Below are 57,095 nucleotides of genomic sequence, written 5' to 3'. Positions count from 1 at the left end.
TTCTTCACCTGTGCGATGATCGCAGGCCGCTCATTCATGGTCTTTTCGTAATCCTGCTGTGACACCTTGGCGCCAGCCTCGATATTGCTGGTCACGATCGGACCAAATACCTCGGCCGCGTTCGGCGTGTCATGATATTTCTTTCCAAGTATCTGAAAAAATTCATAAAGCAGGATGTTCGTGAACAGCTTGTTATAATCGAGCTGCCCTTCAAGTGGCTCAATCTCGATCTCAGTGATGTTCGCACCGAGTGACCTCAGCGTGCCCGACGCCTCTGCAATAGCCTCGGCGACAGGCTTCTCGACATCTTTGTAGGTGTAGTTCTTAATTGTAGCAAAGGTCTTTCCCTTAACGCCTTCCTTAATGCCCGCGGTATAAGACTCCCGGCGTTGCGCGAGCGATGAAAATTTATCTTTGGGATCAAAGCCCGCCATCGCGTCGAGCAATAGGCCAAGATCAAACACGTTGCGCGCCAACGGCCCCGCGACATCGAGACTATAGGCACGCGGGAAGAGGCCGTGCAGGCTGACAAGCCCGTATGTCGGACGAATCCCGGCAATCCCGCACCAGCTCGCCGGGACACGGATCGATCCGCCGGTATCGCTGGATGTTCCACCGAAGCCGATGCCCGCCGCGAGAGCCGCACCGTTGCCGCTTGACGATCCGCCAGGCGAGCGGTCCAGCGCCCATGGATTATGGCAATCGCCGAAATAGGCGTTTGTGCCAGAAACCCCGGCGGCAAATTCATTCATGTTTGTCTTGCCGAGCACGATCACCCCGGCTTCAAGCAGATGGTGCACTGAGGTCGCATCTTCCGTCGTATGCCGATCGACGAACGCCTTCGAACCTACCGTCGTCGTAGTCCCCGCCATCTCATAAAGGTCCTTCACAAGGATAGGGATGCCGTGCAGCGGACCTCGATCCTTGCCATGCTTAAGCTCGGCGTCGCGTTCCGCCGCCGCCTTCAATGCCTGATCCTTTAGTTGTGAAATGAACATGTTCAGCTTCGGCTGATACAGCTCTATGTAGTGGTAGTACGCCTTCGTCAGATCGACGCACGAGAGGGAGCCGTCACGCATGCGTTTGCCGGCTTCGCTGATCGACATGGGCATGGGAGTATCCGCCTTCGCGGCAGAGACAGCTTGAGGAAGTACTGTCGCGGCAAATGCTGAAGCGCCGACAGCGGCCGAACGATCGAGGAACCCTCGCCGTGTCAGTCCGTCCGCGCAGGTCGTACCGCTATCTGCATCGTCATTTGTCATGAAGCGTATCCTCTCGACCGCTGTTATGAACAATGGCGCGCCGGTCGAATGTCACACCATGAGTTCGAGCACCGTTATTCGACGCGCCGGGAGCTTCGGTGGCGAAAACATGCCGCTCGCAGGGTGACGTGTCGCGTCAGTTCTGAGCGGCGAAGCCAACCGCCGCTCAGTCACGTATTGCGCTAGTGCGAAGACGCATTCGAAACGTACACGCCGAAGGTAAAATCGTGTGGCAATTCCAGTCGCTTAGCGGAACCGCCCCGCATCGTCCGTCCGCGTCTGTGCACTAGGCGTGCTGTTGCGGTCGCATGTCCGAACGATCAATGCCGGCCACGCTGACGGGCTTCTTCATCGCGTCTCTCCTGAAAGGCTCCCCAAGCTCCTGATTCAGGATGACCTCGATGAACGTCGTGATGCCACGGCCCTGATCTTCGCCTGCTTTCCGCACAGCCTCGGTTAGCGCGCTCTGCGTTTCTACCGCGACCCCCTTGAAGCCACAGCCTTCGGCGATCTTCGCATAGCTGAGCTTCGGGTCGAGTTCGGTGCCAACAAAGTTGTTGTCGTACCAGAGGGTCGTGTTGCGCTTTTCAGCACCCCATTGATAATTGCGGAAGACCACCATCGTAATCGCCGGCCATTCGTCTCGGCCGATCGAGCTCATCTCGTTCATAGAAATGCCAAAGGCACCGTCTCCCGCGAACCCGAAGACTGGCGTGTCCGGGCAACCGATCTTGGCTCCGATGATCGACGGGAAGCCATAGCCGCAGGGGCCGAACATGCCCGGCGCCAAGTATTTACGCCCCTGCTCGAAGGTCGGGTAGGCGTTGCCGATAGCGCAGTTGTTGCCGATGTCGGTGGAAATGATGGCATTCCGCGGCAGACCCGCCTGGATGGCGCGCCAAGCTTGGCGTGGAGACATGCGATCCTTGTCGCGCTCCCGCGCTTCAATGTTCCAGCTGGTCCCTGGATCGTCCTCCTCGTGATCGAGGGAAGCGAGCGTCTGGAGCCAAGCAGACTTGGTTTGGTGGATCAGCGCCTGTCGCTCCTTACGACCGGCATCACCCGCCGATGGGGACAGCTGTTCGAACAGCTGCCGCGCGACCTGCTTGGCATCGCCGCAGATCCCGACGGTGATCTTCTTGGTGAGGCCAATGCGATCGGGATTAATGTCGACCTGGATGACCTTGGCGTTTTTCGGCCAGTAGTCGATGCCATAGCCCGGCAGCGTCGAGAATGGATTGAGGCGAGTGCCGAGCGCCAGGACAACGTCCGCCTGCGCGATCAGCTCCATGGCCGCTCTGGAGCCGTTGTATCCGAGAGGCCCGACGGCCAAGCGGTGACTGCCGGGGAAGGCATCGTTATGCTGATAGTTGGAGCACACAGGCGCATCCAGCCGCTCAGCGAGCGCAGCCGATTCGGCAATGGCATCGCCAATCACAACACCGGCACCATTCAGGATCACCGGAAACTTCGCATTCGACAGAAGTTCCGCAGCCTGGGCGATCGCTTGCCTGCCTCCGGCCGGCCGCTCCAGCCTGACGATCTGAGGAAGCTCGATGTCAATGACTTGGGTCCAGAAATCCCGCGGGATGTTGATCTGCGCCGGGGCGCAGCCGCGCCACGCCTTCTCGATGACGCGGTTCAGCACCTCGGCGATGCGGGAGGGATCACGGACCTCCTCCTGGTAGCAGACCATGTCCTCGAACAGGGCCATCTGTTCCACTTCCTGGAACCCGCCCTGGCCGATGGTCTTGTTGGCGGCCTGCGGCGTCACCAGCAGCATCGGCGTGTGGTTCCAGTAAGCCGTCTTCATCGCTGTCACGAACCCAGTGACACCGGGTCCGTTCTGGGCGATGGCCATGGCCATCTTGCCGGTCGCGCGGGTGTAGCCGTCGCAGATGAGCCCGGCATTCGTCTCGTGTGCGCAATCCCAGAATGTGACTCCTGCCTTCGGGAATAGATCGGACACCGGCATCATGGCCGATCCGATGATGCCGAAGGCGTGTTCGATCCCGTGCATCTGAAGGACTTTGATGAAGGCCTCTTCGGTGGTCATTCTCATGGTATTCTCTCCCTTTCGTCGGATCCTTCGCGCCATCGGCCTGTTCTGGATGCTCGTGATTGGGATTGTGGTCGCGCGTGCCACCCCTTTGCTCCCGAGTTCGCCGTGGATTTCCGCAGAGACGCCGCACTCGCGAACTAACTTCACGCCGTTCTCAGCGCCTGAAGCACTGGCCTGTCCCCGGTCATGGCCGGGGACGTCGCGGATCATCCACGTTGAAGGGCGAGGTGGGCAGAATTGACCTGTCCCGAACGTGGCAGGCCGAGCAGCCGCGGGATCTCCGATGGTGTGTCGGCCACGGCCACGCCTGCGGCCTCAAGCGCCCGGCGCTTGCCTTCATAACTCCCGACGTTTCCCGAGACGATCGCGCCGGCATGGCCCATCTTCTTGCCTGGCGGCGAGGCGCGCCCGGCGATAAAGGAGACCACGGGCTTGTTCATTCCGGCCGCATACTCCGCGGCGGCCTCCTCCATCGCACCCCCGATTTCGCCCACCATCACCACGGCGCGCGTACGCTCGTCCTGGTCGAGAGCCGTCAGCGCATCCCGGGTCGTCGTCCCAATCATCGGATCACCGCCAATGCCCAGGAACGCCGATTGTCCGATGCCGGCGCGCGTCAGGTTGAGGCAGATCAGGGTGCCGAGGCTGCCGCTGCGGGAGATCACGCCAACGTCGCCCGGCTGGAAGATGTTTCCGTTGTGCCCCGGCATGATTCCGACAAACCCCTCGCCGGGTGTGACGACCCCGGCGGTGTTCGGGCCAATGATCCGCGTGCCGCGCCGTGCGGCCGCGTGATGAATCGCGATCACGTCGCGGGCTGGGATATGCTCGGTCAGGATGACCACGGTCGAGGCGCCCGCCTCGATGGCGTCCAGGGCAGCCTCCCGTGCAGCAGAGGGCGGGATGAACATGACCGCCCAATCGAAAGGTGTCTCGGCCATCGCGGCTTTGGCCGTGGCGTAGACCGGGACACCGAGATGGTGCTCCCCGGCGCGCTTCGGATTGACGCCGGCCACCACCTGCGTGCCGCAGGCCATCATCTTCTCGGTCCAGAAACTCCCCTGCTTGCCGGTGAGGCCCTGGACGAGGACGCGGGCGTTCTTGCGATAGATGATCATCGGGCTGCCTCCACCGCGGCCTGCACCGCGTCCTCCATGAGGTCGTAGGGCTCGACCCCGAGCCCCTCGCGCACGAGGCGCACGGCCTCGTCCTCGCCGGTCCCGTGGATCGAGAAGAACACCGGCACCTCCGGGGCGAGGCGCTTCCAGGCGGTCACGACGCCCTCGGCCATCACATCGGTGCGGGCGAACGCGCCGCAGAAGTTGACGACGAGGCTCTTCACGCCCGGATTGGCGAGGACGAGCCGCAGGGCCGCCTCCGACTTGGTGTAGGCCTCGCCGCCGATCTCCAGGAAGTTGGCCGGGGGGCCGCCAGAATGGCTGATCACATCCATGGTGGTCATGGTCAGGCCGGCGCCGTTGGCCAGAACGCCGACATCCCCGTCGAGCTGGATGAACTTGAGCCCGTTCTCGAGCCCCTCTCGCTCCAGTTCAGTCATCGGCTCCGCAGCCGCGGCTCCGGCGAGTTCGCCCTGGCGGAAGGCCGCGGCGTCGTCGAGGGTCAACTTGCAATCGAGCGCCACGACACGCCCGTCGGCGAGGAGTGCAATCGGATTGATCTCGATCAGCTCCGCATCGACATGGCCGGAGATTTGGTAGAGGGCCGCGAGGATGCCAGGAATCGCCTCGGCTGCCGGCCCGAGGTCGAGGCCCGAGACGAGGGCACGCGCCTCCTCGATGCTGAAGCCGCGGTCGAGGTCGACCGGATGGCGACGCAGGGCCTCCGGCCGGGTGGCGGCGACCTCCTCGATGTCCATGCCGCCCTCCGTGGAGAACAGCACAAGCGGGCGCCGGCTCGCGGTGTCGATCAGGATCGCGGCGTAGAATTCCCGAGCGATCTCGGCCCGCTCCTCCAAGAGCACCGAACGAACCGGGTGACCGTCGATCGTCATCCCGAGGATCGTCTCAGTGGCGCTGCGCGCCTGCTCCGCCGACTGCGCGGACTTGATACCGCCAGCCTTGCCGCGTTTACCCGTAGGCACTTGCGCCTTCACCATGCAGGGGCCGAGCTGCGCGAAAGCTTGCGCGGCGGCCTCAGGCGTCTCGCAGAGGATTGCGCGAGGTACCGGAATGCCGGCGGGTGCGAGCACCCGCGCCTTGGCGACGTGTTCGAGGAAGTTCATCGGCCGGCCTCCGCTGCAGTTTCCTCGCCGTAGCCGATCTTCTCCCAGTGCGGCCCGAACAGATCGCGCTCGCTCGGGCGGTCCTCGGGGATCGGGGTGACGAGGTGAGTGATGTTGAGGAAGTGGCGGTAGCTCAGGTTTTCGGAGATGCTGTTCTTCTGCCAGGAGCCGCAGCCCATGCTCAGGGTGAAGCCGAGACCTGAATTGAACCCGCCGCCGTTGCCGAAGGTGTGGGCGAAGTTCACCAGCACCCGGACCACGTCGAGGTCTTCGGCGAGCTCGCGGGCGCGGCCGAGATCCTTCGTGTGGATGCCACAGGAATGACCCTTGCCCTGATGCTCCAGGATCTCGCGTACGCGCGCCTTGGCGCCGGCGAAGTCGCGGGCGCGGTAGACGGTGAGGACGAGCGCCAGCTTCTCACCCGAGAACGGGTAGGCCCGTCCGACGCCCTCCTCCTCGACGAGGAAGAACGCCTTGCCCTGCGCCTCCGGCGGCAGCTCGAAGGCGCGGGCGAGGACGTCGGCGTCGCGGGCGATGAGGTCACGGTTGAGCTTGCCCTTGACCCAGAGCCGCTCGGCGATGCGCTGCTTCTCCTCCCCGCTGCAAAGATAGGCGCCGGCCCGCTCCAGGGCGGCGATGGCCTGATCGTAAACCGCGTCGACGATGACCACCGCGTTCTCCGAGGAGCAGGAGGTGGCGTTGTCGAAGATCTTCGAGTCGCGGATCCGGGCCGCGGCGGCGTCGAGGTCGGCGGTCTCATCGATCATCACCGGCACGTTGCCGGCGCCGACGCCGATAGCGGGCGTCCCGCTGGAATAGGCCCGGCGGACATTGTCCTGCGAGCCCGTGACCACGACGAGGTCGCAGGCGCGCATCATGGCCTCCGTGGACTCCTTCGTGACCGGAGCGGGCAGGATCTGCACGAGGTCGGCGGGCAGGCCGATCGCCGCCAGCTCCGACCGCATCAGCTCCACCGCGCGGGCGGTGGTGCGATAGCCCAGCGGCGAGGGCGCGATGACGATGGCGTTTCGGCCCTTGATCGCCATCATCGCCTTGTTGACGGGCGTGGCGCCGGGATTGGTCGAGGGCGTCACCGCCCCGATCACCCCCATGGGCTTGGCGTACTTGACAATGCCCTTGGCGGGATCCTCCTCGATGATCCCGACTGAACGCCCGCGCAGGAGGTCGCGCAGGGTTCCGAACGTCTTGCGCTGCTTCTTGACGATCTTGTCCGCGACATTGCCGAGGCCGGTATCGGCGACCGCGAGTTCCGCGACCTCGCGGGCATGCTCGGGCTTGTAGAGAGACCAGGCGAGCGCGCGGACGGCCGCGTCGGCCTCCTCCTGGCTGACATTGGCAAAGAGCCGCTGCGCCGCGCGGGCGCGCTGCATCACCGCATCGACGGGACCGGAATCGAAGGCCTTCGGGAAGGCTAATCCAGCTACTGGCTGGCTGAGCGATTGTGGAGCGGCAACGGACATAGCGGACTCCTCACGTTTCGAGGGAAGGATTGAAAGACCGGCGTCGGCTCAGCCGCCGCCGCCACGCATCCCGGTCAGGCCACCGGCTCAGGCGGCAGCGTCCGCGTGACCGGCTTTCCGACAGTTTCAGGGTTGTCCACAAAGGGCTCGTCTGGCCGCATCCGCAGCGCCAGGACGGCTCCGACCAGGAGCAGGCCGAGCGAGGCCACGAACGGCAGGTCCCAACGCCCGGTCGCGTCAATTACGGCGCCGAACACCACCGGCGAGATCATGCCGGCGAGCCCGAAGCCGAAATTCATGAAACCGCTTGCCGTGCCGGAATATTGCGGGGCGATGTCCATCGGGACGGCCCAGATCGGGGCGACGATGAGTTCGGCGAAGAAGAACGCACCGCTGAGGCACAGGGTGATGGTGACGAGGTCCTTCACGAACAGCACCGGTAGCATGAACAGGAAGGCACCGAGGAAGCCCACCACGATTACGCGGACCCGGCCCTTCGATGCGCTGCCGGTGCGCCGCAGGATCCGGTCGCTGACGACGCCCCCGACCGTGTCGCCCACCACACCGGCGAAGAAGACGCCCGAGGCAAAGATGGCCGACTTCTTGATGTCGAGATTGAATTCGTGAAGGAAGTAAGACGGGATCCAGTTCAGAAACAGCCAGAGCGTCCAGCCGTAGCAGAAGTCGGTCAGAGTAACCGGCAGCATTCGCTTGAGGAGGCGCCGCCACGGCACGGCCTTGCGCTCGCCGGCGAACTTCATGGGCGGCAACGCGGCGATCTCGGCTTCCGTGACGTGCCGGTGGGTGCGCGGGTCGTCACGGAAGTAGAACCACCAGAGCGCGACCCAGGCGAAGCTGATGAGCCCCACGATGATGAAGGAATCGCGCCAGGACAGAGCGACGACCAGGAAGGCGATGAGCGGCGGCGTCAGCGCGTTGCCGAGCCGCGCACAGGCGTGCGTGATGCCCTGCGCGAAGCCGCGCCGGTCCGCCGCCATCCAATTCGACAGCGCTCGGGTGGCCGTCGGAAAGGCCGAGCCCTCGCCGATGCCGAGGAGAAAGCGCACGGCGATCAGGGAGATCGCTCCTTCGACGAAGCCGACAAGCACTGTGGCGGCCGACCAGATCGCGCCGCAGATCAGCAGTGTCATCCGGGGGCCGAGCCGATCTCCGAGCCAGCCGCCGGCGATCTGGAAGAAGGCGTAGGGATAAGCGAAGGCCGAGAAGGCCAAGCCGAGCTCGACGTTCGAGAGGCCGAGTTCCTTCTGCATGACCGGCGCGGCGGTGCCGATATTCACCCGGTCGATATACGTGATAAGGTACATTAGGCAGATAATCAGCAGAACCCGATCGGTTGCCTTGAAACGACTGAGCTGGAGCATGCAGCCCTCCTGGTCGAGAGCATCGTAGGCGACCTCAGTCAGACGCGCCGATCTGCGCGACAGCCAGGGCCCGCCTCGATGTCCGTTGAGCGTTCCTCGTCGACTTGGCCACCGGCATTCGCAGGTCTTGGCGCCTGCGCCTCTGTGGATAACCGGTGGCTTCGGTAGCCGATCCTGAGAAAAGCCTACTGCTCGTCGCGACTGGCGGAAAATAATTTCCGTGCATGCCGTGCATTCGAATTTTTGATTGCAATCATTCCGGATTTCGAGATACGATCGACTCAGCTCGTGCGCTTCCGTGTTGAGCGAGAATAAATATCTTTTTGATCGAGCCGCTGCGCTCACTCGAGCCGGCTAGTCCCTTAGGTGACGAGGGAGTGCGCAGCAGAGCGCCTGGGTGTCCCGCAGGCTGCGGCTGAAGCTCGAACGGCCGCGCTGGAATGAGCTCAACCTCGGCAGGAGACTGCACCCAATGTCGATGCCGCAGACAACCTTTACCTATCCGAGGCTTGTGGCCATGACGGAACTGGCCCGAAGCTATGGGCCACTTCGCGTCGGCGTCGCCTATCCGTGCGAGAGAAGTGTCCTCGAAGCGACCCTTGAAGCGCGAGGGCAGGGTTTCATCGAGCCGGTCCTGGTCGGTCCAGCCGGGCTGATCCGCAAGGTCGCGACCGAGGCCGATCTGGACTTGACTGGGCTCGAGATCGTCGAGGCTGCGGATGCACACACAGCCGCCCGGCGCGCTGTGGCCCTTGCTGGTGCTGGCGAGGTCAGCGCTCTGATGAAAGGCTCCCTGCACACCGACGAGATGCTGGGCGCGATCGTTCGCCGCGACAGCCCTTTGCGCACGGACAGACGAGCGAGCCACGTCTTCTGGTTTGACTGCCCGGCCTACCACAAGCCCCTGATGTTGACGGATGCCGTCGTCAACCTCGCCCCTGGCCTCGTCGAGAAGGCTGACATCATCCGCAATGCTGTCGATCTCGCTCACGACCTCGGTATCGCCAATCCCAAGGTCGCAATCATTGCTCCCGTCGAAACGGTGAACCCGTCGCTGCCCTCGACGATCGATGCGGCGTCACTCTGTAAGATGGCCGATCGCGGTCAGATCGCCGGCGCGACCCTTGACGGTCCGCTCGGCTTCGACAATGCGGTGTCGCTGGCCTCGGCCAGTACGAAGGGCATCGTCTCTCAGGTTGCGGGCGACCCGGACATCCTGGTGGTGCCCAATCTCGACGCTGGCAACAGCCTGTACAAGTCGCTCGTTTACCTCGGCGGGGCTGCCTGCGCGGGACTGGTGCTCGGTGCGAATATTCCAGTGATTCTCACGAGCCGGGCTGATTCCAAAGAGACGCGCATTGCCTCCTGCGCCCTGGCAGCGCTGACCCGTGCAGTGAAGCGTACACATTAGGCGTCGGGATCGTATCTCCCTGGGAAAATGCCAAGCGCCAGTGGTGAGTAGGAGTGGAGCCGAAACCGACATGCGAGCGGGTTGAACGCTGCTTCGTTCCGGCATCCGTTCCACGCCGGAATGTGGGGCTTGGCTCTATGGCTGCCGCCATCAGTGAGCCATGAACACCGGGACTTCTGCATGATGCAGAATGTGGCTCGTCGCACCGCCGAAGATCATCTGGCGCAAACGGCTTTGCGTATAGGCGCCTTTGATAAGGAGATCACACCCGAGCGCCTTCGCCTCGGCAAGGAAAATTTCGCCCGACGTAAACTTGCTCGACGACAGTGTGCGCGCCTCAGCCTGAATGCCTTCGCGCTTCAACATTCGTCCAAGTTCCTGAGCCGATGGGCCTGGGACGCGATATCCTTCGATGTCGAGCACTTCAACATGCTTGGCTTGCTGCAGGAATGGCATGGCGAACGCAACGGTTCGAGCCGTTTCCGTTGCACCATTCCAGGCAATGAGAATCGATTCCCCGAGTGACACTGGCGGTGTCGGCGGGGCGATCAGAATGGGCCGCCCGCTCTCGAACAGCACGGCCTGGAAGCTGGATGTGGACAGGCTGGCCTCGCTCGATGCGGGTCGTCCGACTACCGTCGCACTGAACAGACGTGCATACTGGCTCATAGCGCGATCATCTCGGAATGTACCTGTGTGCCACTGATAGCTTGGGCCTGCGCCTGGAGTTGCTTCTCTCCGGATGCCGCGCGCATTCATCGCGTCTACAAACGCTTCCTGGAATGCGAGATCCTCGGAACGCAGCAGATCGGCCCAGCTTGTCTGTTCGGTGCCGGCTCCCGGTAGGTCGCCGCTGAGATCGATGTATTCTGCGAGTTCCAGGATGCGTGCACCTTCCATGAGGCTGTCGAAGCACTGTGCGCCAAGGCAGGCCGTCGCGATCAACGCCTCGAGGCCCCCGCGAGCTGCAACAGGAACGAACAGGGTCTTCATCGCGCACTCCTGAACAACGCAGCAGTCTTGACCTAAAAGAAGCTAGCCTGACCCGCCGTTGCGGGCGAGAGGGGCGTAACCGCAAAGGCGTAGAAGGCTCGTCGCTGTCAGAGCTGATGAGGGCGAATACCAGTTCCCGGCGTTTCGCAGGCAGCACCTCACTCTAGCATCATTCGTGTTGGCTATAGGGGCCGTTCTTGAACGGAGCGCCGGTTTGCGTTTTCACCGGGGCTATCTCACACGCACTTTTGTCGCGAATGTACGGAGTGGAACTCCTGTGAATCCTGCGGTTCAGGTGTCCGACCACCCACCTTGGCATCAAGTGTCCCGGCGTCAGCAAAGGCGCCTGACCGAATGTGCAGTTTGAAAAGGCTGAAAGACGCCCTTCCGCATAGCTGCCGGATGGCACGTGATGGCCGAACCAACCCGGAAATGATGCTGCTCAAGCGCTGGTCTCAAGCCGAACCCGGAACCTCATGCGTAGGCCACATATCGGAATTGCTAAATACATCGTGGTCATAGGCATTGTGCGATGCCACATATGGTGCACCGCAAACGCCACACGGGACTACTCTGATGTCCGAACTGCTCCCCTACTGGACCGTCATCACCGCTGGGGCCGCGCTTGGCTCGATGGTGTACTTTGTGTCGTACTTTAAGAACCTAGAGGCTGATACTCCTGCTCGCCTGATTAGCGCTGGCAATGAGAACGCTCCGATCTCCGTCAAGCGCGCAGCCTGATCGGCGCCCCGCCCTGCCTGACCGACGCGATCACTGATTCCTCTTTACCGGCTACTCCCCTAAGCCGGGCGCACAGTCAGCGGCTGCGAGCAGCGAGAGCCGCGAGGATCACGTGGCGCATCTCGACGGGCAGCATCGATCGGTTCGCTGATCATTCCATAGCACGTGTGGCAATGCTGAGATGGGGCACTTGCGTGGAGGCTCGCCGCTCCATGCTCATGAGCTCTCTTATTCAGTCCCGTGCTACTGAGCTGTCCAGCCCCCGTCGATCGACAGATTCGCGCCGGTGATCTGGTCCGCCGCCGGCGAGCAGAGGAACACAGCGAACGCGGCGATCTGCTCGGGCGTGACGAATTTTAGGGTCGGCTGCCGTGACGAGAGCAGGTCTTCGATCGCTGCGTCCCGTCCGAGACCGCGCTCGGCCATGATGGCTTGGATCTGGGCTTCGAGGAGGGGTGTCAGGACGAAGCCTGGCGAAATGCAGTTCACCGTCACCTTGTGCGGTGCAAGCTCGAGAGCAGCCGCCTTGGTCAAGCCAGCAACGCCGTGCTTGGCCGCGACATAAGCCGACTTAAAAGGCGAGGCAACGAGAGAATGCGCAGAGGCTGTGTTGATTATACGGCCCCAGGCTCGGCGCTTCATGCCCGGTATCACGCCTCGTATTTTATGGAAGACGGCGGATAAATTTACGGCGAGGATCCGGTCCCACTGCTCCGTCGGAAACGCCTCGATAGGAGAGACGAACTGAAGGCCGGCATTGTTCACCAAGATGTCGAGAGCACCGAAACGGTCCTCTACATCCTGCACCATTGCGGCGATCGCGCCGGGCACGGTCACGTCAGCCCCAGAGTAAAGAACCTCGACACCGCATTCGGCAGCGAGTTTGGCCCGGAGCGCCTCAATATCATCCGGCCTTCCGAACCCGTTTAGGACAACGTTTGCGCCGGCGTCGGCAAGCCCCCGGGCGAGAGCCAGGCCGATGCCGCTCGTTGATCCGGTGATAAGCGCGGTTCTGGACCTTAGTGTCATGATGGGTCCCCGGCAGGACAGCATCCCTGTCCAATCAATCAGGACGAGCAGGATCGTTCTGACGAGAAGGATGTGGATCTCTGATCTTCGTTCGGGAGGGTGATGCCGAGGTCGGCCAGCAGCGCGGCGTCGTCGTCCTGCCCGTTATTGGCGGTCGTCAGCAGCCGCTCGCCGTAGAAGATCGAGTTGGCGCCGGCCAGGAAGCACAGCACCTGCGCCTCGCGGGTGAGGCCCTTGCGGCCCGCGCTCAATCGGACCCGGGCGCGCGGCATCACGATCCGCGCGGTGGCGCACATACGCACGAGGTCGAACGGATCGACGGCCGGCTGGTCTTCCAGCGGCGTTCCTGGCACGGCCACCAGCGCGTTGATCGGCACGCTCTCGGGATGCGGCGCATGGTTAGCCAGGACCTGGAGCATCGCGGCCCGGTCGGTGACACCCTCGCCCATGCCGACGATGCCGCCGCAGCACACGCCGATCCCGGCCGAGCGGACGTTCTCGAGGGTCCGGAGCCGCTCGTCGTAGGTCCGGGTGGAGATGATGTCGCCGTAGAAATCCGGGCCGGTATCCAGGTTGTGGTTGTAGGCGGTGAGCCCGGCCTCGGCGAGGCGCCCGGCCTGGGAGGGCGTGAGCATGCCGAGCGTGACGCAGGCCTCCATGCCGAGCCCGCGCACCCCGCGAACCATGGCGAGCACCGCGTCGAATTCCGGGCCGTCCTTGGGTTGGCGCCACGCCGCGCCCATACAGAAGCGCTGGGCACCGGCCGCCTTGGCGGCGGCGGCCTCGGCCAGGACCGTCTCCACCGCCATCAGCCGCTCGCGCGCGACGCCGGCACCCTTGTGATGGGCCGATTGGGGACAGTAGGCGCAATCCTCCGGACAGCCGCCGGTCTTGATCGACAGGAGCGAGGCGCGCTGGATATCGGCCGGATCGTTGTAGCGGCGGTGCACCTGCGCGGCCCGGAACACCAGGTCCATCAGCGGCAGGTCGTGGATCGCGCGGATCTCGTCCACGCTCCAGTCGTGGCGGATGGAATCCGGACGGGGTGGCGGGCGCTGTTCATCTGGTCCTGTTCGGGACGGTCTGGCTTCCTCCGCTGGTCCACCTGCACTCATGCGGCTGCCTCATGCTCGTCGTGGATCAGTTCGCGCAGCTTGCGCTTGAGAGACAGGTAGCGGGGATCATCCTCGTCGCGCGGACGCGGCAACTCCACGTTGATCACGGCCTTCACCCGTCCCGGTCGCCGCGTCATCACGACCACTTGGTCCGCGAGCCGGATCGCCTCGTCGATGCTGTGCGTGACGAGCATCACGGTCTTGGGCTCCTGCTGCCAGATTCGGATCAGTTCGTTCTGCATCATGCTCCGGGTCTGTGCGTCTAACGCCCCGAAGGGCTCGTCCATCAGCAAGATCTCCGGTTGCACGACGAGGGCCCGGGCGATCGCCACCCGCTGGCGCATGCCCCCGGACAATTCATGTGGGCGTTTGCGTTCAAAGCCCGTGAGCCCGACGAGCTCGATGTGGCGGCGCACGGCCTCGCGCGCTTCGTCCTTGGGAACGCCTTTCATCTGCGGTCCGAAGGTGATGTTCTCCTCGACCGTCATCCATGGGAACAGGGCATAGTCTTGGAAGACGATGGTGTTCTGCCAGCCGGGTCGCGTGATGGCGCGGCTGGCCATCAGCAGGTCGCCCGAAGTCGGTTGCTCGAACCCCGCCGTCATGCTCAGAAGAGTGGTTTTCCCGCAGCCGCTATGGCCCAGTATCGCGCAGAAGGTGTGGTCCTCGATCTCGAGGCTGACGTCGTTAAGGGCAATCACGGCTTCCGGCGTCCCCGCAGCGCCGTAGATTTTCGTCACGCCCCTGACCGAGAGATGTCCCATCGCGCGTCCCCTCTCACTTCGATGAAACGGACCAGGGCAAGAACCATTTCATGGCGAAACGGATCGCGATGTCGATCACGAGCCCAGTGAAGCCGATCGTCAGCATGCCGACCGTGATGATGTCGGTCCGCAGAACACTCCGTGCGTCATTGATCAGGAAACCCAGCCCGGAATTCGCGCCGACCAGTTCGGCCGCGACGAGGGCCATCCAGCCGAAGCCGAGCCCGACCCGGATGCCGGTCACGATCTGTGGCGTCGCGGCCCTCAGGACGATCCGCCAGAGGACGCTCCGTTCAGGAGCGCCAAGGCTCCTCGCCGCGCGGATCAGGTTCCGGTCGATGGTACGCACACCCTCAATCGTGTTGATCAGAATCGGGAAGAACATGCCGAGGAAAATGATGAACTCGTTCTGCTCGTCCCCGACGCCGAACCACAGGATGCTCAGCGGAATCCAGGCGAGCGGAGGAATCGGGCGGAGAATCTCGATGAGCGGATCGAGCTGTGCCTGCGCGAGGCGGAACCAGCCCATCGCCAGGCCGATCGGGATCGCCAACAGGGCGAAAGCGAAGGCCACGGCCTCGCGCTTCAGGCTGGTGAGGAGATGAAACCCCAGCTCCCCCGAGGCGATCATCGTCCAACCGGTCTTCAGGACGAGGCTCGGCGCGGGCATCAGCACAGCGAGATAAGGGTCGATACGCGGTAGCCAGAACCGTGCGACCAGCTCCCAGGCCACGAACAGCACCGCGATGGTCGACAGGTTCGGAAGGAACAGCAGAATCGAGATCAAGCCACGCCCGACAGCACCGAGTTGGCGTGAGGCCGGACTGAGCGCGCTGGTCGCTCCCGAACGAGCCGACACCGGTAGGGCTCCCGGTAGGGTTGATGTTGGGTCTTGGAGATGCATCGGCCGAACTCCGCGCTGTCCCGGGGGCGTCAGGATGAAGGAAGGGGGCGGCCGATGTGCCGCCGTCATGCTGGGCTTGCGCCGGCATTCATGGTCTGTATTCCTGGCCGCCAAACGACCAAGGCCGGGTCAGGTCTCCGGGCTCGGGCCAAGCCTGCGGCGCGGAGAGCGTGCTCGCGTTCGGATAAGCCGGATAGGGCAGCTGCCCAATTTTGCCGTCCCAATTCGCGGGGATGAAGGGTGGGCGTGACGGAACGGCCCAGCCGATCTTCGCGTAAGTTGCCGTCATGAATTCCGGCGCGAATGATTTCGCATAGGTGTTTCCGTCGAGGGGACGGACGATGCGATTCCGATCTTTGAGCCACTTGGCGATGCGTGCATCCTCCTCACCCCAGAACGCGGCGAAGGGAAAGCTGGCGGTGGGCTTGTAAAGATTATTGTACAACTTCGTCTGCTGCAGCAGGAGGTCGCGCCCGTAGTGGCGCAGCAGCGGCTCGGCCGCGAGCAGGTCGGTCGCCTTTTCGGGGTAGAGGCGTATCCATAACGTCGCCTCGACGAAGCTGTCGCTGATGGCCTGGACGACGTCCGGAACATTGTCGATCAGTTCCTGGCGAATGTAGAAGCGGCCTTCGTAGAAATTATAGGGAAAAATCGTATCGATCTGTTTTCCGTTCTTGCGCTCCTCGGTCATGATCGTCACCGAGGGTTCCCAAGGAACCACCGCGGCGATGCCGCGTGCCATCGTGATCTGCTCGGATGGCGGCATGTTCTTCAGGATAACGTCCTTGCCGATCTGGATGCCCAGCACTTCGGCAGCCTGCGTGAAGTAGAATTCCGACGACGAACCCGTGACGATCCCGATCGTAGCCGCGGGATCGCTGCCCTTCAGATCGGCCAAGCTCTTGAGCGGACTGTCCTTCGGAGCAACGGTCGAATGCTTGAGGTTGGGCGCCACGACGGCGAGGGCCTTGACTGGGATGCCCCGGTCAAGCAGGGACGTGAAAGGAAAATTCCCCCCGTTGCCGACCTGCATGCGGCCCGCTGCGATCGCCTCGTTCACGTCCGGACCCGAGGCGAAGGCCTGAAATTTCGTCTCAAGGCCACGTTTGGCCAGGAAATCGGTCTTCGACAGGACGACGTTGATTGTATTTTGACCCGAAAACGGCGCCTGCCAAGCGAAAGCCAGCGGCCACCATCCCTTCTGCTTCAACCAGTCCACCGATTTGGCGGACACGTGCTCATAGGGCTGTGGCCAGCCCCACGCCGTGAAGGTGCGCGGCTCCTGAGCCGATGCTGGCATCACCAAGGTTGCGCCTGAGACGATAACCGCTGCACAAAAAGCTCGACGCATCCGGTCAAACATGACGTCTTCTCCTGATTGCGGTCATTCTGGTGAGCATGCGGATGGACGGTGTCTGAGCGCAAATGATCCGGAAATCATCCATGCAGATCAGTAATCCTGAATCACAAAAATTACTTGGTCAAACTCAACCAGATCCCCGTTCCTGATCGGGATCTCAGCTATCTTTCCGGAGCGATCGGCATAGATCGTTGTAAACAGTTTCATCACTTCGATGACGCAGAGCGGCTGACCGACGTCGACGGCGCTGCCGACCTCGACGAACGGGGGCGCGTCGGGCGAGGGCGCGCGATAGAAGGTGCCCACCATGGGCGCGCGCACTTCGTGACCGCCGGCCCCGCGGGTCGCTGCAGGGGACGAAGGCGGAGGCGCGGCGATTGTCGTCGCAGGACGTGCTGATGATGCGACAGGGGCCTGATGCGGCCCGCTCGATGTCGGTGTCTGTACTGGTGGAGCGGGTTCCGGTCCGCCGGCCCGGCCGCGCCGCACAACAAGCTTCAGGTCTGCCGTCTCCAGGATGAGTTCCTCGCAGGCGCTTGAATCGACGATCTTGATGAGGTCGGCGACCTGATCGTAGCGCAAAGTCATTGTCCCACCCGCTGCTGTCCCGGCATGGCGAGCCCGTCGAGATCTGAGTCGCCAAATGTTTCCGCCATCTGCTCCGCGGCCTTCCGCAGGAGCGGTACACATTGTTTGGCCCGCGTGAGCGACATGCGCGCCAGGGGGGCTGAGATCGCCAGAGCCGCCGCGACGCTGCCGTTGGCGGCGAGGATCGGCACCGCAACGCAGACCACACCGGCCAGGAACTCTTGATTGTCGATCGAGAAGCCAGCCTCCCGGATGGTCGACAGTTCCGCTTCGAGCAGGACAGGGTCGGTGATGGTTTGTTCTGTGTAGTATTGAAGAGGAGCGACGTTGAGCAGTCGCTTGCGCTGGATCGGCGTCATCGCGCTCAGAAACAGCTTACCCATCGACGTACAGTGCAGAGGGACGCGCGAGCCCGGCTCAAACCGCAGGCCGAAGGGCCACGCCGCCTCGACGCGATCAAGATACATGAGGTGATTGCCGACCCTGATGCCGAAATTGCACGTCTCGCCGATCGTATTCGACAGGGCTTCGAGGATTGCGCGGCGCGGAGCCGCCCGAGCCGAGGTGCTCACCACGCCGAAACTCAAGCGGACGAGGCGCGCCCCGGGCGCGTAGCGCCGGCTTCCAGCCTCCCGCTCCAAGAATCCCTCGTTCTCCAAGCCGTGGACGATCCGGTGTGCCGTCGGCTGCGGGACGTTCAGGAGGGCGCTCATCTCGGAGACGCTGAGCGGCCTGCCGGCCTGCGCAATCGCCTCCAGAAAGGTGAACGGCTTGAGGGCCGAGATCGCGCTCGCGGCTCCGTCCAGGCGCGTCGCACCCGACTGGACGGACTCCAGCATCGCGTCATCGGGCGTTTCGGAAATCGGAATGATATTTCTTTTCTTCGGCATGCCCTATCAAAACCCGATACGAAAAATCTTGCAATCTGGAATTTTCGGGCGCCATTCTGCCGCAACGATCAGATATGGCATTAAATTGCTAGGAGGGTGCGTGAGGCGTGTGCTGATCGCCAATCGCGGCGAAATTGCCCTGCGCGCGATCCGGGCCTGTCGCGGACTGGGGCTCGAAACCGTTGCCGTCCATTCCTCGGCGGACCGGAATGCATCCCATGTCTGGGCAGCCGACAGGGCAGTCTGCATCGGCCCACCGCCGGCCAAGGCGAGTTATCTTCTTGGTGACGCGCTGATCGAGGTGGCCGAGAACACTGGCTGCGACTCGATCTATCCGGGCTACGGCTTCCTGTCAGAGAAGAGCGCCTTCGCCGAGGCATGCTCGCGTGCGGGCTTGGTCTTCGTGGGGCCTGATGCGGAATCCATCGCCCTCATGGGCGACAAGGTCGCCGCCCGCCGCACCGCGGCCGCGCTCGGTATTCCGGTCGTGCCGGGCTCCGAGGGCGGATATCTCTGCGCGGCCGATGCTGAGGCGAAGGCAAGGGAGATCGGCTATCCGCTTCTCCTCAAGGCGAGCGGCGGCGGCGGCGGCCGCGGCATGCGCGTCGCCGAAAGTCACGACGTCTTCCTGGCGCGCTTCGAGCAGGCGACCGCGGAAGCGGAAGCGGCGTTCGGGCAGCCTGAAATCTATCTCGAGCGCTTCTTCTCGGCCGTCCGACACATCGAAATTCAGGTGTTCGGAGACGGGCACGGCAATGCCGTGCATTTGTGGGAGCGTGATTGCAGCGTCCAGCGCCGTCACCAGAAGCTGGTCGAGGAGGCGCCCTCGCCCGTGCTGCCGCCGGACACCCGCAGGGCGATGGCAGAGGCCGCCCTCGCTTTGGTGCGAGGCCTGCGCTACCGCAATGCTGGCACGGTCGAGTTCATCTATGATGTCGAGAGTGGGTCCTACTTCTTCATCGAGATGAACACCCGCATCCAGGTCGAGCATCCCGTCACCGAAATGCTCACCGGGACGGATCTCGTGACCGAACAGTTCCGTGTGGCGCGTGGGGAGGCCCTATCGTTCGGTATTCCGCCCGAACCCGACGGGCGATGCGTCATCGAATTCCGGATCAACGCCGAAGACCCCGGGCAGGACTTCCGCCCGGTGCCCGGCACTCTCGCGCGCTGGTCGCCTCCCGTCGGTCCCGAGATTCGCCTCGACAGCCATGTCTATGAGGGTTACCGCGTCCCGCCTCACTACGATTCGATGCTGGCCAAGCTGATCGTGGCCGGTGCCTCTCGCGCGGACGTGATCGCAACGGCGCGCGGCGCTCTGCGGCGTTTCCAGGTCGCAGGCGTGCCGACGACGATCCCTTTTCACGCGGCACTCATCGACGATCCCGATTTTCTCGATGGCCGCGTCCATACCCGCTGGGTCGAAAACACGTTCCTGCCGCGCGAGGCCGCCTGATGACAGGACGATCGATACGTCTGATCGACGTGACGCTCCGGGACGCCCCTCAGTGTCTCTGGGCGACGCGCATGACGACCGCCATGATGGCGCAACTCGCACCCCGCCTCGACGAAGCGGGTTTCGAGGCCATCGACCTCGCCGGCGGCGCTGTCTTCGATGTCTGCGTCCGCTACCTGCGCGAGGATCCCTGGGAGCGCATGCGGATCCTGAGCAATTGGGTGACGCGGACGCCTCTCATCGTGATGACGCGGAGCCAAAGTCTCTTTACCTTCGAGTTCTTCCCCGACGACATCGTCGCACTGACCGCCGAGCGTATTTTCGCCAACGGCATCCGGTATCACACGCCCTATGACGCGCTGAACGACATGCGCAACATGGTGGTCCCGGTCCAGGCGGCGAAACGGGTCGGGCTCTACACGGCCGGTGGCGTGGTCTTCACAGTGAGCCCGGTCCATACGGATGAGTATTATGCCCGCAAGACGCGCGAACTGGTCGCGCTCGGCGTCGACGCCATCTATCTGAAGGACGCGAGCGGGTTGCTGACGCCGGAGCGCGTCGCCACCCTCATCCCGGCGATCAAGAGGGCCTGCGGTCAGCTCCCGCTTCAGCTGCATTCGCACTGCCTGACGGGCTTGGCCCCCTACAATGCCGTGCAGGCCATCGGCCTCGGCGTCGACGTTGTCCACACGGCGACCTCGACCTTGGCGAATGGCGCCTCGCATCCCGCGACCGAGCAGTTCGTGGCCAATGCCCGCCGCATGGGTTTCGACGTGCCCCTCGACCTGACCTGTGTCGAGGAGGTGGCCGAGCGCCTCCGCTATATCGCCCGGCGCGAGGACAAGCCCCTCGGCGCGATCGCAGAGTTTGACGCGTTTCACGCTGAACACCAGATGCCGGGCGGGATGATTTCCAATATTCGCTCGCAGCTCGCGGCGCTCGGTCTTGAGCATAAGCTGCCGGCGGTGCTCGAAGAGGCAGCGCGCGTGCGCCGGGATCTCGGCTATCCGATCATCGTCAGCCCCTTCGCCCAATTCGTGATGACCCAGGCGGTCCTGAACGTGATGGGTGAGGAGCGCTACGCGACGGTCCCGGACGAGGTGCGCAAATACGTCCTCGGCCATTACGGCGAGATTGCCGGCCCAGTCGATCCCGAGGTGCTGGACCGCGTCACCCGGGGTGCTGCGCCCGTGACTGAGCGGCCCGGGGAATTGCTCGCCCCGGCCATCCCGACTCTGCGCCGCGAGCGCGGGCCCTTTGCCTCCGACGACGACCTCCTCCTCGCGGCCTTCTATCCAGACTCCGAGTGCCGCGCTCTGCGTGAGGCCGGCCCGATCCGGACCGAATACCCCCTCTCCGATACGCCGCTCGCGACGCTTCTGAAGGAGGTTGCGGCGCGACCAGATATCCGCAGCTTCCATTTCGTCCACCGCGCCCGGTGACGGGCGGATCTGTCGAGGACTCAGCGTGACCCAGCCCGTCATCATCACGGTGGCCATCACCGGAGCACTTCCCCGAAAGGCCGACTCGCTCGCCGTCCCGGTGCGGCCGGCCGAACAGGTGGAGTCGATCCACGAGGCCTATGAGGCCGGTGCCACCATCGCCCATATCCACGTCCGCAACCCCGACGAGAGCCCGAGTTCGGACCCCGAGCTGTTCGCCGAGGTCCAAGAAGGCGTGCGCAAGTACTGCCCGGACATGATCGTCCAGCACTCGACCGGCGGGCGCGGCCGCAGCCAAGCCGAGCGCGGGCGTTGCGTGCTGCTCCGGCCGGACATGGCCTCGCTGTCGACGGGCTCGGTTAACTTCCCGCATCAGATCTACGAGAATCCCCCGCAGCTGGTCGAGGAACTCGCGCGAAGCATGCTGGAGCACGACGTGAAGCCGGAGATCGAAGTCTTCGACGCGGCGATGCTCTACAATGCCAAGGCACTCATCGATCGCGGCCTGCTCAAGGCGCCGGCACACGTCCAGTTCGTGATGGGCGTGCCCAACGCCATGCCGCCGCGCCGCTCGCTCCTCGAATTCCTCGTCTCCGAGCTGCGGGAGATCATGCCCGACGCGACCTGGACCGGCGCGGGGATCGGTCGGGCGCAGCTCCAGATGAACGAATGGTGCCTTGAGCTGGGCGGCCATTGCAGGACCGGCCTCGAGGACAACCTGCGCTTCGACAAGACGCGCCTCGCCAGCAGCAACGCCGAGCTCGTGGCCCGTGTCGCGGAGATCGCCGGCCGCTACGGACGTCGCGCCGCCACCGCAGCGGAAGCGCGGCAGATCCTGTCTCTACCGGCGGCCTGATGGTCCGACCTGCTGCCCGGACGCCTCGAGCCATGCCGGATGACGCTGCAGGCGTGCCGGGTTCCAGACCGTGGTTGCAACGCGATCTGTGGCGCTGAACCAATGTCCATTTCGGCGGAGAGCGCTCCAAACCTGAGCCCAGCCCGACGGGGAGGAACATCATGATCACACCTGTCGAAGCCACGCATCCGAATTCTATCCGCAGGGTTGCCTTCGCGAGCTGCATCGGTGCGACGATCGAATGGTACGATTTCTTCCTCTACGGCGTCGTCACGCCCCTGGTTTTCAACAAACTCTTCTTCCCCAACTTTGACCCGCTCGTCGGGACGCTTCTAGCGTACGGCACCTTCTTCGTTGGCTTCGTCTCCCGGCCCATCGGAGGCATCATCTTCGGCCATTACGGCGACCGTATCGGTCGCAAGGCCGTCCTGGTTCTGACCCTGCTGATTATGGGGGTCGCGACCTTCCTGATCGGCATCCTGCCGACCTATCAATCCGTCGGCGTCTGGGCTCCCGTGCTGCTCCTCGTGCTGCGGGTGCTGCAGGGACTCGGGATCGGGGGCGAGTGGGGCGGGGCCGTTCTCATGGCCGTCGAGCACTCGCCGGAGGGCAGGCGCGGCTTCTACGGCAGCTGGCCGCAGATCGGCGTACCGGCCGGTCTCCTCCTCAGTTCCGGTATCGTGGCGCTTCTCTCGATGATGCCGGATCAGGCGTTCCTGGATTGGGGGTGGCGGATCGCTTTCCTCTTCAGCGCGATCCTCGTCGCGGTGGGCTTGTATATCCGCCTGACCATCCTCGAGACGCCGGCCTTCGCGCAGATCAAGGAGGCCGGCAGTGAGGCGAAGGTGCCCTTCCTCGCGCTGCTGCGCGGCCACCGCCGCAACATCCTCTTGGGGCTCGGCGCCCGCTTCATCGAGGGTGTCACCTTCAACACGTTCGGCGTCTTCTCGATCGCCTACGTCACCACCGTCCTCGGCCTGCCGCGGCAAACCGCCCTCACGGCGGTCATACTGGCCTCAGCCCTCATGATCGCGATGCTGCCAATCTGTGGCATGCTGTCGGACCGATTCGGCCGGCGGCTCGTGTTCGGCGGAGGCGCGATCCTGATCGCGCTCTTGGTTGTCCCAGCGTTCGCCGTGATGAACACCCGTGAGACCGGGCTGATCTGGCTGATGGTCGCCCTCCTGCTCGGGGTGATCTACCCGCTCATCTATGGTCCGCAGGCTGCCCTGTTCTCGGAACTCTTCGACACCCGCGTCCGCTACACCGGCATCTCGTTCGTCTATCAATTCTCGGGCATCTTCGCGAGCGGATTGACTCCCCTCGTCGCAACGGAATTACTGCGAATCGGCGATAAGGCGCCGTGGTACCTTGCGGCCTACATTGTTATGGTTGCCCTGATCAGCGCGGCCTGCGTCGCCCTGATGCCGGAGACGCATCGGAGAGACATGTCCGTCGATGAGGCGACGGATCCGGCTGCCGGGCTCGTTCGTGGGGCTCGCTCCATCTAAGGGAGACGCGCGATGGAGCTCGAGCTGAGTGGGCGGGTCGCTCTCGTCACAGGCGCGGCTGCGGGGATCGGGCTGGCGATCGCCAAGACCCTGGCGCAGGAAGGGTGCTGCGTCTGGATCGCGGACCGCGACGGAGGCGGTGCGCAGCGCGCGGCCGCATCGCTCGCCGAGCAGGGGGCCCGGGCGCACGCTGTGACGGTCGATGTGTCTCAGGAGGACGCGGTATGGGATGCGTTCAGGACGATCGAAGCGACAAGCCGCCGTCTCGACATTCTGGTCTGCAACGCAGGGCTCCTGAAGACGAAGCCGTTTCTCGAATCGTCCGCCGCGGACCTGCGGGACGTCCTGGATGTCAATCTTCTCGGCGCGGCGAGCTGCCTGAGGGAGGCGGCCCGTATCATGGCCGCTCAGGGCGATGGGTGCATCGTCAACGTCGCATCGATCTCGGCCATGCGTGGAGGCGGCTCCATCGGCAACGTCCTCTACGGGACGAGCAAGGCCGGCATCGTCGCCCTCACCCTTGGGCTGGCCCGCGAGCTCGGACCGCTCGGGATCCGCGTCAACGCGGTCGCGCCGGCCGTCGCAGATACACCGATGACCCATGCGAGCCTCGACGCTGGGACGATCGAGCGCATCACGTCGCGGATCCCGCTTCGGCGTCTCGCGACCCCCCGCGACATCGCCGAAGCTATCGCCTTCCTCGTATCGGACCGGGCTGGCTTCATCACCGGAGCAGTCCTGCCCGTCGATGGCGGTCTTTTGACGATGTAGCTCCGAGATAAGTCAGGCGCTTCCAGGCATGCGGCCGCAGTGACGCGCGCTCCGGTCAGGCCGTTCCTCCGGTCGAGATCCCGGTTACGTCGGCTGCGAGCTCTGGAGCGGGTCGCCGTCGCCGTTGGACGGCTGCCCGCACCGGAGCGAGGCTAGGGCGAGGAGCATCGCGTCGCGCGCCTCCACGCACTCCGCCATCGACCGCACGCCGACGGCGTCGCGCACGCCTTGCACCACCTTCTCTTCCAGATCCGCATCCAGCACCGGAGTGCCGAGATCGGCCCAGCGCTTGACGTGGCCGGGACCCAAATGATCGAGGAAATGCCGGATCCCACCGGGACCGCCGGCCATATGGTAGGTGAGGTACGGGCCGGCGACGGCCCACCGGAGCCCGGGGCCGTAGCGCACCGCGTCGTCGATGTCAGAGACGCTCGCGGCGCCCTCTTGGAGGATGAACAGGGCCTCACGCCAGAGCGCCGAGGTCAGGCGGTTCGCGATATGCCCGCGCATCTCGCGTCGCATGACGATCGGGTGCCGTCCGAGGCGGCGATAAAGGCCAACGGCGCGCTCGACCGCCCATTCGGCACCCCCGAGGAGCTCCACGAGGGGGACGAGGTGCGGCGGATTAAACGGATGAGCGACGATGTGCCGATCCGGGTACTGGCAATCAGCAACGATCGCGCTGCGCAGCTGCGATGAGGTGCTCGTCGCGACAACGCAGTCATCAGGCACCATCCGGTCAATCTGTGCGAGCAAAGCGCGCTTCACCTCCTCCGAATCGGGACCGTTCTCCTGCACGAATTGCGCAGTGCTGACGGCATCTGCCAGATCGGTGTGGTAATGCAGGGCGCTGGTGTCCGCGGCGACGGGATGGCCGAGGCTCGCCGTCGCGGTGGCGATAAAAGCTCTCAGCAACGCCTCCCGTCCGGGAGCCGGATCGTAGGCGTAAACTTCGAAACCGTGCGCGAGGAACAGGCTCGCCCAGCTCATCCCGATCGTGCCGCATCCGACAATTGCGATCCGCATCGTCTCCATCCTTCCCCTCCCCTCCGCGTTGGAGGCTTCGGTCCACACGGACGACTCACTCGCTCGGATGGCTGTTTTTGTCCGGGCGCGGGAAGAACAACTCGTCGAGGCCGGCAGGCCGAACTTTCAGCTGGCCCGTGCGATAGAGGAATTCGGAGTAACGATCGATGTGCTTAGGCGTTGTCGTGTACTCGACTTGCGGATCCTTGAGGATCCGCACCACCTGCTCGACCGTCAGTTTCTCCTTAGAGTCACGCAAGTAGATCTCGGCAGCGCGCTGCGGATCGGAATTGATCAGGTCGGTCGCGCGCTGGAAGGCTGTGACAAACACCTTGTAGAGGTTGGGATTGCTCTCGACGAACCGGCGCGTTGCCCAGAGCACCTCGAACGTGGCGTTGCCGAGAAGATCGTAGGAATTCAGGATCGAGTGTATCCGCGGGTCTTCGAGTTCCTGGTAGTTGTAGGGCGGCGAGGCGAAATGCAGGTCGACCTCACCTTGGCCCGAGAGCAGCATCGACATCGCCAGCGGATGCGCGAGGCCGACCCCGAGCGAGTCGAGCCGCCCGAAATTCTCTCGACCGAACATCTTCTCAGCGGCCATCTGGAGCATGATCGCCTGGATCGAGACCCGTGCGGCCGGCATCGCGATCTTGTTGCGATCCGTGAGATCGGCGATCGACTTCAGCTGCGGGTCCCGACTATTAAGATTGATCGGCATCGAGCACATCGCGACCACGCCTTTGACATCAGCGTTGCCGCGGGTGCGCGACCAGATGATCAGGAAAGGTGGAACGCCGCCGGATCCGATATCGATCGCCCCCGACAGGAGGCTGCCGTTCATATCGCTGCCGCCCGCCATCTGCACATAGTCGACCTTGAGCCCGGCAATTCCGGCCTCGCGCGCAGCAGCTTCGACCATCCCTTCTTTGTTCATCACCACGATTGGCAGGAAGAGGAGGCCGAACTGGTACGCGACCCGCAATTCGTTCTGCTCTGCGCGTGCCGGACCCATCGCGGTCGCGATGCAGAATAGAAGCGGAAATGTGAGGATAATCCGTAGATTTCGCACGCGCAGAATCCCCTTCTACATCATGGTCCGGCCGCCGTTCACGTCGATCGTGGCGCCGGTCACGTAGGCCGCGTCCGCTGAAGCGAGGAAGAGGATTGCGCCCGCGATGTCGCGCGCGTCGCCGAACCGCCGCAACGGGATGACCTCGGTCAGAGCCTCGCGGTCCGTGCGCCGCGAGAGCTTGTCGGCGATGCGGTCCGTCAGAGTCACGCCGGGCGCGACCGCGTTGACCGTGATCCCGAACGGACCGACTTCTTGGGCCAAGTTGCGGGTGAAGCCGAGAACGCCCGCCTTGGCGCTGGCATAGGGCAGGTTCGAGACCTCGCTTTTACTGCGCCCGGCCTGCGACGATATGTTGATGATCCGACCCGATCCGCGCCGCTTCATGTGTGGAAGCACGGCCCGCGAGCACAGGAAGACGCTTGTGAGATTGAGACGGAGCGTATCTTCCCAATCCAGCAGGCTCATCGCTTCGAGCGGCCTGGGATCAGGCCCCTTCCCAGCGTTGTTCACGAGGATGTCGATCGTCTCGAACGCTTCCTTTACTGCGGCCACACCATCCGTGACCTCGGCCTCACGGGTGACGTCAACGCGCCGGTAAACGAACCGATCGCTCCATGAAGTGACAGCGGCTCGCAATTCGGCCACTGCGGCCGAGTCTGGCGTTTCGATGTCAAATGCGCATACGCGGGCACCTTCGGCCAGCAAGGTCTCGCAGGTGGTGCGCCCGATCCCCTTCGCTCCGCCCGTGACGATTGCAGCCTGTCCACTCACGCGTCCCATTCCCACTCCCCAGGCTCGCTGCACGCGCGCTCGGCTGCCCGCCCGCATCCGACTTGTCAGCTGCCGCCCTCGGCGTTCGAAGCGCGGCAGGCAGCAATATTTTTCTGGTTCGAGCCGGGATCATCAGAGACCGATACGAAAAAATTTGCAATCCGGAATTTTCCGCGTCACGATCAGCGAAATAGTCCCAACTCGCCCTGATCGCTGGTCAGAACCTGGATCGGCAGTGAGCCAGCGGTGCCTCTCCTGATCGATGGCCGCCCGAGAACCAGATCGTGGATATGAGCCGCCAGAGTCGTCGATTGATCCTGCCTTCGGTTGCGCTTATCAGGATCCGCTCCGTGAGCTTCGAACCAATTGAAGCAATCGCTGGTGGAAGAAGCAGCAAATCTCCTGACGCAACACCGATCCTACTAATTGTATGTTGATATAAGATCTCGAGCGCGGCCAGCAAGCCTGGAAATGACGCCTGACAGAGGGCATATGCGGTTCCTAGCTGAATTCGTAAAGTATCATATTAGAACAACCCAACGCTGCGCGCCTTCGCCATCGTCGGCAAGTGGTAGAGATGTTGTGCTCGACGGGGCTGTGCACCTCGATTGCGGAGAGCGGAGCGACGATGAGCCACCTCGACTTCATGACTGCTCTTGAGTTGCGGCGCCTGATCGCAGCCCGCGCGGTCTCGCCGGCAGAGCTCACGGAGCGCGCCCTCACGCGTGCCGAGGCGAACCAAGCCTCCTTGAATGCCTTCTGCCTTCTGATGCCGGAGGAGGCCCGCGCCGCTGCATGGCAGGCCGAGGAAGCCGTGATGCGAGGATCCCCTCTTGGGCTGCTCCACGGTCTGCCGGTCTCGGTGAAGGACCTGATCGCGGTGGCGGGAGTCCCCTACGCTTCGGGGTCGCGCGCCATGGCGGGCAACGTCGCCGCCGTCGACGCGCCCTCGGTCGAGCGCCTGCGGGCGGCCGGCGCGATCATCATCGGCAAGACCACGACGAGCGAGTTCGGGGCGAAGCCGGTCGGCGACTCGCCGCTCACCGGCATCACCCGACATCCCTGGGACCTGACGAAGACACCGGGCGGGTCGAGCGCCGGCGCGGCCGCCTCAGTCGCGGCAGGAATCACGCCCTTCGCACTTGGCACGGATGGCGGCGGCTCCCTGCGCATTCCGGCAGCGCTGACCGGCCTCGTCGGATTCAAGGCGCAATTCGGGCGCGTCCCGGTATGGCCGACGTCGGCAACGCCGACCTTGGCCCATGTCGGCGCTCTCGCGCGCAATGTGGCCGACGCCGCTTTGCTGACGACGGCGGTTGCCGGCCACGATCCGCGCGATCCCTTTGCAGTGGCGGGGTCCGTGCCCGACCTTCTGGGTGCGGCGGAGGCTTCCGTCGACGGCCTGCGGGTCGCTTGGAGCGCGACCCTCGGCTACGCGCGGCCCAACCCGGATGTCGTTGCCATTGCCCGTGCTGCGGCCATGACTCTGGCAGACCAGGGGGCAATCGTGGAGGAGGTCGAGGCTGTCTTAGAGGCCGATCCGGCTGATCTCTGGACCGCCGAGTTCTACGCCGGCATCGGCACACGCCTGCGCGGCGTCCTCGAAGACCGCCGCGATCTGCTGGACCCGGCAGTCGCCGACGTGCTTGACGGTGCTCTCGCTCAGGAGATGCGCGCCTACTACGAGACCGTCTTCGCGCGCTACGCGCTTCGGGACCGGATGGTCAGCTTCTTCACCCACTACGACGTCCTCCTGTCGCCGACGCTGCCGATCTCCTCCTTGGAAGCAGGCCGGAACATTCCTGAAGGACTGGACGATCGCAGCCTCGTCTCCTGGGTCTTCTACACGTACCCCTTCAACCTGACGGGCCAGCCTGCAGCCTCTGTCTGCGCGGGACTTACCTCGGACGGAATGCCGGTCGGCCTCCAGATCGTCGGCCGCAGCCTCAGCGAGGCCGACGTGCTTCGAGCGTGTGCGGCGATCGAGCGGGCGCAGCCGCCGGGCTACAATCTTCGGCCGCCCACAGGGCAGTGAGTACCGCCGCAGTTTGGATGCCCAGGGCCGGCGCAGACGTAGGCGAAGCTGTTCTGGCAGCATCGCTGTCGCGCGTCCGAACGAAGGCGATCTCCTGTCATGAAGGCGGACCGAGATGCGGTTGAACTTAGAAGTCTGGTGCGGACGCGATCCAGCGTCGAAAACTTTGCTGACGGAACATCCGCTTCCAAGATGCCGACGGGTACGGCTTAACGGCTCCAATGGGGGCAAAGCCGAACGTCCGGTTCTGCGCACGTTGGCAATCCGGCGTGACGTAGTCTGGCCGAAAGCGGCCTGACCGCTTTCAGCGTTCAAACTGAGGAAGCGGAAGTTCGATGCGGCTCCGTCGCCGCCTTGAAATGTCTCCAGCCGGACATTCGAGCCACTGTCGATCAAGTTCCGGATCAGGACGAGGGAGCACGCATTCACCCACGCCACCGCAATGGGCTGCTCCTCCGCTGACAGCGCAGCTTCGCCGATTGGACGTTGATCGAGAAGGTGCGTTACGAGGTCTTGCACCCCGGTAGGATGTGGCACGTCGACGAGTTCGCCGGCGCCAACGCCGGACTCGTCCTCGCCGAGGTTGAACTCGATCATCCTGCGCAGGCAGTAACCCTGCCCGATTGGGTCGGTCAGGAAGTCACTTCGGATGACCGCTACCACAACTCGCACCTTGCCGACGCGCCGCAGCGATACGGCCGGACCGAGCTTGCGGCGCGACCCGCGCCGACGGAAGACAAATGTCTATTAGGCTATGAAACAGTCGAGTGCGCATTGCCCTGACCGGTAATTTGGACCGGGCCAGATGAGAGGGTACTGCATGGTAGCGGCCATGGGGCCATGTAGCGGCAATCGAAACTGCAACATACTGTTCAGACGTCACCTCGAAGTGAGCGTCGGCATTACTCAATCGAGCATGGCGTTCGCTGTCTCAATGGCGAGGTGGCCCCTGATCCGCTCCCACGAGAGTGGATCAATGTCCCGCGGCGTCCAGACCGACGCCAGCCCCATGAAACGGGTTCCGGCATCAGCGGCTCGATCACGGGCCACTCGGCATCTGTTAGGTCGGTTTCATTGCCCACGCCCGGGCGGCTATGCTGCCGCTGAGCGGCCGGGATCCATACGGCTGGTCTAGGTCAGGCTTCAGCACCTTCCTGGAGTCACCCCATCCCGACCACCCAGCCCGTGCCAATCAGCCTTATCGGGTGGGCTCGGATGACGGCCACGGTTCATCCTTTTACTCAATGAGCCGTGATCTTTCCTACCATCGGGCAGTTCCCCTCCGACAAAGGCCTAAAAGCCTGCTCTGCAGGAATCGTAGAGATCAATTTATAGTAGTCGAACCGGTACTTCGACTCAGTTGGTGACTTCACTTGGAAGAGATAAATGTTACGCATTACGCGACCGTCCTCGCGGACCGACCCGTTCTTCGTGAAAAAATCATTGATTGGCAATTCCTTCATTTTCTGGACAACCTTCGTGGCGTCGTCAGTCCCAGCCGCCTCAATGGCCTTTAAGTAGTGTGTCACCGCGCCGTAGACGCCAGCGTTCGGCATTGTGGGTACCTTGTTGACGCGTTCCAAGAATCTTTTCGTCCACGCCCGCGTCTCGTCACTCATATCCCAATAGAATGCGGAGGCTAGAAGTAGGCCCTGCGCGTTCTGCAAACCCATACTGTGAACATCCGAAATGTAGGTGAGAAGCCCGACGATCTGCTGGTTCTGCGTGATACCGAATTCGTTCGCCTGCTTGATTGAGTTGACCGTGTCGCCGCCAGCGTTGGCGAGGGCTATCACCTTTGCACCCGAAGCTTGCGCCTGGAGCAAGAAGGAGGAGAAGTCCTGGGTATCCTGTGGGTGTCGGACGGCGCCGAGGACTTTTCCGCCGGCCGCCTTCACCACCGCCATGGCGTCGCGCTCGAGCGCATGTCCGAAAGCATAGTCCGCGGTGATAAAAAACCAGGTGTCAGCCCCACGCTTAAGCAGCGCCCCGCCGGTCGCGTGAGCCAGCGCGTAGCTATCGTATGTCCAATGCACGCTGACCGGGGAGCAGGCCTTTCCGGTCAGGTCGGACGAGCCCGAGGACGAGATAAGGAAGGCGCGGTTCTTCTCCCGGGTGATCTCTTGCACCGCGAATGCGATTGACGAGACGGGCACGTCGACGATCGCGTCCACCTGCTCGCGATCGACCCATCGGCGAGCGATACTAGCGCCAATGTCGGTCTTGTTCTGGTGGTCGGCGGAAACGACCTCGATCCGCTTGCCGAGCACGGTCCCGCCGAAGTCCTCAACGGCCATCTGGGCGGCCGCAACGGAACCCACGCCGCTCAGGTCGGAATAGAGTCCGCTCATGTCTGCGAGTACGCCAATCTTGACCAGGCCGTCCGAGATCTGCGCGGACGCATTGGTAGCCAGCATCGTGCAGGTCGCCACTGCGATGAGTGTGCATTTCCATCTTTTCAAGGCGTTCCTCCTGTCCATTGTTTGTAAATATTGATAGTTAACGCGCAGCTTAAGTAGGCAAACTTTGTAATCCCACGATCGGAGTCGCTAGACTGGGCGCGTGAAGATGCCCGCCCGCTGCCAGCAAGCGCAAGCTGACTGGTGCATCTTGTTTCCACATTTTCTCGGCATCCAGCTCTCCCGAGATGAACTAATCTGATTCGTAAGCGCCGCATCGGAGGACGCCCGTTTAGTTTAACTTGAGTGCCCAAGGCGTGTCGGCTAAGTTTACTGACGGGCCCTGTACGCAGGATTAGGAGGATGGAAACTTCTCAGCATCGGACAACGCCGAGCCGCTCGTTGAGGCCGCGCGTTCCGCTCATTTGAGATTTTCATTGGGTATCGTCCTCCAGTTTCGGCCGAGTATCCCGGCCTGAGGCCTCGGATATGGGCAAGATACCTTTCATTTGTATCTAATTATCTTGTGAGCTAGCAGAACCGCTTATTGGGCTTAGTGTCCGAGAGCGATGAGGTAGGCGTCAGGATTACGTCGGGAGCGGGGTTATGGTGCGCGGCGGATAGGCAGGCTTAATTCGGCAGCTCACCCGAACCATCTGACCACTCCAACAGCAGCTAAGGAACAAGCTAAGCCAACTTCAAAAACTTGGCTATGAGAGCCAGTATGGGCGAAAACAAATGCGAGAGCGAGGGAACTCACTGCCTGGAAGATTGCAAAGCTGGCTGTCGCGTATTGCCAGACGACCCCTGCAGTCTCACCTGCAATCTCGCGTGCCCGGCTGAGTGCCACTGCTGTTGCCCCGATTCCTCCGAATCCCCCTAGAAGTGCACCAAGGAGCAGGCAGAAGGACGAGGGCGCCAGGACGAGCGCGACTGCGAACGCCTGGAGGGTGAACCACATCTGGATGGTTCTTGCGCCGCCCCAACGATCGACTGCGCGCCCGACCGCGAGAGTTCCCGAAAGGGCACCGAGGCCAAAGAGCAACAATGCGTAGCTAGCGAAGCTGAACGTGTGGCTTTGGCCCCGGACCGCAAGATCTGCGAGATAGACCATGTGTGGAACCATGCCGGCACCCGCTATTCCGTAAGCTACTATCAGAACGATCGCGCTGCCGAAGTTAGCCCTCTCTGATGGCTCGAAAATTTGAGTCTGCGGCCAGGCGGGCCGAGCGAGCGCCCAAAGACCAACCATGCAGACTGCGAGGACAATCCAAGTGGCCGGCAGTCCCCAGTTAAGTAGCGGTGGGATCGCGAGCGCCGTGACAATGATACCGCTTCCGACACCTGCTATGACAATACCACCTGCAGTTCCGCGTCGGGAGGGTTCCACGACGGCCTGCACCGCTGGACCAGCAAGGGACATGAGGACACCGCCCGAAACCCCGGCGGCGCTACGCCAGACCGCCAACCAGACCACGCCGCCATTCCAGCCGCAGGCAAAGAAGGAAAGCGCTGTCAGCAACATGCCGCAATCGAGTGAGCGCGGGACACCGATGCGCTTTGCTAAGAGTCGGCCGCCGGACACTCCGATGAGATAGCCCACCAAGTTGAGAGCGCCCAGCAGACCCGCGCCACCTCCATCCAGCCACTGGGCTGTGACCATGGCTGGGAACAATGCCAAGTAGGCAAAGCGGGCAAGACCTACCCCAACAAGCGTCGCTGAGGCGCCGGAGAGAGCAGGGCGAATAAACCGAACTCCGACGGCACTGACTGGACCGGAGAAAGAGCAATGGCTCGGATGGGCGTGCTGCTCCACAGGTTGCCTCTTCACCGAGTGCTACGTTACGCTACTTATTTTCTCCCGAGGGCCGCTCCAAACGGAAGCCGAGCTTCACGTTTACCTGGAGATCACCGAGCGAGCCGCCGCGTTGGGAATGCCCGATAGTTTCGATGACTTGACACCACTCAAGATGTCGGACTGTTTGTGATGGGGACGCGGACGCGACCGTCTACCGGATCGCGCCACTTATGCAGGGAGGTGACGAGCCATGGATTTCGGCCGCGGAATAAATGTCGCTCGTCACGGCCTCCCTTGTATTCGGATATTCTCGGAAATGGCATTGCTCGCGGGTAGAACTGCGCGTCAGGACCGCGTCTTGCCCCCGATGCTCTGAGTAGCGTCCGCCGCAGTTTGGATTAACCGGCGAGAAATGGCATCAACTTTGCCGCAGGGCACCTCCCCTTCAGGGCCCCAAATAGTAACTCCCAAGGCAACGTTCCCGGATGCATCGAAAACTGCGGCCTGCGCAAAGTGAAACTCATAATTTTCGTCGGCTCTTAGCGGCCCGGGATTGTAGCTGGTTGCGGCGTCCGCAAGCAATCTACCGAGTTCCTTCTCGGTTATTGCGGCATCGCCGATGCTGGTCAGGAAGGCTGCGCGCTCCCATTTGAGGCTCACCTCATGGCCGAAGCCGATAGCGCAGCCACGCGAGCGGATATTCTTAATCATTTGCATGCACGATTGGCGGTCGAGACAGAATTCGCCGCCGCAATGAGAGAGCCACTCTGACTGCTCGTCCGGCGTCCCCCAAGCCGCGAAAACGCCACCGACCGGCGGCATAAACGGCAGCCGCTGCCCGACACGTGTGGGGAAATCTACTGTACGCGACCGTCCAAATGAGCCGACAAGAATAATCTCGTTCTTCACGCGAGCGACCGCGGTCACCTCAGTGTCGAACTCGCTCGCTAACCTTTCGAGCGAGGGCCGAATGCGATCGAGCAACCTCAACTTGTCGAGGATCTCTACCTCGCCGCTGATCATCGACTGGGCGGTGAACGTGCCGTAGCCACCACGGTAGAAAAGAAGCGGCGTAGCTGCCGCGCCGAGGTCCAGATCCAAGACGCGGCCCAGCACGATCAGATGGTCACCAGCCTCGTATTCAGTTTCCTTCACACATTCTATCTGCGCAATGGCGCCGGCGATCACCGGGTTGCCGAGCTCGGACCGGCTCCAGTCGATGTCGGCGAATTTGTCGGGCCGCTTCGAGGCAAGATCGCGGCAGACGTCCAGCTGATGTGCACCGAGGACGTTCACGCAAAAGCTGTCGAGCTGCTGCAGTTTCTGCCAGCTGGACGATTTCTTATCGGGCATGAAGGAAATCAGCGGCGGATTGAGCGAAGTCGAGCCGAAGCTTCCGACGACCATTCCGACTGGGGCACCATCCGCGCTGCAAGCCGTGATTACCGCGACGCCGGTTGGATATTGTCCAAGGACCTCGCGAAAGCGACTGGCCGAGATGGCCGAGGACGACGGTTCCATCTTACTCCCTTTCGAGGGTTAGGTGCGGTAACACCGACGACAGTGAGATTGGCGGCGACGGCTTAACCTGACCTGGATTTTGGATCGGTTCGAGTAAGAGGCAGCTGAATGGCTATGGTCATCGGTAGCCGGAAAGCCAGACTAGGCAAACAAGAGGCGACAGTGGCCAATGCTCGTTTCAACCTTTGCGGCTTTCAGCAGCGGCAGCGCGATAGGTAGCGATCCGGCTGTGAATACCGGGCTGTGCGGCCGAACGCGCAAGGCTGGCTAAATCTCTGTCGTCTGCGAGTTGATCCTGCCGAATGTTGGCGAGGAGTTCGCTCATCGCTGAAGAGGTGAGGTCCTCGATGCCTGTCCTAACTGTCGTGATGATGCCGTCCCAGGCCTCAACTTCTTCGAGGTGGGTCAACAGGCCAACCTCCCGTGCTTCGACACCAGCGAGTGTAGAGTTCGCAAGAAGAATTTCACGCGCCTTCTGCTCCCCAACAAGGCACCCGAGCCTGCGGGTGCCGAGAGCAATGCCGAAGCGGTAGCCGGGAAAGCGGAAGCGGCAGCCGGGCGCGCCAAGCCGATAAGAGGACGCGGCCACCAGATCCGCACCTGCGCCAAAAGCAGCTCCATGCGCACAAGCTATCGTCACGAAGGGAGCGCGCCAGAGCAATTGAAGCACCTGCTCGATCCGGACGAAGCGCAGAAGCAGGTCCCCCTCTGACAGATCGTCGACGCCTGTGAAGTCGAAGCCGCCGCAGAAGTTCTTCCCGTTCGCATCAAGCACCACGAGACGAACGCCTGTTTCAGCCGCCTCCTGGAGGGCCAACAGCAACGCGTTGCAAAGCGTGTCATCGACCGCGTTCGCTTGATCGGGCCGATTAAGCGTCAGGCGCAAACCGCAGACTCCGAGATTGCTGACGATGACCGGACTGTTCATCAGTCGCTCTCCTTGATCCAATCGCGCGCGACCTCCTTCGTGTGTTCCCCTAAGATCGGCGGCGGCCGCTCAATCTTGAATTCGAAATCGCTGATTGCGATGGGAAAGCCGACGGTCGTCGTGCGGACGCCGTTGGGCAGCGTGAGATTGTGGAGCAAGCCCATGGCCTCGACATGCGGATCAGCCAGAATGGAATCGAAGCTGTTCACCGGCGCGCAGGGAATACCCTGGGCATCGAGTTCCGTGAGCCAGTGCGTGCGTGGCTTGGTGCTGAAGATCGGCTGTACGAGATCGAATAACTCGGCCTGGTGGCGCGCGCGCAGCTCTTGAGTCTCGAACCGCGGATCCGCAGTGAACTCCTCCCTTCCCACGACGCCGCAGAACTTTCGCCAGAGCTCCTGGTTGCCCGCTGCGACGACGAACGGGGCATCCTCTGCGTCGAAGCCCTGGTAAGGGGCGTTTCGCGGGTGTGCCGAGCCGAGGCGACGTGGAACGACACCCGTGCCGAAGTACTCGCTGGTCTGGAGTGCTGAGATTCCCAGGAGACTGCCTAGCATCGAGCAGTCGATAAAGGCGCCCTTACCCGTCTCCGCCACCTTCCGCAGTACTGCCGAGATGCAGTATGCAGCATAGAGGCCGGCGCAGAAGTCCCCGACAGGAACGCCGCACTTGACGGGCGAGCCATCGGGCTCGCCTGTCACGCTCATCAGGCCGCTGATGGCTTGGACAGTAACGTCGAATGCTCCCTTCTTTGCATAGGGGCCAACCTGGCCATAACCGGAGATCGAGCAGTAGACGATCCGGGGGTTCACCTTAGCCACAGCTTCATAGCCGAGGCCCAAACGCTTCAGGACGCCCGGCCGGAAATTCTCGATGATGACATCGGCCGCCCGGCAGAGCTCCTGAAGATGTGCGACTTCATCCGGGGCCTTGAGATCGACAGTGATGCTGCGCTTATTGCGATTCAGTGAGGCGAAGTTGCCGCTGAAGCGGCTGGCGTGCTCAGGCTCCTCCGGCGCCATCAGCGGCGGCCAGTCACGCATACCATCGCCGCCGTCCGGCCGCTCGACCTTCACCACGTCGGCACCGAGGTCGGCCAAGAGCATGCCGACGTAAGGACCGGCTGCAATCTGGCCGAACTCAAGGACACGTAGACCGGAAAGGGGTCCCTTGCTCGTACCGTTCATGCCCGGAGCCCTGCCTGCTTCATCAGAGGAATGACCGACTCGCCGAAATAGGCGAGATCCGGCAGGTAGTCGAAGAAGTTCACCTGGACGCCGTCGCAGCCGGCCGCCTGCAGCTTCACAAAGCCCTCGACGATCTGCTCGGGTGTGCCGACAAGGTGGACGTTCCCACCAATCACCCACTGGGCGCGGCTGTGTCCGCGCCAAGATTTGGTATCGCCGCCCACGAAGGTCTGCACGAAGTTGTCCGCTGCTACGGGGTCTTCGTGCTCCAGGATGCGGCGGTAAGCGTCCTGCGCCTCTTTCTCGGTCGGGCGGCAGATCACGTGGGGGTTGATGATCGTCTTGACCTGCCGTCCGTAGGAGGCGGCGAGGTCTTTGATGCGGGCGTTAACCGGCGGCAGGGTCTCGTAGGCTTTGGCCGGCTCGGCGCCGCCGGGGCTGGTGATGAAGATGAAGTCCGAGTGCTTCGCCGCGTAGGCCAGCCCGGCGCCGGACGACGCCGCGTTCACGAGAAACGGCCGGCGCGCGCCCGGCCGCGGCGCCAGGAAGGCCTTCTCCGTCTTCCACCAGCGCCCATTGAAGGTCAGATCCTCGTCCTCGGCCCAGAGGCGTTCCATAATCGTCGTGAACTCGTCGGCCATGTCATAGCGCAGATCGTGCTCGATCATGTCGAGGCCGAACATGCGGTACTCGCTCGGCTTGTAACCCGTGACGACGTTCACGCCCCAGCGTCCGCCGCTGATGTGGTCGAGCGCGGCGCCGAACTTCGCGAGGTGCAGCGGGTGCCAGGCGTAGAGAATGTGGACCGTGTTGATGAGAATGATCCGCTTCGTCGTCGCCGCTAGCGCGGTGTTGACGATGATCGGATCGAGCTCGTGCTCGCGGAAGCGCATCTCGCCGCCATAGCCGCCCTTGCTCATCCACTGCGCCAGTCCGAATGCGAGGTCGAACCCGAGATCCTCCGCCTTCAGCGTGCATTGCGATAGGTAATCGAAAGTCCAAGAGGTCGTCCGAGGAGCACGAGATGGACTCCAGGCGCCCTCCTGCATCGGCAGAAAGAGACCGAGAACGAGATTGTTCTTGGGAAGTCTATCAAGCGGCGATCGCGTTTCGACATGGGTGCGAGCTTCCTCGCGTGCTGACCGGTCTAGTGTGGCAGCGTCGTCCGGCATGGTCTGAATCCCAATCCAAGAAAAAGTTCATAAGGCGCACTGAAGCCAATAGGCGGAGGGCCGGATCTTCTGCGTCGTCCGAATTTACCTTGTTTGCCGCATGGTCCTCATGAAGTTGTTCACTCAATAGCGTGGTGAAGACAGAGCTTATCGGAGCGATAATGGCCAGATGGCAGCTGACCACTATTGAGGTGCCGCACGTATGAAGCAGTCAGGTCGCGCTGATGGGTACGCAGCCGCTGGACACTGTGATGCCACTGTCCAGTTGCACAACCTCCTCGCGCCGCGGACGGTGTCCGGCGAGATCATCCTAACAGCATCGTCCTACATAAAAAGCGGATTATTTTGGAGGTGTTCGTTCGAAAAAAACGAACTTGGTGTGCGGAGCACTAGGAGTTGAAACCATTTTGCGCTTAGAATCCACGAGTGGCAGCCCGCTCACGGTTTGAGACGATGCTGCGGAGCTGCCAAGTTGGTTTTTTGCTCCGCAGATTAGCGTCAATACATGCTCTGGCTCTCACGCTGGCGGGCTCCTCAGTTCCAGGCGAGGCAAAGACGGGCGTGAACATCAAGCAGCTTGAGACTTTTGCGGAGATAGCGCGCTGCGGTAGCTTTACTGGCGCAGCGGAAAGACTGAACGCGACACCCTCGACTGTGTCGGCTCGGATTCAAGAGCTTGAGCAGGATCTCGGAGTGCTGTTGTTCGATCGGATAGGCCGGAAGACGCGTTTGACGGCAAAAGGGCGTGAACTGCAAATCTATGCGGACCGTGTAATTGCAGCGTGCTCTGAAATCCGTTTGAGAGTGGGTAGAAGGGAGGCGTTGTCGGGGCTTGTTCGTCTCGGCGTGGCAGAACTGGTGGCAGTGACATGGCTGCCGAAATTTGTCGAGCTGATTCACCAGAATTACCCGCGGTTGACACTGGAGCTGAACGTTGCCCTGACGGTCGACCTTCAGAAAATGATTGTGGACGGCGAAATTGATCTCGCATTGATGCCGTATTTGCATTCCGAACCTCACCTCTCGGCCCGATCGCTCGGCTGTGTTCGCTTTGCTTGGATGGCAGGCCAAGCGATTTCATTGCCGGACCGAGTGATCGAGCCCTCCGACTTCCGCGACCTCCGTGTTCTCTCTTTGGGCAAGAACAGCTTCCATCATCGGACCGTCGAGGGCTGGCTTAGCGCGCGCGGACATGAGGTGAGGGCCGTTGATCTCTGCAATAGCATGGGGGCAATCGCATCGCTGACCCAGGCCGGAATTGGGGTCAGCTTGCTACCGGTCCAGTGCTACCAGCCGGAGATCGCTTCGGGCGCCTTCCGGGTGCTTGCGACGCGGCCGGAGGGCCCGTTGGTCGAGTTTTTCGCCGTGCACGCCTCGCGCTCTTCGACATCGATTCCTTTGTTGATGGCCGAAATGGCCGTGCGAGCGAGCACGTTCGAGATGTAGATGTTTGATGCCAGCATTTGGTGGTGCAGTCTCAATGCTCACGTGACTGTGCGCCCGCGGCGAAGGACACCCGCAGACCCGGCACGAGGCTTGGGTCGCGGTGGTCCGGGCGCTGATCAGCAGCCCGGCTTCGTCCAGCCGCAGCTCATCGGCGTGAGGGCCGGCCGGGATCGACGGCAGCGACGGGTATGACATCGGCATGGCGCTGCCCCGGTTCATACGAAGAACAACGCCCGAACCGCCCGCCAGCACCGAACGTGCGGATAAACTCCTTTTGGATGCCGATCACAAGCACACCCTCCAAGTTCTCAGTGCTGGTGCAGTACACGAGTCTCTCCCCTAGGTCACGGCGGCCGCAGCGACTTCGCTGACCGGGGGGTAGCTCCTTTCGCTCTGCGCAATAAGCGGGTCTAGGCGGAAGACAGAATTTCATTGGGTGGCACAATGGGCTGACCTCTTATATCTGCTGGAGCGAGCTCAGCTTCCAATGCGAGCGGCCTGATCCACATCGACATTGGCACGTTGATGCCAGTGGTGGTTGGCGAGCCTCACCATGGAAGACCGAGACATTCGTGCGGCTCTTAATCGTCATTCGGCCGCGTCTGATGCCAATGATTTTGAAGAAGAGCACCGGATCTACCGGGAAGACGCAGTACTTGTGTGTCCGCAATCGGGCGAACGCATTCGTGGACGAGAGAACATCCGGTTGTCCCGCACCGTGCAGCTGAACCAAAAGCGCTTCGCTATACGCCGCATAATCGGAACGGGCGATTTGTGGATCACCGAGTACGTCTTAACTTACGACGGGCGTCCGTCTTATACCGTCAGCATCATGGGGTTCGCCGATGGCAAGGTAGCGCGCGAGACCCAGTACTTCACTAATGCATTTGAGCCTGGTGCTTCGCGCGCAGTAGGTCAAGCGAATGTCATAATCCGCAACCGTCGACGTCTGGCCGGAAAGAACCGTACCCACTAGGACAAATGAAGTAGGCCGAAGGTACAACCTGCGGGAACTGCGCAAAGTCTGCTCGTAGAAGATGAGCATGCATAACGGCCATCCAACCTGTCAGTATGCAAACAGCGCGACCCTTCCTTAAACATCGCTACCGCAACGTCTGCTTCCGAGATATTGCTAAATTCAAGTAAACGGCGAGAATGGGCGCAAAGCCGAATGTCCGGTCCTGCGCGCGCTGGCGATCCGGCGTGACGTAGTATGGCCGAAAGCCGCCAGTCCGCTTCAGGAATGATAGGTCCCCGAAGCGGACGCATATGGCCAGCCGCAAGCCGCCGCTGGTTGCTGCGTCATAGGCTTGGCAACGGGCGCAGTCACATGCTGAGAGTTCAAGAGGTTGCATGAAGGATGAAGCCCGCGTGGCGCACCGTGTGAATGCGCGGGTTCAACCCGTCGGGATCGAGCTTCCTGCGGATCTTGCCGATGTGCACGTCGATGACGCTCGACTGGTGGTTGAAGCTGTAGCCCCAGACGGATTCGAAGATCATCGTCCGGCTGACCAGCACGCCGGCGTTCTGCATCAGGAACTCGATGATGGCGAACTCTTTGGGCAGCAGCTCGACCGGACGGCCGGCGCAGTACAGGACCCGCTCGATCAGGTCGAGGCGCAGATCGCCGACCTGAAGCTCGTTGACCGCCTCGGCGGCCAGTTTGCGCCGGGCCAGCGCGTCGACGCGTGCGGTCAGCTCGATGAACTCGAAGGGCTTGGCCAGGTAGTCGTCGCCCCCGGCCCGCAGGCCGTCAACGCGCTCGTTGACCGCCGACAGGGCGCTGAGGATCAGGACCGGCGTGGAGACCTTGGCCGCGCGCAGCTTCGTCAGCAGCGACAGGCCGTCGATCCCAGGCAGCGTGCGATCCGCGATGATCACGTCGAAATCGCCATCCATCGCCGCGCGCAGTCCGACGCCGCTGCTCGCCGCTGCGTCGACCTTGAACCCGCATCCCGCCAGCGCCGACCTGATCTCGACGGCAGTCGCCAGATCATCGCTCAGGACGAGCAGTTTAATTTTCGTAACAAGGTTTTCGAGATACGCGTCGCGGGTGGTATTGTTGTTTATTGCTTGCGACAACAAAGGGTAGTCCGCCGGTCGCGTCGAGGGAATAGAACGCGTGCATTCTTGCATTTTGGTTTCCTCTGCTCTTCGAGATCAGGACCTGCAGGATCAGCAGTGATGGTGATGCGCGCCGGTCGGAACAGTCGGACGAGCACCGGCACAGTTTCGGCCATCTGCGCGAGACTCTTTCCCGTGCGCCGAAACCCGTTGCGCGGCGCGGCCGTCACGACGGCAATCATCCATCACGCGGACCTCACGCCGGGGACGCGGGTGAGATTTCACCTGGCACGGCAAGCATCGTGCGGGCTCAGGTTGCCCGCCGATAGTTCAGCTTCTTCTGCTCACGTGCCGGAGAGTCTGATCTGCAGGCACCGCGCCGAGACGCTTGCGCAGTAGTTCGTCGATCGAGAGCGGACCCGCCCCGGCCATCACGAGCGTGAGGAGGCACGCGAGATAGAGCAGATCTGTCTCGTACCCGGGTGGTCCAAAGGTCGCCCCGGCCGCGGTCACGGCCTGGAGCTTGATCGAGCTGAAGCCGTAGGGAAGGTGCACGGTGAACGCTGCGACCAGCAGGATGATCGCCATGGGAAGGCTGGCGAGCGGCACGAGAGCACCCAGCAGGATCGCCAATCCGCCCAAGATCTCCACGAGTATGGTCAGCCATCCGAACAGATGCGGCAGCGGCAAGCCCATCGCCTCGACGATAGCGGGGAAGGCATCGAAGCCACGGCCGGCTTTCGCTAGGCCATGTGCCAGGAAGCCGTATCCTACGATCAGGCGCAGCGGGACTGGCGCCCAGCGAAGGAGGAAGGGACGGCTCGCGAGTATCGTGCTGAGCAGACCTGCCATTGTGTTGATCCTCTGAGTGTTACGATGGCCGATAAGAACGGGCCATACGTCGCGCGGGGGCGCGTGCGGACTGCGACCCGCTCAGGTGGCGTTCGGGCCGAATGTGGACCACGGGCATCCGTGAGGTCAGGAGAGTGGGCTCGCTCTAGCCCTGCGTGTCGGCAGCCTCTCGGCGCCGGATCTCCCTGACCAGTGGCTGCAGCACCGCGGGATCGGCCGCCGCAACGAGACTGTAGCCGAGCCCCTTCCGGGCCCAGGCGCAACCCGCGATGGAGCCGTAGATGTGCTCAACCATCGGCACGTCACCGCCCTCGCCGAAGGAGCGGATCAGCATGACCACGCGCGTGCCCTGCGCGTCGTCGTACATCAGCATGCCCGCCGGTCCGTGGTCGGTGGCGACCAAGCGGCCGCCGAGCAGGTGGTAGCCCGCCTCGCTGAGATCGGGCACGTCGACGGGCCGCTTCAAGCGTGCGGAGAACCAGTGTGCGATCTCATCGCGATCGGTCGCGGCAAGCTCGATGGGCCGTGTGCGGTCCGGTGCGTAGACGACATAGTTCGTCTTCGCCTCCTGGGCGAGCACGGAGATGCCGCCCGACCCATCTGGAAGCGCCCCTCTCGCGATCCAGCCGCTGAGGCCGCCGACAGTCAGGAGAAGGGCTGCGGCCAGCCCCTGCCAAGCTGACATGCGCGGCCGCCGTCGCGCAGCGACGAGGCGGCCGAGATCGAGCTGGGGCGGCACCGGTTCGGCGGCGATCGGCGCGAACGCGCCGCGCAGATCATCGCGCAGGGCCTTCAGCCGAGCCACCCGAGCTCGGGCCTGAGCGTCCTCGGCGAGATAGGCCTCGACTTGGGCGCGGCTATCGGGGCCAAGCCGATCGTCGACGAAGGCCTGCAGATCGCTCTCGCTGATCACCCGCTCGTTCATTTCAGCCTCCTCAGGACCGGGCGCCGGGTAGTGGCCTCGCCGTCCATCAACTGGATCATCCGATCCCTCGCGCGGGACAGGCGCGACATCACGGTGCCGTTCGGCACGCCGAGCACCTCCGCCGTCTCGGCGTACGAGAGGCCTTCCACCGTCACGAGCAGCAGCACGCTGCGCTGCTCCTCGGATAAGGCGTTGAGTGCGCATAGAAGGTCATGTCGCTGCAGGCCGGCTTCCTGGTGGGGCGGAACGGCTAGGGAAGCCTCGTCAACATCGTCGAGCGGCAGATGAGCACCGCCCCGTCGACGGGACTGCCGCAAGCGGCTCATCGCCAGATTGTGCAGGATGGCGAAAAGCCACGATCTGACGCTGCCGTCGTCCCGCCGCTGGTGCCAACGGGCGATCACCAACTCGAGCGTGTCCTGAACGAGGTCGTCGGCGTCCGACCGATCCCGCGTCAGCGCGGCGGCGTAGCGCCGAAGCGCCGGGATCAGCGGCTCCACGAGGAGCATCATCTGCTGCACCGCATGCCTCCGGCCGGTGTCGCGATCGCGCGGTGCCGACATGGCCGATCGCGCAGGTGTCTCACACGAGGCCAGACGCCGCGTTCGGGCGATTATTCCATCGGGCCTGGCGTTTTGAGGCCGCTGTCTCGCCGAGGAGACCGGCGCGCAAAAGGCGCTGTCCGGGGCCGAATGATCACTGCCGGTAGCGCGTGTGTGGCGACCGCTTCAGCCGATTGACCGCTTCCGTCGACCGCCTGTGCGCCACTAGCGACGTGCAGACATCTGCCAAGCCTTTCAGACTCGCCGCACGCCTCGTCGTTCCCAACCAAATCAGACGGTCCTGCAGGCGCGGCTCGAGTTATACGAACGGATCGATCGCTTTGCTGGCTGCCCGACTGTCATTCCGGGCAACTAATTGCTGTCCGATCGACCGCTCCTGAGCTTCTGTGACAAAGGCATCAGAGGAGGAGCGTATGGCAAACCGCGCGATCAAGCTTCCAAGCCCGCCTCCATTCGACCCCGACGCGATCCCCGACACCGCGACCCTCTCGCGCGGCGGAACCGCGCTCAGACTGAATTGGCGCGATGGGCTGTCCGCGACGCTGCCCGCCGAGCGGCTGCGCCTTCGTTGCCGGTGCGCGTGGTGCACCCGCGATCGGGTCGTAGACTGCTTCCCAGAGGCCTTCGCCGACATCGCGGTCACCCACGTCGAACACATGGGCGGCTATGCTGTCCATATCAGGTTCACCGACGGCCATGCCCGCGGGATCTTCCCCTGGGCTTACCTGCGCGCCCTCGCGGCAGAGGCCGTCGACAGCCCATCCGCCGCGGCACAGGCCGCCTGACCCCCGATTCAATTCCTCGGCGATCTCACCAGCGCCGCCAATCCATCGACGCGAGACCTTGCCATGAACGCCTTCGAATCCGCGACGAAGACCGAGATCATCGAGACCGATATCCTGGTGATTGGCGGCGGCACCGGCGGCCCGATGGCCGCCATCAAGGCCAAGGAGGCAGACCCAAAGCTCCGCGTCGTCCTGATGGAGAAGGCGAATGTCAAGCGCTCGGGCGCGATCAGCATGGGCATGGACGGGCTGAACAACGCCGTCGTGCCGGGCTACGCCACGCCCGAGCAGTACGTGAAGGAGATCACGGTCGCCAACGACGGCATCGTCAACCAGAAGGCGGTGATGGCCTACGCGCAGGGCTCCTTCCCTATGATCCAGTACCTCGACAAGCTCGGGGTCAAGTTCGAGAAGGATGGCTCGGGCGAGTACAACATGCGCAAGGTCCACCACATGGGGACCTACGTCCTGCCGATGCCCGAGGGGCACAACGTCAAGAAGGTCCTCTACCGGCAGTTGCGCCGCCTTCAGGTCGGTGTGACCAACCGCTACATGGCGACCCGCCTGCTCAAGGGTCCGGACGGTCGGATCGTCGGCGCCATCGGGGTCAACACCCGCACCTCCGAGTTCCTGGTGGTGAAGGCCAAGGCTGTGATCCTCGCCTGCGGCGCGGCCGGACGTCTGGGCCTGCCCGCCTCGGGCTACCTCTTCGGCACCTACGAGAACGCGGCCAATTGCGGCGACGGTTACGCGATGGCCTACCACGCCGGCGCGCAGCTCGCGAACCTCGAATGCTATCAGATCAACCCGCTGATCAAGGACTACAACGGACCCTCCTGCGCCTACGTCACCGGTCCGTTCGGCGGATACACGGCGAACAATCGCGGTGAGCGCTTCATCGAGTGCGACTACTGGTCGGGCCAGATGATGCTGGAGTTCTGGCGCGAGCTGCAGGGGGGCAACGGCCCGGTCTTCCTCAAGATGGACCATCTGCGCGAGGAGACGATCTCGGAGATCGAAACTATCCTGCACTCGAACGAGCGGCCCTCGCGCGGGCGCTTCCACGAACGGCGCGGCACCAACTATCGCCGCCGGCCGGTTGAGATGCATATCTCCGAGATCGGCTTCTGCTCCGGCCACTCGGCCTCTGGTGTCTTCGTCGACGAGTTTGCCCGCACCACGGTCCCGGGCCTCTACGCCGTCGGCGACATGGCGAGCGTGCCGCACAACTACATGCTCGGTGCCTTCGTGAACGGCGGCATCGCCGGCGCCGACGCTGCCGCCTACTGCTCGGCCAACGCGCTGGCGGACCACGATGAGGCCGACATCGCCGCCGAGCGCGAGCGGGTCCTGGCGCCGACCCGCCGCGCGGACGGCCTCACCCCGCACGAGATGGAGTTCAAGACGCGCCGCCTAGTTAACGACTACCTCGAGCCGCCGAAGGTGACGGCCAAGATGGAACTCGGACAGCGCCGCTTCGCCGAGATCCGCGAGGACCTCGACCTACTCTGCGCCCGCGACCCGCACGAGTTGCATCGAGCTCTGGAGATGCAGACGATCCTCGACTGCGCCGACATGGCGGCCGCGGCCTCGCTCTATCGCACCGAGAGCCGCTGGGGCTTCTATCACCTGCGTGTCGATCACCCCGAGACCGACGATGCGAACTGGAACTGCCACACCGTGCTGTTCAAGGACGCCCAGGGCCGGATGGCCCACGCCAAGCGCGCGGTTGACCCGTTCATCGTGCCGGTCGGCGCCGAGGAGATGAACGCCTACCACCAGCTCCGCATCAAGACGCCGGCCGCCGCCGAGTAGCCCTCCCAAGAACCGGAGATCGATCCATGCCGATCATCAATCAGGCCAGCAGCGCTGCGGTCGTCATCGACGACGAGAAGTGCATCGCCGAGAAGGGCTGCCGCGTCTGCGTCGACGTCTGCCCGCTCGACATCCTCGCGATCGATGAGACGCGGCAGAAGGCCTACATGAAGTACGACGAGTGCTGGTACTGCATGCCGTGCGAGGTCGACTGCCCGACGAACGCGGTCAAGGTCAACATCCCGTACCTGCTGCGCTGAGGCCGACCATGAGCCCCGTGTTCGATTCCTTCGACGAAGATCTCGACGACCTGGCCGAGCGTTGCGCCAGCGCCGACGCGGGCGTCCGGCGCGTCGCGATGATGGAGCTCGCCGAGGCCGTCGGCCCCGAGGCGAAGGTCCTGCTCCTGAAGGGCCTCGGCGACCCGGACGCCACCGTCCGTGCGGCCGCCGCCAAGGCCCTGGACGAGCACGACGGCGCGGACGTCGTCGAGGGCTTGGTGCGCTCCCTGGAGGATGCCGACGAGGCCGTGCGCCGCACCGCCGCCGACACCCTGGCCGAGAAGAAGGAGCCGACCTGCGGCCCGCTGCTGATCGAGCGCGCCGAGCACGCCGACCCCTTCGTGCAGGCGTCCGCCCTGCGGGCGCTTCGCGAGCTCGTCCTGCCGGACGCCCTGTCGGCCGCGCTGAAGGCGCTCCAGAGCACGGCGCCCGAGGTTCGCCGCGAGGGTCTTGGCGTCATCGGCTACCTCAAGGCCGAGGAGGCGCTACCCGCGCTGATCGCCACCGCGGGCGATCCCAACCCGACCGTCCGACGCGCGACGATGTCGGCGCTGGTCTTCCTGCGGCCCGGCGGCCCGGGCATCTCCACGCTGATCACCGGGCTGTCTGACGAGAACTGGCAGGTGCGCGAGGAGGCCGCGGTCTCGTGCGCCAAGATCCGGCTGCCTGAGGCGACGTCCCCCCTAATTGCGGCGATGGAGGACTCTGTCTGGCAGGTCCGCACCAAAGCCGCCAACGCACTGGGCCGGATCAGGGCCCCGGCCGCGGTCGACGTTCTGGGACGAGCACTAACCTCGGAGGTGAGTAACCTGCGCAAGGAGGCCGCCGCGGCGCTCGGTGAAATCGCCGACCCACGCGGTCTCGCTGCCCTGGAGGCGTCCTCCAACGATCCCGATCCCGACGTGCGCAAGCTCATTCTATGGGCGATCGGGCGCTGCCAGGGACGCCCCTGACCGGTTCAGCCGACGCGACGTTTGATGCGGCGCCCTCCCCTCCGGTGGGCGCCGCATCGCGTTCATGGGCGGCGCGGTGACAGCGTGAGGCCAGATGCGATCAGGGACAGTTTAGAGCTGGTACAGGCTTTGCGGCGCCACTTCGTGCAAAGCGCAGGAGATGGCAATGCAGACCACGGCGCCAATACGCCCGTCCCAAGCCCCGGCGGGGCTGCACACTCAGGCAAACGCCCTTCTGCTGTCCGAGGCTGCACCCAAAGCCGGGGCCGGCCAGCGCCCGTTGCTCGACGGATTGACCGAACGCGAGCTCGCCCTCGTCATGGAGAAGGGCCGACGCCGTGTGCTCTATCGCGGCGCGACCCTGTTCACGCAGGAGACGCCGAACGACGGGATCTGGATCGTCGAGAGCGGCCGCATCCGGGTCTTCTACGCGGCACCCTCCGGTCGCGAGATCACACTGGCCTACTGGTATCCCGGCAACTTCGTCGGCGGTCCCGACGTGTTCGGCACCGGCCTTCACAAGTGGTCGGGCATGGCGGCGAGCAATTCCAGCGTGCTGCACCTGCCGGGGAAGGCCCTCAAACAGCTCGTGACGCAAATCCCCGCACTGGCAATCGGGGTCATCGACGGCCTAACCTTCAAGGGCCGCTGCTACTCGACCCTGGCCCAGATGCTCGGGACCCGCTCGATCACGGAGCGTCTCGCTCACCTCCTCCTGCACCTGTGCGATCTCTACGGCGTGCCGGAGGAGGACGGGACGGTGATCGCGGCGACCTTCACCCACGCCGACCTCGCCCACATGGTCGGCGCCACCCGGCAATGGGTGACGATCAGCCTGAAGCGACTCTCGGAGCAGGGCGTCGTCGCGACTCGTCGCACGCAGATCGTCGTGCTGCGCCCCGAGGTCCTCGCGCAGATGCGTGGCGGCGAGGAATGCGCCTAAATCCGAAGCTTCTCGCTTAAATCCGCAGCATATCCGGGTCGGCACGGCCTTTTTGCGCAACTAATCGACGCGCGAGCTCTCTCGGTGTTTGATCGAACTCGCCGACAAGTCCGATCATGCCCTCGGATGTCGTTGCGACATCGGACCGAAATGACGGAGCGGGCGATGGCAAGACGGTTCCCCAGGCTCGGATCGGTATCCGCCCTCGCGCTCCTCGCACTCACCGGCACCGGGATCGGTACATCGGCCCGCGCCGAGACCCTCACCGTCGGCATCGGCACTCAGGATACGACGACCAACACCGCGACCGTCGGCGTGGTGATCCGACAGCTCAAGCTGCTCGAGAAGTACCTTCCCAAGACCGGCAAGTATGCCGATAAGACCATCCAGCTCGACTGGCAGAACTTCACCTCCGGGCCGCCGGTCACGAACGGCATGATGGCCGGCAAGCTCCAGTTCGGCGCGATGGGCGATTACCCGTTGGTCGTCAACGGCGCCACCTTCCAGAACAATCCCGAGAGCAAGTCGCAGCTCATCTCGGTCGCGGCGTACAACCTCTCCGGTTCCGGCAACGGCATCGTCGTCAACAAGGACTCCGAATACTTCTCCTTCGAGGACCTGAAGGGCAAGGTCGTCAGCGTGCCCTTCGGTTCGGCCGCCCACGGCATGGTCCTAAAGGCGCTGCAGGACAAGGGCTACCCGGCAACCTACTTCCGCCTCGTCAGCCAGAGCCCGGAGGTCGGTTCGACCAACCTTCAGGAGAAAAAGATCGACGCGCACGCCGATTTCGTCCCCTTCGCCGAGCTGCTGCCGTTCCGCGGCTTCGCCCGCAAGGTGTTCGACGGCGTCGAGACCAAGCTGCCGACCTGGCACGGTGTCGTCGTGCGAACCGACTTCGCGAAGCAGTACCCCGAGATCGTCGAGGCCTACGTCAAGGCGGTGCTCGACGCGGACGCCTGGGTCAAGGCGGACCCGAAGCGCGCCGCCGAGCAGATCGCGGCGTGGACCGGTACCGACAAGGAAGTGGTCTACATCTTCCTCGGGCCCGGCGGGATCATGACCCTAGATCCCACGATCAAGCCGCAGCTGATCGACGCAGGGCGCGAGGACGTGAAGGTCCTGCAGAAGCTCGACCGGATCAAGGAGTTCGACGTCGGCCCGTGGGTCGACGAAGCGTATTTGCGCAAGGTCTTCGCCGAGCGCGGTCTCGACTACGACCAGCAGCGCGCGAGCACCGCCAACTACGAGGTGAGCGGCGAGGACACGTTCTGCAAGAAGCCGATCGCCGAGCCGCGCAAGGCCGGCGAGATCTGGGTGAAAGGCGGCGCGATCAAGCCCTATTCCAGCGCCGCCTGCACGCTCGGCGCGCTCAACGAGATGAAGTCCAAGGGACAGGCCGTTGACGTCGCCTACGTCTTCGACAGCGCCCGCGGCATCAAGCTGTTCGCCCGCGAGGCCTTCTACGTCGTCGACGGCAAGGGCGGCATCGCACCCTTCCTGCTGAAGCAGGATGCCGAAACCGCGGCTCAGGGCGGCGGCAAAGTGATGCCCTACGACGAGGCCCTTAAGGCCGCTGTGACGGGAGGCTAGACTCTCATGGAAGCTGTCGCCCTGCAGTCCACCGCCGAGCCCGAGCCGCCGCGAACGGCGATCCTCACGCCGCCGGCCGCGTCGGACCACCCCACGACAGGCCGCACCCGCCGCTGGCTTCGCCTGCACCGCTGCGAGTTCCGCGCCGCGCTGATCGGGCTCGCGTCGCTCATCCTGTTTGTCGCCCTCTGGCAGTATCTGACTGCCAACCGCGTCACCCTCTACGTGCGGTTCCTGAACATACCCACGCCGATGGACGTCGTGGGCCGTGCGGTGATTGCCCTGCACAACCCGGTCTTCGGCGATCACGTGCTCATCTCCTGCCGCCGGATCCTGTTCGGCTTCCTCCTGGCCGGCGGCGTCGCCGTCCCGCTTGGCCTCCTCATGGGCCGCTATCGCCTCCTGCGCGAGATCGCCTTCCCGATCTGCGAGGTGCTGCGGCCGATCCCGGCGATCGCCTGGGTGCCGATGGCGATCATGCTCTGGCCGACGAACGAGGGCTCGATCATCTTCATCACCTTCCTCGGCTCGTTCTTCCCGATCCTGATCAACACCCTCCAGGGCATGGTGCAGGTCGACCCGGTGCTGGTGCGTGCCGCCAAGTGCCTCGGGGCCAGGGAGGCGGCGGTGTTCCGCGAAGTCTACCTGCCAGCCTCGTTGCCGCAGATCTTCACCGGCCTGACGGTCGGCATGGGAGTGGCCTGGGTCTCTCTGATCGCCGCCGAGATGATCTCCGGCCAGTTCGGCATCGGCTACTTCACCTGGGAGGCCTACTCCCTGGTCCAGTACCCCGACATCGCGCTCGGCATGATCACGATCGGGTTGCTGGGGCTTGGCTCGAGCTTCGCGATCCGGCTCGTCGGCCGCCTCGTCATGCCCTGGGCCGCCGCCCGGTAGGACACCTGACGAGCCCGACGGTCCCTTCCTCTCCGTGGTGCGCCGCCCCACGGGACGGATGCCCGCGCAACGCACACCAGCAACCGAGGAGCCTGCCATGGCCGAGCCGAGCCGGGGCCTGATCGAGGTCCGCGACTTCTGCCTGCGGTACGAGACGATGGAGGGCGCCGTCGAGGCCGTCTCGAACGCGTCGCTCACGGTACAGCCCGGCGAGTTTGTATCGATCATCGGCCCGTCCGGTTGCGGGAAGTCGACTTTGCTCAACGCCCTGGCTGGTTTCCTCACACCGTCGTCGGGGCGGGTCACCGTCGACAGCGAGGCGATCTCGGGGCCGAGCGCGGACCGCGGCATGATCTTCCAGCAGTACTCGCTCTTCCCATGGAAGACGGTCCGGGAGAACGTCGAGTTCGGCCTGAAGATGAAGGGGCTCCGGCGGGGCGAGCGCGAGCGTCAGGCCCGCACACTCCTCGGCCTCGCCGGCCTTACGCCGTTCGAGAACCACTATCCCGACCGGCTGTCCGGCGGGATGAAACAGCGGGTCGGCATCGTGCGCGCACTGGCCACCGGTCCGCGCATCCTCCTGCTCGACGAGCCGTTCGGCGCCCTCGACGCGCAGACCCGGCTGATCATGCAGCAGATCCTCACCAACATGTGGCAGCGCCTCAAGATCTCGGTGCTGTTCGTGACCCACGACATCGACGAGGCGATCTTCCTCTCCGACCGGGTCTACGTGATGACCGCTCGTCCCGGGAGCATCAAGGCCGAGATCGTGGTGCCGCTGCCCCGCCCGCGACAGCCGGCCCTGACCCTGTCGTCCGAGTTCCTTGGCCTACGCCGGGGGCTGATGTCGCTGATCCGCGAGGAGAGCATCCGCGCGATGGGCGGGGAGGTCAGCGCCGAGGCGATGAAGGGCCTGGCCATCGATCTTGAGGGCCAGGATCTCGCCGCGCTGCTCTGAGCTCCGCGCCAACGGGTGAAGCCATGACCTACGTCGTCACCGAGAACTGCATCCGCTGTAAGTACACCGACTGCGTCGAGGTCTGTCCGGTCGACTGCTTCTATGTCGGTGACACCATGCTGGTGATCAAACCGGACGAGTGTATCGACTGCGGCGTGTGCGAGCCGGAGTGCCCGGCCGACGCCATCAAGGCCGATACGGAGCCGGGAACGGCAGGCTGGAAGGCCTTCAACGCCAAGTACGCCGACCTCTGGCCCAACATCACCGAGAAGACCGAGCCGGCCGACGACGCGGCGGCGTGGGACGGCCGCGACGGCAAGCTGCTCGAAGCGTTCGGAAATGCGGATCCGGCGGTCGCCTGAGTGAGGAACAAAGAGTCATGAGCAAGTTTCACGAGGAGCGCGTCCTGTCGGTCCACCACTGGACCGACAACCTGTTCTCGTTCCGCACGACCCGCGATCCGGCGTTCCGGTTCCGCAACGGCGAGTTCACCATGATCGGCCTCGAGGTCGACGGGCGGCCGCTGCTGCGCGCCTACTCGGTGGTCTCGGCCAATTACGAGGAGGAGCTAGAGTTCTTCTCGATCAAGGTCCAGGACGGCCCGCTGACCTCCAAGCTCCAGCACCTCAAGGTCGGCGACCCGATCATCGTCGGCAAGAAGCCCACCGGCACGCTGGTGCTCGACAATCTGCTCCCGGGCCGGCACCTCTACCTGCTCGGCACCGGCACGGGGCTCGCGCCGTTCCTGTCGATCATCAAGGATCCGGAGACCTACGACCGGTTCGAAAAGGTCGTGCTGGTCCATGGCTGCCGGCAGGTGCAGGAACTCGCCTACGGCGAGACCATCACCGAGACGCTGCCCAAGCACGAGTTCCTAGGCGAGATGATCTCGAACCAGCTCATCTACTACCCGACCGTGACCCGCGAGCCGTTCCGCAACCGCGGCCGGATCACCGACCTGATGGTCTCGGGCAAGCTGTTCGAGGATGTCGGCCTGCCGGAGATGTCGACCGAGAACGACCGCTTCATGCTGTGCGGCAGCCCCGACATGATCCGCGACACCCGGGAGCTCCTGACCTCCAGCGGCTACGGGGAGGGCAACCACGGCGAGGCCGGTCACTACGTGATCGAGAAGGCCTTCGTGGAGAAGTAGGGAGCCCGGACCTCGTGCGACTCCCTCGCGTGACACGCACGCAGGCCGGACGGCTCTTCCTCCTCGCCACCGCGACGGGCTGGGGCCTCAACTGGCCGGTACTCAAGCTGGTCCTTCAGGACTGGCCACCGCTGTTCGCGCGCGGCGTCGCCGGTCTCGTCGCGGCCTTCGGGCTCGGACTTCTCGCCTACGGGCGCGGCGAACGCCTGACGGTGCCGCGCGCACTTCTCGGACGACTCGGTCTCGCCGCCGCAATCAACGTCTTCGCCTGGATGGGTTTCACCGGTCTGTCCCTGAAATGGCTCATCGTGCCGGAGGGGGCACTCCTGGCGTACTCGATGCCGGTCTGGGCCGTGCTTCTCGCCTGGGTTCTGCGCGGCGAGCGTCCGGACCAGCGCGGGTTCGCGGCCCTCGCACTCGGCATCCTCGGTATCTGCGTCCTCGTCGACGGCACCGGAACCGGTCTGATCCTCCGGAAGGCGCCCGGCATCGCCCTTGCCCTGGCCGCTGCCATCCTGTTCGCGCTGGGAACGATCCTTGAGCGAAGGCCGATCGGCTTGCCACCGATCGCCCTCACCGCGTGGCAGGTCGGGCTCGGCTGCCTAGCGATGACGCTGGTCAGCCTGTTCACCGAGGCTTCCGACATCAAGGGCCTGAGCCTGCCGAGCCTGGCCGGCATCAGCTACATGGCGATCGGCCCGCTCGCGCTCTGCTACCTCAGCTGGCAGGCTGCCCTACGCCGGCTGCCGACCGGCATGGCGACCACGGGCATGCTGTCGGTGCCGATCATCGGCACGGCCGCGGCTGCGCTGGCGCTACATGAGACGATCGGATCTCGACAGATGCTCGCCTTTGTCCTGACGCTGAGCGGCGTCGGCCTGGCTCTGCAGAGGAAGGTGGTGCCGACGTCCTCGACGGCCTGCGCGTCGTCGAGCGCCGGCCTGGTACGCTGACGCGCGAGTGCACGCGGACGAGCGAGACGTCCGCTTCCGGGAAGCACTTCATTGCGGCAGGATGTCCGGATCGGGCGCAAAGCAGAATGTCGGCTTTCGGGCAGCAGCGGCCCAATGATGGCTCACGACCTCAAGCAGACCCTCCGGCCACGGTCCGCACTTGAGGCTGGCTCGCTAAGCACAGGCTACCGGCAATTCACCGATCTGTGTGGTGTAGCGCGGCGTGCGCATCTCGAACTTGGTGCTCCAGTCGCGGCGGTTCATCAAACCCGTTTCAGCCGGCACAACGGCGCCCCAACCCCAGCGCGCGTTGCAGGCGTCCATCGCCGCCATCAAGGGACTCGACCGCTCCCGGTCCATTGTACCGATCAGCGCCCGTGGGCTGTGCGACAGCGACACGAAGTTGTTCGTGACGATCCCAGCCTTGGAGTAGCGCCACAGCCGATCACCCGGCTCTCGCCACGTCTTAGCCACCCCGCGCTGCGCGGCCTTCTCCGCAGCTTCCTAGCGTGCGGCGCCTCGTGCCGCCATCGTCCCTCTTTGCGCGCGATTGTGGCTCGGCAGTTCGGACATAAGCGCTCCTCCTAAATTGCGGTCGAGAAACGTAGGGCGATCGCTTCGGGCATCGACGGTGGCAACAGGGTCGCAACGTCACAGCGGCCGCCTTCTGGCTAAGGCGGTTAGGGCTGCCGTTACCCGAAATGTTACCCGGAGCGCCCGCCGTCACTCCGGCCATGCTGGCAAGTTGCTGAATTTATTGGTGAGCGCGCTGGGACTCGAACCCAGGACCTACAGATTAAAAGAAACCGCGTCCAGGCAAAAAGCTCAACGATATCAAGAGAGCTGGTTGCCAAACGTGGGCAGGCTAACGGTCCAAACCGTGGCGCTATCGATGCCAGTTTGGCAACCGCTGGACTGACGGCGGCTCCCACGATCCGAGCCACCTCTCCCCTCCCCAACTCTGCCGGACTTGGCGCTTGTCGCAGGGGTTCGCTGCCGACCGCACGACCAGTTCGCCACCGGTCCTTGCCCGCCAAACTGACTCATCCGGCTATGACCCATGAGCTAGGTCGCGACACCATAACGGCTGGCACGGTTGAGCCGCGGCATCGTTAGGCCTCTGAGCGGGGGGGGCCTGGATGGCGCGGTTTGAACCGCGCCGGGTTTCCCGGAGGCCGTTTGGTTTGGGTCAGGCGGCCAAGGCTTGGACCTCGGCCTGGGCATAATAGCGTGCCTCCGCCTCGGCGGGAGGGATGTGGCCGATCGGTTCGAGCAGCCTGCGGTGGTTGATGGACTGGATGCCCCCACTCCGGCGGAAGCCGGTACTCTGGGCCCGGACCTTTCACATCTGCCGGAGCAGTCCATGGATCCGATCGCCATCGTCGGCCTCGATCTGGCCAAGCGCATCTTCCAAGTTCACGGCGCATGCGCCGATGGCAGCGTCGCGCTACGCAAAAAGCTGTCGCGACCGCAGGTCCTCACGTTTTTCGCCCAGCTGCCGGCCTGCATCGTCGCCATGGAGGCCTGCGCTTCGGCACACGAGTGGGGACGTGCGATCCGTGAACTGGGTCACGAGGTCCGACTGATCCCACCGATCTATGTCAAGATCCCATGAGGAGGTGGCGATCAGGCGGCGCTTCAGCAGGATGGACGGCCTGACGCTCTTCATGGAGGTGAACGTGAGCCTTTCTCCTGATGTTGGCGGTGCGCCCGAGCCTATCCGGGTCGATCTCGCGGCGATCTTCGTCTCGCTCGAACTCAGCCGCGCAACGTGGTTGGTGACGTCGCTCTCTCCTGGAGCCGGCCAGAAGATGTCCCGGCACGTGGTGCGCGGTGGTGATGCCGCGGGCCTGCTCAGCCGACTGGCTGACCTACGGGCGCGAGCTCGGGCGCGCACCGGCAAGCTGTTCCCCGTCGTGGTGATCCAGGAGGCCGGGCTCGACGGCTTCTGGCTGCACCGCGTGCTCGAGGGCAAGGGCATCGAGAGCCACGTTGTTGACGCCGCCTCCGTCGCCACCTCAAGGCGCAGGCGACGGGCCAAGACCGACCGGATCGATGGCGAAGCCCTGGTCCGTACGCTGCTGGCCTACAAGCGCGGAGAGCCGCGCGTGTGCGCGATGGTCCGGGCGCCCACGCCTGAGGAGGAGGATCGCCGCCGGCTGTGCCGCGAACTTCGAACGCTCATCAGCGAGCGTGTCCGGCACGTCAACCGGCTCCGAGGCGTGCTGTTTGCGCAGGGTATCACCGACTACGATCCCCGTCGGTCGGACAGGCGCGAACGGCTTGAGGCGTTGCGGACCGGCGATGGCCGGCCGCTCCCGCGGTACCTCAAGGCGATGATCGAACGCGAACTCGGTCTTATCGAGCTGCTGATCGAGCAGATCGATGACGTGCGCGCCGCGCGCGACGCACTCGTGGCGGCCGAGCGTGCGGCCACACCACAGCGTGCGGCAGCGGCCATGCTTCTCGACTTGAAAGGTGTCGGTCCCGGCTTTGCCGGTGTGCTCTGGTCTGAAGGGTTGTTCCGGCGCTTTGAGAATCGTCGCCAGCTTGCCGCCTACGCGGGCTTGGCGCCAACGCCTTGGCAGAGTGGCTCGATTGATCACGAGCAAGGCGTGTCGAAGGCCGGCAATCCACGCCTGCGCGCGACACTTGTCGAACTGGCCTGGCTCTGGCTCCGCCATCAGCCAGGTTCGGCCCTGTCGCGCTGGTACCACGACCGGGTCAAGCGCACCGGCGGGCGCATGA

At 63.8% G+C, this 57,095-nt stretch carries 50 protein-coding genes and 3 pseudogenes (2 of these 53 only partly in view); 24 read left to right on the top strand and 29 right to left on the bottom strand.

Translation table 11 applies throughout. The annotated features are described in order from the left end of the window. The 6 genes from ACYCO6_RS02525 to ACYCO6_RS02500 all read right to left on the bottom strand — a co-directional run. A protein-coding gene (locus tag ACYCO6_RS02525; protein ID WP_459769000.1) for an amidase crosses the window boundary here: on the bottom strand, positions 1–1,262 show its 5' portion. The gene continues 301 nt to the left of window position 1, outside the view; only the first 1,262 of its 1,563 coding nucleotides appear in the window; it begins with the start codon at positions 1,260–1,262; its stop codon lies off the left edge, out of view. A gap of 286 nt (positions 1,263–1,548) precedes the next feature. Next, the gene (gene xsc, locus ACYCO6_RS02520) at positions 1,549–3,324 is read right to left on the bottom strand and encodes a sulfoacetaldehyde acetyltransferase (RefSeq protein ID WP_459768998.1); all 1,776 of its coding nucleotides are present in this window, start codon (positions 3,322–3,324) and stop codon (positions 1,549–1,551) included. Between the two features lie 206 nt (positions 3,325–3,530). Beyond that, positions 3,531–4,442 (bottom strand): succinate--CoA ligase subunit alpha, encoded by a 912-nt coding sequence (gene sucD, locus ACYCO6_RS02515; RefSeq protein ID WP_459768996.1) that lies wholly within the window; start codon positions 4,440–4,442, stop codon positions 3,531–3,533. After that, complete coding sequence (locus tag ACYCO6_RS02510) at positions 4,439–5,566, bottom strand: succinate--CoA ligase subunit beta (RefSeq protein WP_459768994.1); 1,128 nt, start codon at positions 5,564–5,566, stop codon at positions 4,439–4,441. The genes sucD and ACYCO6_RS02510 overlap by 4 nt, the downstream gene beginning before the upstream one ends. Then, the gene (gene sauS, locus ACYCO6_RS02505; RefSeq protein WP_459768992.1) at positions 5,563–7,047 is read right to left on the bottom strand and encodes an acylating sulfoacetaldehyde dehydrogenase; all 1,485 of its coding nucleotides are present in this window, start codon (positions 7,045–7,047) and stop codon (positions 5,563–5,565) included. The genes ACYCO6_RS02510 and sauS overlap by 4 nt, the downstream gene beginning before the upstream one ends. A gap of 74 nt (positions 7,048–7,121) precedes the next feature. Further along, positions 7,122–8,429, bottom strand: coding sequence for an MFS transporter (locus tag ACYCO6_RS02500; RefSeq protein WP_459768990.1), 1,308 nt, complete (start codon positions 8,427–8,429; stop codon positions 7,122–7,124). Positions 8,430–8,907: 478 nt separating this feature from the next. On the opposite strand from ACYCO6_RS02500, the gene ACYCO6_RS02495 reads away from it, so the two are divergent. Continuing rightward, positions 8,908–9,840 carry a bifunctional enoyl-CoA hydratase/phosphate acetyltransferase gene (locus ACYCO6_RS02495; RefSeq protein WP_459773408.1) on the top strand — a complete coding sequence of 311 codons (933 nt, stop codon included), beginning with the start codon at positions 8,908–8,910 and terminating at the stop codon, positions 9,838–9,840. A 150-nt stretch (positions 9,841–9,990) separates the two neighbouring features. Here the strand turns inward: ACYCO6_RS02495 and ACYCO6_RS02490 are convergent, their stop codons facing one another. Next, positions 9,991–10,833, bottom strand: coding sequence for a universal stress protein (locus ACYCO6_RS02490; RefSeq protein WP_459768988.1), 843 nt, complete (start codon positions 10,831–10,833; stop codon positions 9,991–9,993). 576 nt (positions 10,834–11,409) lie between these two features. Between ACYCO6_RS02490 and ACYCO6_RS02485 the strand changes: the two genes are divergently transcribed. Continuing rightward, the gene (locus ACYCO6_RS02485) at positions 11,410–11,574 is read left to right on the top strand and encodes a hypothetical protein (RefSeq protein WP_459768987.1); all 165 of its coding nucleotides are present in this window, start codon (positions 11,410–11,412) and stop codon (positions 11,572–11,574) included. Between the two features lie 243 nt (positions 11,575–11,817). Here the strand turns inward: ACYCO6_RS02485 and ACYCO6_RS02480 are convergent, their stop codons facing one another. From ACYCO6_RS02480 to ACYCO6_RS02450, 7 genes are all read right to left on the bottom strand, one after another. After that, entirely contained in the window at positions 11,818–12,603 is a 786-nt protein-coding gene (locus tag ACYCO6_RS02480) for a 3-hydroxybutyrate dehydrogenase (RefSeq protein ID WP_459768985.1), read from the bottom strand. 38 nt (positions 12,604–12,641) lie between these two features. Continuing rightward, on the bottom strand, positions 12,642–13,616 hold the full coding sequence (gene bioB / locus ACYCO6_RS02475; RefSeq protein WP_459768983.1) for a biotin synthase BioB: 975 nt from the start codon (positions 13,614–13,616) through the stop codon (positions 12,642–12,644). 98 nt (positions 13,617–13,714) lie between these two features. Then, positions 13,715–14,458, bottom strand: a complete 744-nt coding sequence (locus tag ACYCO6_RS02470; RefSeq protein WP_459768981.1) for an ABC transporter ATP-binding protein — start codon at positions 14,456–14,458, stop codon at positions 13,715–13,717. Between the two features lie 37 nt (positions 14,459–14,495). Then, positions 14,496–15,341 (bottom strand): ABC transporter permease, encoded by an 846-nt coding sequence (locus ACYCO6_RS02465; RefSeq protein WP_459768979.1) that lies wholly within the window; start codon positions 15,339–15,341, stop codon positions 14,496–14,498. A gap of 133 nt (positions 15,342–15,474) precedes the next feature. Continuing rightward, positions 15,475–16,749 carry an ABC transporter substrate-binding protein gene (locus tag ACYCO6_RS02460; RefSeq protein ID WP_459768977.1) on the bottom strand — a complete coding sequence of 425 codons (1,275 nt, stop codon included), beginning with the start codon at positions 16,747–16,749 and terminating at the stop codon, positions 15,475–15,477. A gap of 87 nt (positions 16,750–16,836) precedes the next feature. Beyond that, positions 16,837–17,328, bottom strand: coding sequence for an acetyl-CoA carboxylase biotin carboxyl carrier protein (gene accB, locus ACYCO6_RS02455; RefSeq protein WP_459768975.1), 492 nt, complete (start codon positions 17,326–17,328; stop codon positions 16,837–16,839). Positions 17,329–17,330: 2 nt separating this feature from the next. Further along, positions 17,331–18,173 carry an IclR family transcriptional regulator gene (locus ACYCO6_RS02450; protein ID WP_459768973.1) on the bottom strand — a complete coding sequence of 281 codons (843 nt, stop codon included), beginning with the start codon at positions 18,171–18,173 and terminating at the stop codon, positions 17,331–17,333. A 28-nt stretch (positions 18,174–18,201) separates the two neighbouring features. Here ACYCO6_RS02450 and ACYCO6_RS02445 point away from each other — a divergent pair, with 28 nt between their 5' ends. The 5 genes from ACYCO6_RS02445 to ACYCO6_RS02425 all read left to right on the top strand — a co-directional run bounded on the left by ACYCO6_RS02445 (position 18,202) and on the right by ACYCO6_RS02425 (position 24,260). After that, entirely contained in the window at positions 18,202–19,680 is a 1,479-nt protein-coding gene (locus ACYCO6_RS02445) for an acetyl-CoA carboxylase biotin carboxylase subunit (RefSeq protein ID WP_459768971.1), read from the top strand. Beyond that, on the top strand, positions 19,680–21,122 hold the full coding sequence (locus ACYCO6_RS02440; RefSeq protein ID WP_459768969.1) for a pyruvate carboxylase subunit B: 1,443 nt from the start codon (positions 19,680–19,682) through the stop codon (positions 21,120–21,122). The genes ACYCO6_RS02445 and ACYCO6_RS02440 overlap by 1 nt, the downstream gene beginning before the upstream one ends. Positions 21,123–21,147: 25 nt before the next feature. Beyond that, positions 21,148–21,978 (top strand): beta-keto acid cleavage family enzyme, encoded by an 831-nt coding sequence (locus ACYCO6_RS02435; RefSeq protein WP_459768967.1) that lies wholly within the window; start codon positions 21,148–21,150, stop codon positions 21,976–21,978. Positions 21,979–22,139: 161 nt separating this feature from the next. Further along, positions 22,140–23,489 carry an MFS transporter gene (locus ACYCO6_RS02430; RefSeq protein ID WP_459768965.1) on the top strand — a complete coding sequence of 450 codons (1,350 nt, stop codon included), beginning with the start codon at positions 22,140–22,142 and terminating at the stop codon, positions 23,487–23,489. Positions 23,490–23,501: 12 nt separating this feature from the next. After that, complete coding sequence (locus ACYCO6_RS02425) at positions 23,502–24,260, top strand: SDR family NAD(P)-dependent oxidoreductase (protein ID WP_459768963.1); 759 nt, start codon at positions 23,502–23,504, stop codon at positions 24,258–24,260. Between the two features lie 84 nt (positions 24,261–24,344). Here the strand turns inward: ACYCO6_RS02425 and ACYCO6_RS02420 are convergent, their stop codons facing one another. From ACYCO6_RS02420 to ACYCO6_RS02410, 3 genes are read right to left on the bottom strand one after another with little or no spacing between them, the layout of a single operon-like run. After that, positions 24,345–25,286 (bottom strand): 3-hydroxyacyl-CoA dehydrogenase NAD-binding domain-containing protein, encoded by a 942-nt coding sequence (locus ACYCO6_RS02420; RefSeq protein ID WP_459768961.1) that lies wholly within the window; start codon positions 25,284–25,286, stop codon positions 24,345–24,347. Between the two features lie 55 nt (positions 25,287–25,341). Further along, positions 25,342–26,355, bottom strand: a complete 1,014-nt coding sequence (locus tag ACYCO6_RS02415) for an ABC transporter substrate-binding protein (RefSeq protein WP_459768959.1) — start codon at positions 26,353–26,355, stop codon at positions 25,342–25,344. Between the two features lie 15 nt (positions 26,356–26,370). After that, the gene (locus ACYCO6_RS02410) at positions 26,371–27,186 is read right to left on the bottom strand and encodes an SDR family NAD(P)-dependent oxidoreductase (RefSeq protein WP_459768957.1); all 816 of its coding nucleotides are present in this window, start codon (positions 27,184–27,186) and stop codon (positions 26,371–26,373) included. Positions 27,187–27,757: 571 nt separating this feature from the next. Here ACYCO6_RS02410 and ACYCO6_RS02405 point away from each other — a divergent pair. Both ACYCO6_RS02405 and ACYCO6_RS02400 read left to right on the top strand, forming a co-directional pair. After that, positions 27,758–29,164, top strand: a complete 1,407-nt coding sequence (locus tag ACYCO6_RS02405; protein ID WP_459768955.1) for an amidase family protein — start codon at positions 27,758–27,760, stop codon at positions 29,162–29,164. A 486-nt stretch (positions 29,165–29,650) separates the two neighbouring features. After that, positions 29,651–29,947: a CYTH domain-containing protein gene (locus ACYCO6_RS02400; protein ID WP_459768953.1), complete on the top strand. Its 297-nt coding sequence runs from the start codon at positions 29,651–29,653 to the stop codon at positions 29,945–29,947. A 458-nt stretch (positions 29,948–30,405) separates the two neighbouring features. Here the strand turns inward: ACYCO6_RS02400 and ACYCO6_RS02395 are convergent, their stop codons facing one another. The 7 genes and pseudogenes from ACYCO6_RS02395 to ACYCO6_RS02365 all read right to left on the bottom strand — a co-directional run bounded on the left by ACYCO6_RS02395 (position 30,406) and on the right by ACYCO6_RS02365 (position 38,169). Next, positions 30,406–31,581, bottom strand: coding sequence for an ABC transporter substrate-binding protein (locus ACYCO6_RS02395; protein ID WP_459768951.1), 1,176 nt, complete (start codon positions 31,579–31,581; stop codon positions 30,406–30,408). 625 nt (positions 31,582–32,206) lie between these two features. Further along, positions 32,207–33,379, bottom strand: a complete 1,173-nt coding sequence (locus ACYCO6_RS02390; RefSeq protein WP_459768949.1) for a YbfB/YjiJ family MFS transporter — start codon at positions 33,377–33,379, stop codon at positions 32,207–32,209. Positions 33,380–33,410: 31 nt separating this feature from the next. After that, positions 33,411–33,545, bottom strand: a pseudogene (locus ACYCO6_RS02385) (dodecin domain-containing protein); the annotation flags it as partial. 161 nt (positions 33,546–33,706) lie between these two features. Beyond that, the gene (locus tag ACYCO6_RS02380) at positions 33,707–34,882 is read right to left on the bottom strand and encodes a flavin reductase (RefSeq protein WP_459768947.1); all 1,176 of its coding nucleotides are present in this window, start codon (positions 34,880–34,882) and stop codon (positions 33,707–33,709) included. A gap of 178 nt (positions 34,883–35,060) precedes the next feature. Continuing rightward, complete coding sequence (locus ACYCO6_RS02375) at positions 35,061–35,810, bottom strand: enoyl-CoA hydratase/isomerase family protein (protein ID WP_459768945.1); 750 nt, start codon at positions 35,808–35,810, stop codon at positions 35,061–35,063. Then, positions 35,810–36,997 carry a CaiB/BaiF CoA transferase family protein gene (locus tag ACYCO6_RS02370; protein WP_459768943.1) on the bottom strand — a complete coding sequence of 396 codons (1,188 nt, stop codon included), beginning with the start codon at positions 36,995–36,997 and terminating at the stop codon, positions 35,810–35,812. Before ACYCO6_RS02370 ends, ACYCO6_RS02375 begins: the two co-directional genes overlap by 1 nt. Further along, positions 36,994–38,169 carry an LLM class flavin-dependent oxidoreductase gene (locus tag ACYCO6_RS02365; protein ID WP_459768941.1) on the bottom strand — a complete coding sequence of 392 codons (1,176 nt, stop codon included), beginning with the start codon at positions 38,167–38,169 and terminating at the stop codon, positions 36,994–36,996. The genes ACYCO6_RS02370 and ACYCO6_RS02365 overlap by 4 nt, the downstream gene beginning before the upstream one ends. A 561-nt stretch (positions 38,170–38,730) precedes the next feature. Here ACYCO6_RS02365 and ACYCO6_RS02360 point away from each other — a divergent pair. Together ACYCO6_RS02360 and ACYCO6_RS02355 are read left to right on the top strand one after the other, a co-directional pair. Beyond that, positions 38,731–39,615 carry a LysR family transcriptional regulator gene (locus ACYCO6_RS02360; protein ID WP_459768939.1) on the top strand — a complete coding sequence of 295 codons (885 nt, stop codon included), beginning with the start codon at positions 38,731–38,733 and terminating at the stop codon, positions 39,613–39,615. A 553-nt stretch (positions 39,616–40,168) separates the two neighbouring features. After that, positions 40,169–40,591 (top strand): nuclear transport factor 2 family protein, encoded by a 423-nt coding sequence (locus tag ACYCO6_RS02355; RefSeq protein ID WP_459768937.1) that lies wholly within the window; start codon positions 40,169–40,171, stop codon positions 40,589–40,591. A 365-nt stretch (positions 40,592–40,956) separates the two neighbouring features. Here ACYCO6_RS02355 and ACYCO6_RS02350 read toward each other — a convergent pair whose 3' ends face one another. From ACYCO6_RS02350 to ACYCO6_RS02335, 4 genes are all read right to left on the bottom strand, one after another. Beyond that, a complete protein-coding gene (locus ACYCO6_RS02350) occupies positions 40,957–41,751 on the bottom strand; it encodes a response regulator transcription factor (protein WP_459768935.1) in 795 nt (264 codons plus the stop codon). A gap of 258 nt (positions 41,752–42,009) precedes the next feature. Continuing rightward, on the bottom strand, positions 42,010–42,531 hold the full coding sequence (locus ACYCO6_RS02345; RefSeq protein WP_459768934.1) for a DoxX family protein: 522 nt from the start codon (positions 42,529–42,531) through the stop codon (positions 42,010–42,012). Between the two features lie 145 nt (positions 42,532–42,676). Further along, complete coding sequence (locus tag ACYCO6_RS02340; protein WP_459768933.1) at positions 42,677–43,456, bottom strand: anti-sigma factor family protein; 780 nt, start codon at positions 43,454–43,456, stop codon at positions 42,677–42,679. Then, the gene (locus ACYCO6_RS02335; RefSeq protein WP_459773406.1) at positions 43,453–43,977 is read right to left on the bottom strand and encodes an RNA polymerase sigma factor; all 525 of its coding nucleotides are present in this window, start codon (positions 43,975–43,977) and stop codon (positions 43,453–43,455) included. Before ACYCO6_RS02335 ends, ACYCO6_RS02340 begins: the two co-directional genes overlap by 4 nt. Before the next feature lie 455 nt (positions 43,978–44,432). On the opposite strand from ACYCO6_RS02335, the gene ACYCO6_RS02330 reads away from it, so the two are divergent. The 11 genes from ACYCO6_RS02330 (at position 44,433) to ACYCO6_RS02280 (ending at position 54,347) form a co-directional block, all read left to right on the top strand. Beyond that, positions 44,433–44,804 carry a DUF971 domain-containing protein gene (locus ACYCO6_RS02330; protein ID WP_459768931.1) on the top strand — a complete coding sequence of 124 codons (372 nt, stop codon included), beginning with the start codon at positions 44,433–44,435 and terminating at the stop codon, positions 44,802–44,804. Between the two features lie 63 nt (positions 44,805–44,867). Continuing rightward, positions 44,868–46,619, top strand: coding sequence for a fumarate reductase/succinate dehydrogenase flavoprotein subunit (locus tag ACYCO6_RS02325; RefSeq protein ID WP_459768929.1), 1,752 nt, complete (start codon positions 44,868–44,870; stop codon positions 46,617–46,619). Between the two features lie 26 nt (positions 46,620–46,645). Then, on the top strand, positions 46,646–46,879 hold the full coding sequence (locus tag ACYCO6_RS02320) for a 4Fe-4S dicluster domain-containing protein (protein ID WP_149312599.1): 234 nt from the start codon (positions 46,646–46,648) through the stop codon (positions 46,877–46,879). An 8-nt stretch (positions 46,880–46,887) separates the two neighbouring features. After that, on the top strand, positions 46,888–47,853 hold the full coding sequence (locus ACYCO6_RS02315; protein WP_459768926.1) for a HEAT repeat domain-containing protein: 966 nt from the start codon (positions 46,888–46,890) through the stop codon (positions 47,851–47,853). A gap of 166 nt (positions 47,854–48,019) precedes the next feature. Beyond that, positions 48,020–48,796, top strand: a complete 777-nt coding sequence (locus tag ACYCO6_RS02310) for a Crp/Fnr family transcriptional regulator (protein WP_459768924.1) — start codon at positions 48,020–48,022, stop codon at positions 48,794–48,796. A 165-nt stretch (positions 48,797–48,961) separates the two neighbouring features. Continuing rightward, the gene (locus ACYCO6_RS02305) at positions 48,962–50,386 is read left to right on the top strand and encodes an ABC transporter substrate-binding protein (RefSeq protein ID WP_459768922.1); all 1,425 of its coding nucleotides are present in this window, start codon (positions 48,962–48,964) and stop codon (positions 50,384–50,386) included. Positions 50,387–50,392: 6 nt separating this feature from the next. Further along, a complete protein-coding gene (locus ACYCO6_RS02300) occupies positions 50,393–51,283 on the top strand; it encodes an ABC transporter permease (protein ID WP_459768920.1) in 891 nt (296 codons plus the stop codon). 97 nt (positions 51,284–51,380) lie between these two features. After that, positions 51,381–52,241: an ABC transporter ATP-binding protein gene (locus tag ACYCO6_RS02295; protein ID WP_459768919.1), complete on the top strand. Its 861-nt coding sequence runs from the start codon at positions 51,381–51,383 to the stop codon at positions 52,239–52,241. A gap of 23 nt (positions 52,242–52,264) precedes the next feature. Continuing rightward, positions 52,265–52,603, top strand: coding sequence for a ferredoxin FdxA (gene fdxA / locus ACYCO6_RS02290; RefSeq protein WP_459768917.1), 339 nt, complete (start codon positions 52,265–52,267; stop codon positions 52,601–52,603). Between the two features lie 17 nt (positions 52,604–52,620). Next, entirely contained in the window at positions 52,621–53,394 is a 774-nt protein-coding gene (locus ACYCO6_RS02285; RefSeq protein WP_459768915.1) for a ferredoxin--NADP reductase, read from the top strand. A gap of 29 nt (positions 53,395–53,423) precedes the next feature. Further along, a complete protein-coding gene (locus tag ACYCO6_RS02280; protein WP_459768913.1) occupies positions 53,424–54,347 on the top strand; it encodes a DMT family transporter in 924 nt (307 codons plus the stop codon). A 174-nt stretch (positions 54,348–54,521) separates the two neighbouring features. On the opposite strand, the pseudogene ACYCO6_RS02275 reads toward ACYCO6_RS02280, so the two are convergent. Next, positions 54,522–54,839: pseudogene (locus ACYCO6_RS02275) on the bottom strand (DUF4113 domain-containing protein); the annotation flags it as partial. Between the two features lie 871 nt (positions 54,840–55,710). Between ACYCO6_RS02275 and ACYCO6_RS02270 the strand changes: the two are divergent. Then, positions 55,711–55,953 (top strand): annotated as a pseudogene (locus ACYCO6_RS02270) (IS110 family transposase); the annotation flags it as partial. A gap of 61 nt (positions 55,954–56,014) precedes the next feature. Then, positions 56,015–57,095: the 5' portion of an IS110 family RNA-guided transposase gene (locus ACYCO6_RS02265; protein WP_459773400.1), read on the top strand. Its footprint extends 104 nt past the window's final position; the window shows 1,081 of its 1,185 coding nt (coding positions 1–1,081); the start codon lies at positions 56,015–56,017; its stop codon lies beyond the right edge, outside the window.

The sequence above is a fragment of the Methylobacterium sp. CM6257 genome (genome assembly GCF_054611515.1).
Note: the sequence above shows the minus strand (reverse complement) of the source record. Positions and strands in the feature narration are given on the sequence as shown.

Bases quoted from the DNA above. Each gene is read 5' to 3' on its own strand.
- ACYCO6_RS02365 (WP_459768941.1), bottom strand. From the start codon at position 38,169: ATGCCGGACGACGCTGCCACACTAGACCGGTCAGCACGCGAGGAAGCT.
- sucD (WP_459768996.1), bottom strand. From the start codon at position 4,442: ATGATCATCTATCGCAAGAACGCCCGCGTCCTCGTCCAGGGCCTCACC.
- ACYCO6_RS02445 (WP_459768971.1), top strand. From the start codon at position 18,202: ATGATATTTCTTTTCTTCGGCATGCCCTATCAAAACCCGATACGAAAA.
- ACYCO6_RS02485 (WP_459768987.1), top strand. From the start codon at position 11,410: ATGTCCGAACTGCTCCCCTACTGGACCGTCATCACCGCTGGGGCCGCG.
- ACYCO6_RS02350 (WP_459768935.1), bottom strand. From the start codon at position 41,751: ATGCAAGAATGCACGCGTTCTATTCCCTCGACGCGACCGGCGGACTAC.
- ACYCO6_RS02355 (WP_459768937.1), top strand. From the start codon at position 40,169: ATGGAAGACCGAGACATTCGTGCGGCTCTTAATCGTCATTCGGCCGCG.
- ACYCO6_RS02315 (WP_459768926.1), top strand. From the start codon at position 46,888: ATGAGCCCCGTGTTCGATTCCTTCGACGAAGATCTCGACGACCTGGCC.
- ACYCO6_RS02460 (WP_459768977.1), bottom strand. From the start codon at position 16,749: ATGTTTGACCGGATGCGTCGAGCTTTTTGTGCAGCGGTTATCGTCTCA.
- ACYCO6_RS02405 (WP_459768955.1), top strand. From the start codon at position 27,758: ATGAGCCACCTCGACTTCATGACTGCTCTTGAGTTGCGGCGCCTGATC.
- ACYCO6_RS02320 (WP_149312599.1), top strand. From the start codon at position 46,646: ATGCCGATCATCAATCAGGCCAGCAGCGCTGCGGTCGTCATCGACGAC.
- ACYCO6_RS02325 (WP_459768929.1), top strand. From the start codon at position 44,868: ATGAACGCCTTCGAATCCGCGACGAAGACCGAGATCATCGAGACCGAT.
- ACYCO6_RS02285 (WP_459768915.1), top strand. From the start codon at position 52,621: ATGAGCAAGTTTCACGAGGAGCGCGTCCTGTCGGTCCACCACTGGACC.
- ACYCO6_RS02480 (WP_459768985.1), bottom strand. From the start codon at position 12,603: ATGACACTAAGGTCCAGAACCGCGCTTATCACCGGATCAACGAGCGGC.
- ACYCO6_RS02375 (WP_459768945.1), bottom strand. From the start codon at position 35,810: ATGAACAGTCCGGTCATCGTCAGCAATCTCGGAGTCTGCGGTTTGCGC.
- xsc (WP_459768998.1), bottom strand. From the start codon at position 3,324: ATGAGAATGACCACCGAAGAGGCCTTCATCAAAGTCCTTCAGATGCAC.
- ACYCO6_RS02340 (WP_459768933.1), bottom strand. From the start codon at position 43,456: ATGAACGAGCGGGTGATCAGCGAGAGCGATCTGCAGGCCTTCGTCGAC.
- ACYCO6_RS02305 (WP_459768922.1), top strand. From the start codon at position 48,962: ATGGCAAGACGGTTCCCCAGGCTCGGATCGGTATCCGCCCTCGCGCTC.
- ACYCO6_RS02410 (WP_459768957.1), bottom strand. From the start codon at position 27,186: ATGCGGGCGGGCAGCCGAGCGCGCGTGCAGCGAGCCTGGGGAGTGGGA.
- ACYCO6_RS02295 (WP_459768919.1), top strand. From the start codon at position 51,381: ATGGCCGAGCCGAGCCGGGGCCTGATCGAGGTCCGCGACTTCTGCCTG.
- ACYCO6_RS02450 (WP_459768973.1), bottom strand. From the start codon at position 18,173: ATGCTGGAGTCCGTCCAGTCGGGTGCGACGCGCCTGGACGGAGCCGCG.
- ACYCO6_RS02395 (WP_459768951.1), bottom strand. From the start codon at position 31,581: ATGCTGGCTACCAATGCGTCCGCGCAGATCTCGGACGGCCTGGTCAAG.
- fdxA (WP_459768917.1), top strand. From the start codon at position 52,265: ATGACCTACGTCGTCACCGAGAACTGCATCCGCTGTAAGTACACCGAC.
- ACYCO6_RS02380 (WP_459768947.1), bottom strand. From the start codon at position 34,882: ATGGAACCGTCGTCCTCGGCCATCTCGGCCAGTCGCTTTCGCGAGGTC.
- ACYCO6_RS02345 (WP_459768934.1), bottom strand. From the start codon at position 42,531: ATGGCAGGTCTGCTCAGCACGATACTCGCGAGCCGTCCCTTCCTCCTT.
- ACYCO6_RS02430 (WP_459768965.1), top strand. From the start codon at position 22,140: ATGATCACACCTGTCGAAGCCACGCATCCGAATTCTATCCGCAGGGTT.
- ACYCO6_RS02510 (WP_459768994.1), bottom strand. From the start codon at position 5,566: ATGAACTTCCTCGAACACGTCGCCAAGGCGCGGGTGCTCGCACCCGCC.
- ACYCO6_RS02330 (WP_459768931.1), top strand. From the start codon at position 44,433: ATGGCAAACCGCGCGATCAAGCTTCCAAGCCCGCCTCCATTCGACCCC.
- ACYCO6_RS02500 (WP_459768990.1), bottom strand. From the start codon at position 8,429: ATGCTCCAGCTCAGTCGTTTCAAGGCAACCGATCGGGTTCTGCTGATT.
- ACYCO6_RS02310 (WP_459768924.1), top strand. From the start codon at position 48,020: ATGCAGACCACGGCGCCAATACGCCCGTCCCAAGCCCCGGCGGGGCTG.
- ACYCO6_RS02420 (WP_459768961.1), bottom strand. From the start codon at position 25,286: ATGCGGATCGCAATTGTCGGATGCGGCACGATCGGGATGAGCTGGGCG.
- ACYCO6_RS02425 (WP_459768963.1), top strand. From the start codon at position 23,502: ATGGAGCTCGAGCTGAGTGGGCGGGTCGCTCTCGTCACAGGCGCGGCT.
- ACYCO6_RS02495 (WP_459773408.1), top strand. From the start codon at position 8,908: ATGCCGCAGACAACCTTTACCTATCCGAGGCTTGTGGCCATGACGGAA.
- ACYCO6_RS02490 (WP_459768988.1), bottom strand. From the start codon at position 10,833: ATGAAGACCCTGTTCGTTCCTGTTGCAGCTCGCGGGGGCCTCGAGGCG.
- sauS (WP_459768992.1), bottom strand. From the start codon at position 7,047: ATGTCCGTTGCCGCTCCACAATCGCTCAGCCAGCCAGTAGCTGGATTA.
- ACYCO6_RS02370 (WP_459768943.1), bottom strand. From the start codon at position 36,997: ATGAACGGTACGAGCAAGGGACCCCTTTCCGGTCTACGTGTCCTTGAG.
- ACYCO6_RS02440 (WP_459768969.1), top strand. From the start codon at position 19,680: ATGACAGGACGATCGATACGTCTGATCGACGTGACGCTCCGGGACGCC.
- ACYCO6_RS02300 (WP_459768920.1), top strand. From the start codon at position 50,393: ATGGAAGCTGTCGCCCTGCAGTCCACCGCCGAGCCCGAGCCGCCGCGA.